Source organism: Paenibacillus sp. FSL R7-0340 (genome assembly GCF_038002205.1).
GTDB classification, from domain to species: domain Bacteria; phylum Bacillota; class Bacilli; order Paenibacillales; family Paenibacillaceae; genus Paenibacillus; species Paenibacillus polymyxa_B.
Genome location: NZ_JBBOBY010000001.1, coordinates 749,729 through 807,399, shown reverse-complemented (window position 1 = coordinate 807,399; position 57,671 = coordinate 749,729). Strand labels below are relative to the sequence as shown.

The 57,671-nt window shown below is 45.7% G+C and carries 41 protein-coding genes (2 of these 41 running past the window's edge); 11 read left to right on the top strand and 30 right to left on the bottom strand.

Annotated elements, in window-relative coordinates:
• Positions 1-2,275: the 3' portion of an O-antigen ligase family protein gene (locus MKX59_RS03510; RefSeq protein ID WP_053326210.1), read on the top strand. It extends 182 nt beyond the left edge of the window; 2,275 of the gene's 2,457 nt are visible here — the last part of the coding sequence; its start codon lies beyond the left edge, outside the window; the stop codon is at positions 2,273-2,275.
• 83 nt (positions 2,276-2,358) lie between these two features.
• Here MKX59_RS03510 and galU read toward each other — a convergent pair whose 3' ends face one another.
• Positions 2,359-3,240 carry a UTP--glucose-1-phosphate uridylyltransferase GalU gene (gene galU, locus MKX59_RS03505; protein WP_028542106.1) on the bottom strand — a complete coding sequence of 294 codons (882 nt, stop codon included), beginning with the start codon at positions 3,238-3,240 and terminating at the stop codon, positions 2,359-2,361.
• Positions 3,241-3,427: 187 nt separating this feature from the next.
• Here galU and MKX59_RS03500 point away from each other — a divergent pair, with 187 nt between their 5' ends.
• Positions 3,428-4,459 (top strand): glycosyltransferase family 2 protein, encoded by a 1,032-nt coding sequence (locus tag MKX59_RS03500; RefSeq protein WP_076294076.1) that lies wholly within the window; start codon positions 3,428-3,430, stop codon positions 4,457-4,459.
• Positions 4,460-4,473: 14 nt separating this feature from the next.
• The gene (locus MKX59_RS03495) at positions 4,474-4,911 is read left to right on the top strand and encodes a GtrA family protein (RefSeq protein WP_223821961.1); all 438 of its coding nucleotides are present in this window, start codon (positions 4,474-4,476) and stop codon (positions 4,909-4,911) included.
• Between the two features lie 136 nt (positions 4,912-5,047).
• On the opposite strand, the gene MKX59_RS03490 is transcribed toward MKX59_RS03495, so the two are convergent.
• The 3 genes from MKX59_RS03490 to MKX59_RS03480 form a co-directional block, all read right to left on the bottom strand.
• A complete protein-coding gene (locus tag MKX59_RS03490) occupies positions 5,048-7,558 on the bottom strand; it encodes a U32 family peptidase (protein ID WP_076294074.1) in 2,511 nt (836 codons plus the stop codon).
• Positions 7,559-8,319: 761 nt separating this feature from the next.
• Entirely contained in the window at positions 8,320-10,233 is a 1,914-nt protein-coding gene (locus MKX59_RS03485; RefSeq protein ID WP_028542110.1) for a stalk domain-containing protein, read from the bottom strand.
• 48 nt (positions 10,234-10,281) lie between these two features.
• Entirely contained in the window at positions 10,282-11,526 is a 1,245-nt protein-coding gene (locus MKX59_RS03480; RefSeq protein ID WP_076156367.1) for a S1C family serine protease, read from the bottom strand.
• A gap of 359 nt (positions 11,527-11,885) precedes the next feature.
• On the opposite strand from MKX59_RS03480, the gene MKX59_RS03475 reads away from it, so the two are divergent.
• Positions 11,886-13,511 (top strand): nitrite/sulfite reductase, encoded by a 1,626-nt coding sequence (locus tag MKX59_RS03475; RefSeq protein ID WP_076156371.1) that lies wholly within the window; start codon positions 11,886-11,888, stop codon positions 13,509-13,511.
• Positions 13,512-13,623: 112 nt separating this feature from the next.
• Here the strand turns inward: MKX59_RS03475 and MKX59_RS03470 are convergent, their stop codons facing one another.
• The 3 genes from MKX59_RS03470 to uvrB all read right to left on the bottom strand — a co-directional run bounded on the left by MKX59_RS03470 (position 13,624) and on the right by uvrB (position 20,273).
• Positions 13,624-14,835, bottom strand: coding sequence for a hypothetical protein (locus MKX59_RS03470; protein ID WP_076156374.1), 1,212 nt, complete (start codon positions 14,833-14,835; stop codon positions 13,624-13,626).
• A gap of 412 nt (positions 14,836-15,247) precedes the next feature.
• A complete protein-coding gene (gene uvrA / locus MKX59_RS03465; RefSeq protein WP_023990603.1) occupies positions 15,248-18,109 on the bottom strand; it encodes an excinuclease ABC subunit UvrA in 2,862 nt (953 codons plus the stop codon).
• Positions 18,110-18,281: 172 nt separating this feature from the next.
• Positions 18,282-20,273, bottom strand: coding sequence for an excinuclease ABC subunit UvrB (gene uvrB, locus MKX59_RS03460; protein ID WP_023990604.1), 1,992 nt, complete (start codon positions 20,271-20,273; stop codon positions 18,282-18,284).
• A gap of 208 nt (positions 20,274-20,481) precedes the next feature.
• Here uvrB and MKX59_RS03455 point away from each other — a divergent pair, with 208 nt between their 5' ends.
• Complete coding sequence (locus MKX59_RS03455; protein WP_028542113.1) at positions 20,482-21,309, top strand: flagellar motor protein; 828 nt, start codon at positions 20,482-20,484, stop codon at positions 21,307-21,309.
• Positions 21,293-22,108 carry a flagellar motor protein MotB gene (locus MKX59_RS03450; protein WP_013312222.1) on the top strand — a complete coding sequence of 272 codons (816 nt, stop codon included), beginning with the start codon at positions 21,293-21,295 and terminating at the stop codon, positions 22,106-22,108. Before MKX59_RS03455 ends, MKX59_RS03450 begins: the two co-directional genes overlap by 17 nt.
• A gap of 236 nt (positions 22,109-22,344) precedes the next feature.
• Here MKX59_RS03450 and MKX59_RS03445 read toward each other — a convergent pair whose 3' ends face one another.
• Positions 22,345-22,572: an aspartyl-phosphate phosphatase Spo0E family protein gene (locus tag MKX59_RS03445; protein WP_023990607.1), complete on the bottom strand. Its 228-nt coding sequence runs from the start codon at positions 22,570-22,572 to the stop codon at positions 22,345-22,347.
• A 232-nt stretch (positions 22,573-22,804) separates the two neighbouring features.
• The gene (locus tag MKX59_RS03440) at positions 22,805-24,187 is read right to left on the bottom strand and encodes a DNA-binding protein (protein ID WP_076264620.1); all 1,383 of its coding nucleotides are present in this window, start codon (positions 24,185-24,187) and stop codon (positions 22,805-22,807) included.
• 256 nt (positions 24,188-24,443) lie between these two features.
• On the opposite strand from MKX59_RS03440, the gene MKX59_RS03435 reads away from it, so the two are divergent.
• A complete protein-coding gene (locus MKX59_RS03435) occupies positions 24,444-24,815 on the top strand; it encodes a helix-turn-helix domain-containing protein (protein ID WP_076264483.1) in 372 nt (123 codons plus the stop codon).
• Between the two features lie 98 nt (positions 24,816-24,913).
• On the opposite strand, the gene MKX59_RS03430 is transcribed toward MKX59_RS03435, so the two are convergent.
• Entirely contained in the window at positions 24,914-26,311 is a 1,398-nt protein-coding gene (locus MKX59_RS03430; protein ID WP_340857621.1) for a helix-turn-helix domain-containing protein, read from the bottom strand.
• A gap of 296 nt (positions 26,312-26,607) precedes the next feature.
• Between MKX59_RS03430 and MKX59_RS03425 the strand changes: the two genes are divergently transcribed.
• Entirely contained in the window at positions 26,608-27,183 is a 576-nt protein-coding gene (locus tag MKX59_RS03425; protein ID WP_076264485.1) for an RNA polymerase sigma factor, read from the top strand.
• Positions 27,155-28,291: a DUF4179 domain-containing protein gene (locus MKX59_RS03420; protein WP_076264486.1), complete on the top strand. Its 1,137-nt coding sequence runs from the start codon at positions 27,155-27,157 to the stop codon at positions 28,289-28,291. Before MKX59_RS03425 ends, MKX59_RS03420 begins: the two co-directional genes overlap by 29 nt.
• A 72-nt stretch (positions 28,292-28,363) precedes the next feature.
• Here MKX59_RS03420 and MKX59_RS03415 read toward each other — a convergent pair whose 3' ends face one another.
• From MKX59_RS03415 to ftsE, 9 genes are all read right to left on the bottom strand, one after another.
• Positions 28,364-28,723 carry a hypothetical protein gene (locus MKX59_RS03415; protein WP_075154836.1) on the bottom strand — a complete coding sequence of 120 codons (360 nt, stop codon included), beginning with the start codon at positions 28,721-28,723 and terminating at the stop codon, positions 28,364-28,366.
• A 280-nt stretch (positions 28,724-29,003) separates the two neighbouring features.
• Positions 29,004-33,059: a glycosyl hydrolase gene (locus MKX59_RS03410; protein WP_076264621.1), complete on the bottom strand. Its 4,056-nt coding sequence runs from the start codon at positions 33,057-33,059 to the stop codon at positions 29,004-29,006.
• A gap of 303 nt (positions 33,060-33,362) precedes the next feature.
• A complete protein-coding gene (locus MKX59_RS03405; RefSeq protein WP_023990615.1) occupies positions 33,363-33,746 on the bottom strand; it encodes a hypothetical protein in 384 nt (127 codons plus the stop codon).
• A 273-nt stretch (positions 33,747-34,019) separates the two neighbouring features.
• Complete coding sequence (locus MKX59_RS03400; protein ID WP_023990616.1) at positions 34,020-34,577, bottom strand: class I SAM-dependent methyltransferase; 558 nt, start codon at positions 34,575-34,577, stop codon at positions 34,020-34,022.
• A 177-nt stretch (positions 34,578-34,754) separates the two neighbouring features.
• Positions 34,755-36,071, bottom strand: a complete 1,317-nt coding sequence (locus tag MKX59_RS03395) for a PDZ domain-containing protein (protein ID WP_076264487.1) — start codon at positions 36,069-36,071, stop codon at positions 34,755-34,757.
• Positions 36,072-36,235: 164 nt separating this feature from the next.
• Positions 36,236-37,702: a S41 family peptidase gene (locus tag MKX59_RS03390; RefSeq protein ID WP_023990618.1), complete on the bottom strand. Its 1,467-nt coding sequence runs from the start codon at positions 37,700-37,702 to the stop codon at positions 36,236-36,238.
• 206 nt (positions 37,703-37,908) lie between these two features.
• Complete coding sequence (locus MKX59_RS03385; protein ID WP_076156385.1) at positions 37,909-39,192, bottom strand: M23 family metallopeptidase; 1,284 nt, start codon at positions 39,190-39,192, stop codon at positions 37,909-37,911.
• Between the two features lie 86 nt (positions 39,193-39,278).
• Positions 39,279-40,196, bottom strand: coding sequence for a permease-like cell division protein FtsX (gene ftsX, locus MKX59_RS03380; protein WP_013312238.1), 918 nt, complete (start codon positions 40,194-40,196; stop codon positions 39,279-39,281).
• The gene (gene ftsE, locus MKX59_RS03375) at positions 40,186-40,872 is read right to left on the bottom strand and encodes a cell division ATP-binding protein FtsE (protein WP_023990620.1); all 687 of its coding nucleotides are present in this window, start codon (positions 40,870-40,872) and stop codon (positions 40,186-40,188) included. Before ftsE ends, ftsX begins: the two co-directional genes overlap by 11 nt.
• A gap of 224 nt (positions 40,873-41,096) precedes the next feature.
• On the opposite strand from ftsE, the gene MKX59_RS03370 reads away from it, so the two are divergent.
• Complete coding sequence (locus tag MKX59_RS03370; protein ID WP_076264488.1) at positions 41,097-42,515, top strand: VanW family protein; 1,419 nt, start codon at positions 41,097-41,099, stop codon at positions 42,513-42,515.
• 71 nt (positions 42,516-42,586) lie between these two features.
• On the opposite strand, the gene MKX59_RS03365 is transcribed toward MKX59_RS03370, so the two are convergent.
• A complete protein-coding gene (locus MKX59_RS03365; protein ID WP_028542121.1) occupies positions 42,587-43,750 on the bottom strand; it encodes an S-layer homology domain-containing protein in 1,164 nt (387 codons plus the stop codon).
• Positions 43,751-44,016: 266 nt separating this feature from the next.
• Here MKX59_RS03365 and MKX59_RS03360 point away from each other — a divergent pair, with 266 nt between their 5' ends.
• A complete protein-coding gene (locus tag MKX59_RS03360) occupies positions 44,017-44,805 on the top strand; it encodes an alpha/beta hydrolase (RefSeq protein ID WP_076264489.1) in 789 nt (262 codons plus the stop codon).
• 75 nt (positions 44,806-44,880) lie between these two features.
• On the opposite strand, the gene MKX59_RS03355 is transcribed toward MKX59_RS03360, so the two are convergent.
• From MKX59_RS03355 to MKX59_RS03310, 10 genes are all read right to left on the bottom strand, one after another.
• A complete protein-coding gene (locus MKX59_RS03355; RefSeq protein WP_076264490.1) occupies positions 44,881-46,515 on the bottom strand; it encodes a glycosyltransferase family 39 protein in 1,635 nt (544 codons plus the stop codon).
• Between the two features lie 102 nt (positions 46,516-46,617).
• Positions 46,618-48,219, bottom strand: a complete 1,602-nt coding sequence (locus tag MKX59_RS03350) for an ArnT family glycosyltransferase (RefSeq protein WP_076156397.1) — start codon at positions 48,217-48,219, stop codon at positions 46,618-46,620.
• The gene (locus MKX59_RS03345) at positions 48,216-48,635 is read right to left on the bottom strand and encodes a GtrA family protein (RefSeq protein ID WP_023990626.1); all 420 of its coding nucleotides are present in this window, start codon (positions 48,633-48,635) and stop codon (positions 48,216-48,218) included. The genes MKX59_RS03350 and MKX59_RS03345 overlap by 4 nt, the downstream gene beginning before the upstream one ends.
• Complete coding sequence (locus MKX59_RS03340; protein WP_023990627.1) at positions 48,598-49,605, bottom strand: glycosyltransferase family 2 protein; 1,008 nt, start codon at positions 49,603-49,605, stop codon at positions 48,598-48,600. The genes MKX59_RS03345 and MKX59_RS03340 overlap by 38 nt, the downstream gene beginning before the upstream one ends.
• A 23-nt stretch (positions 49,606-49,628) precedes the next feature.
• Positions 49,629-52,088 (bottom strand): glycosyltransferase family 2 protein, encoded by a 2,460-nt coding sequence (locus tag MKX59_RS03335; RefSeq protein WP_053326222.1) that lies wholly within the window; start codon positions 52,086-52,088, stop codon positions 49,629-49,631.
• Positions 52,081-52,332 (bottom strand): hypothetical protein, encoded by a 252-nt coding sequence (locus MKX59_RS03330; RefSeq protein ID WP_028542126.1) that lies wholly within the window; start codon positions 52,330-52,332, stop codon positions 52,081-52,083. Before MKX59_RS03330 ends, MKX59_RS03335 begins: the two co-directional genes overlap by 8 nt.
• A 515-nt stretch (positions 52,333-52,847) precedes the next feature.
• On the bottom strand, positions 52,848-54,260 hold the full coding sequence (gene argH / locus MKX59_RS03325; protein WP_028542127.1) for an argininosuccinate lyase: 1,413 nt from the start codon (positions 54,258-54,260) through the stop codon (positions 52,848-52,850).
• 86 nt (positions 54,261-54,346) lie between these two features.
• Positions 54,347-55,582 carry an argininosuccinate synthase gene (locus MKX59_RS03320; protein WP_023990631.1) on the bottom strand — a complete coding sequence of 412 codons (1,236 nt, stop codon included), beginning with the start codon at positions 55,580-55,582 and terminating at the stop codon, positions 54,347-54,349.
• 60 nt (positions 55,583-55,642) lie between these two features.
• Positions 55,643-56,599: an ornithine carbamoyltransferase gene (gene argF, locus MKX59_RS03315; protein WP_071558148.1), complete on the bottom strand. Its 957-nt coding sequence runs from the start codon at positions 56,597-56,599 to the stop codon at positions 55,643-55,645.
• Positions 56,600-56,647: 48 nt separating this feature from the next.
• Positions 56,648-57,671: the 3' portion of an acetylornithine transaminase gene (locus tag MKX59_RS03310; protein ID WP_076264491.1), read on the bottom strand. 239 nt of this gene lie beyond the right edge of the window; 1,024 of the gene's 1,263 nt are visible here — the last part of the coding sequence; its start codon lies beyond the right edge, outside the window; the stop codon is at positions 56,648-56,650.

Here is a 57,671-nt window from a genome sequence, read left to right as displayed (position 1 = left end):
CGCCTCGATTCTGTTGATCCTGGCAATCGTATCTTATTATAAGAAATTCAAGCTGGAAGAGCAAAGGGATTGGCTGGCTGTATTAGTACTGCTGCTTCCCCTGTCTTATGTGCTTTCACTGACTTCAGCAGCTTCGCATTACCTGGCCATGAATATGGTGGTGGTACAGTGCATATATGCCGCTCTGTTTATCATCTCAATCTATCTACTACAAGATCGCTTAGGCAATAAGATTATTCACAACCTGATTATGACTGTTGCTTATGTCATTGTAGGCTTTGGCTTTATTAACTGGTTTGGACAGTGGGTACTTGCCGGCAAGATGGTAGGCTGGTTTACCCAATATGTGTATCAATATCGTTATACCAATGCAGTTATGACAGATACAAATGGTCTCCGGCTGACATCAGTATTTCAATATGCGAATACATATGCCGCCTTTCTAATGGCTTTCCTATTCGCTGCCGTTTTTTGTTTAATGAAATCAAAATCATGGTATGGCAAGGCTACTCATGGTTTCATGTTGGTGCCCATCCTGGTCTCGTTATTCCTGACCTTGTCACGGGGCGGTCTGGTTATGTTGCCAGTCGTTTTCGTACTGCTCTTGCTCTTCTTTAAACCAGCACGTCAGATTATATGGATTTTGCATTGTGCCATTGCTGGTGTAGCGTCAATATCTATCTTGGCGCCAATTACAAATATGGGTTTACAACTCAACAAGACCTACAACGGCGGAGAGGCTGCGAAGGCTTGGGGGTTACTTATTGGTGTCTCCCTGGCTGTAGCTGTCGTACTGTGGCTTGTTGAACGTTATCTGGCACCGAAGTTGGAAAATGCCCTCAAAGGATGGGCCTCCCGCAAGTTATCCAACCTGTGGCTACCTGTTGGATCAGTTGTGGTGATTGGCTTGCTGGCTTTTCTGTTTATTGGAACTGGCCTGCGCAGCGTACTACCAGAAAACGTCCAGGTACGGTTTGAAAATATCAATTTCCGGCAGCATAGTGTACTGGAACGACTTGTATTCTATCAGGATGCTGCCAAATTGATTAAAGATCATCCTGTTATTGGCACCGGCGGCGGCGGTTGGGCTACTTTATACGAGAAATACCAAGATTATCCTTACACAAGCCGTCAGGCCCATAACTTCTTCATGCAGTATCTGGTTGAAGTTGGTATTCTCGGTTTTGTAATTTTCATGTCATTTATCTTATATATTTTCTATAAATATATCCGTAGCTATATGAGACAAGATGATGAAGAACGGGATTCTCACTTCCTGTATCTCATTTTGGCACTCTCAATCTTACTTCATAGCTTGCTAGACTTTAATCTGAGTTACGTGTTCATGGGCATACTGGTATTTGTGAGTCTCGGTGGTATGGCCGCTGCTATGGACAGCAAGCCGCTTAAACGCCTGTCCATGAGTGCTTCCGGATTCCGAATCATGTATAGTGCAGTCATCGGCATTCTAAGCATTGTGGTGCTTTTTGCAGGTCTCCGCTTCGTGCAATCGGCCAATGCTGCCACATCTGCCAAACAGATCATGGCGGTCAGCACATCTTTTGAGGAAATCCAAAGTGCCATTAATAAGGATCTTGAACTTCGTCCTACGCACCCAGATTCGGTTATAAGATTGGCTGCACTGTACAAGAATGTGTATGATCAAACGAAAAAAGAGGAATTTTATAACGCTGCAATAGAGGTACTTAATACGGGCCTGAAGGCAGAACCGTATAATAAAATCATGTATAACTCCAAAGTTAACCTTTTAAAAGCAAAAGGTGAGCATGAGCAAGCCTTCAGTATTTTGGAAAATAACATTTCCAACTTTGTCTGGGACAATGACTGGTACAATATGTTGATTACCCAAGCTTACACTATTGGTAATAAGGCACATGAGCAGAAAGACACAGCCAAGGAACAGAAATATTTCCAAGCAGGTCTCGCTGCTTATCAGAAGGTTCTGGATGGGGTAGCTCATATTAAGACGGTTCCACCTGAAATTGAGTTGACACGTACTTTTGAAGTAACTCCGGGTATTGCGCTCAGTACTGGAAAAATTGAGTTCATGTCAGGTAAGCCTGCTGAGGCTGCAAGCATCCTCAAAAACGGCTTGAAAGACGACCTGAGCGACGCTACAAATCGTGAGATTGCTCGATATTATATCGTCGCTCTGCAAAAGCAAGGGCAGGATGACAAAGCATTGTACGATAAACTAATAAAAGCTGATCCGAAGGAAAAAGAGCAAATTGCTCAGTTAAAATCGGAGAAATAGCAGAAAAAAAGAGACTATCAGATGATGTTATATCATCCGGTAGTCTCTTTTTTATTTTGATAAGGTGAGGTTAGGTGAGCTGTCTATTTTTGTTGGTCAATCTTTTCAATAACCTGTCTCATATAAGCCAGTACTTCATCCTTGATTTCGTTATGCTGCAGAGCATAATGAATAGTAGTTTCAATGAATCCCAATTTCTCGCCAACATCATGGCGATTCCCGTCAAACTCGTAGGCCAGGATCGGATTCTTTTCTCCCAGCTTGGACAATGCGTCCGTCAATTGAATCTCCCCGCCTACTCCCGCAGATTGCTGGCCCAGGATATCAAAAATATCAGGCGTCAAGATATAACGTCCCATAATCGCCAAGTTGGAGGTTGCTTCTTCCTTCTTTGGCTTTTCTACCAATCGTTCCGCCTCAGAGATTTTGGAAGTAAGTGCATGACCTTCAACTATGCCGTAACGATGTACCTCGTTCCAATCCACTTGTTTTACACCTACAACAGAACGCTGATACTCATCGAACACGTCTATCATCTGTTTGAGGCACGGATTCTCAGACTCAACGATGTCATCCCCTAAAAGGACGGCAAAAGGTTCGTCACCGATAAACTTACGTGCACACCAGATAGCGTGCCCCAACCCTTTGGGTTCCTTTTGACGAATATAGTGGATATCTGCCATCTCCGATGGTTTACGCACTTCATTGAGCAGATCCCATTTTTCCTTCGCAGTCAAATTATGCTCCAGCTCAAAGGAGTAGTCAAAATGATCCTCAATCGCCCTTTTGCCTTTACCAGTAACGATAATGATATCCTCTATACCAGATGCAACAGCCTCTTCAATAATATATTGAATTGTTGGTTTGTCTACAATGGGAAGCATCTCTTTAGGCATCGCTTTCGTAGCAGGAAGGAACCGGGTCCCTAATCCCGCAGCAGGAATAATCGCTTTACGGATTTTCATAGGTTAAAACTCCTTTTCAACAAAACTTACTAAATTATCAATAATTCGAGTAACGTTTGTAAATTGCTAATAGTTTATTATAGCACTTAGTCATTGCAATGTTATATACTTTAAGTAAACCATATTATAAACTAAAAAAGATAGAAAATTGAGTACCAGATATGCCAAAATTTGAGGAGAGAGTTCTTTGGATTCAATAATCAGTAACCCTGTTTTAACGTTAGTTATTCCCTGTTATAACGAAGAAGAGGTACTGCCTGAAACTATAAGCAGACTTACGGTCATTCTTGAGGAGTTGGCAGAGAGTCAGCTCATTTCTAAACATAGTAAAATGTTGTTTGTTGATGATGGTAGCCGTGATAAAACATGGGACATCATAGCATCATATAATCTAAAAAATCCTTTTGTCAGTGGTCTCAAATTGGCGAAAAATGCTGGCCATCAAAACGCTCTATTATCTGGGTTAATGGAAGCTAAAGAGACATCTGATTGTGTAATATCCGTTGACGCCGACCTGCAGGATGATCTCAATGCCATCCGAGAATTTATAATAAAATTCAAAGAAGGTTATGACATCGTATATGGGGTTCGAAAAAGTAGAACCACCGACACATTCTTCAAGCGTTCAACAGCCCAAGGCTTTTATCGTGTTATGAGTAAAATGGGAGTCAATATTGTATACAATCATGCGGATTACCGTTTAATGAGCAAAAGAGTTCTCCAGGAATTAAGCAACTTTAAAGAGGTCAATCTTTTTTTACGTGGTCTAGTTCCGTTAATAGGTTATAAGTCTACTGAAGTTTATTACGATCGACATGAACGCTTTGCAGGAGAATCCAAATATCCTTTAAAGAAAATGCTCGCTTTTGCTTTCGATGGAATCACTTCATTTAGTATAACCCCAATCCGGCTTATCTCAGCTGTAGGTTTTGCAATGTTTGGCATAAGCTTATTAATAGCTGTGTATACCATTATTAGTAAGCTCCTTGGAACCACTGTCTGGGGCTGGTCTTCTTTAATGTTGTCCATCTGGTTTATAGGTGGTCTGCAACTTGTAGCACTGGGGCTCATTGGCGAATATATCGGTAAAATATATAAAGAGGTAAAACAAAGACCCAAATATATTATTGAGACCCTATTAGATTCCCAAAGCACCCTAGATACTGAAAACACAAAAAAAGTGAAAAATAGTGAAAGGGAAGCTGTGGCTGTCCAATAAACAGATGCGAACAGGTGACTAATTTGACTTTATTTCAGAATAGCTTTTTCCGTTTTCTTGTCGTAGGTGTCCTAAATACAATATGCGGCATGTCCGTCATGTTCTTGCTCTTTAATACTTTAGGGACTAACTACTGGTTATCGACCTTTATTGGTAATTCTGTAGGTGCTACTGTAAGCTATTTCTTAAACAAAAGATTTACTTTCAAAAACAATGCAAGCCATGGACAGACCATTTGGAAGTTTGTCTTTATCATATTGATATGCTATTTGCTATCGTATTGTCTCAGCTATCTAATCAGCCACTTCCTGATCTCAAGTCTGAGTATTAAAAACAATGCAATTTTAGGCAATCTGTCCATCTTAATCGGGAATATTTTTTATACTTTAATTAATTATGTCGGGCAAAAGTTCATTGTTTTTTCAAAAAAAACAAAAGCCCAAAAAGTATAACGATACGAGATTCATGGTAGTTCAGATGAACTTATTGATAAAAATAGGGTATGTGCTCTCAACGCACATACCCTATTTTTTCTTTTTCTACGTTCAAATATCAAAATAAATAACTGTGATAACCTATAGCATCCTTTTACTTCACCAGCTGCCCACGTGTAACACCCAACTGATTCGTTGCTTTAAGCGTCTTCCATACTTGTGTTCCGCTGATTTCTCCGCGCAGGGCACGGTTATAGAGATCAATAACTTCATGCACTTGCTCCGGTGTCTCCTCCAAAAATTCCACGCGGTAACGGGACACGCCCAGCTCCAGGAAGTTGGACAGGTATTCCGCGCCGGATTGCTCAATCGCGTTGTATACCGTGTTGCGGCAGCCTTCGTCCACACGGACCGGATGAGACATACCAATTCGATCACGCAGGGATGCGCGATGGTCCTCACACGGACGTCCACAGTTAGTGTAGTCGGTGCCTTCACTCATAAAGGTACAGTATACGCAATGTTCAGTATGGAACATTGGCATATGCTGCTGGATCACAATCTCCAGCTTATCGGTACGCGTACGTCTGAGCATATCGACCATTTGCTGAATGTTCAGATCGTACGAAGGCGTAACCAAGTCGCAGCCGGAATCCAGGAACAGATCAGCCGCTTTATGGTTGGCTATGTTCAGCGAGAAGTCACCAATCAATTGCGGGTGATGTGCGTCCGGGTTCTCCAACCGATGTCGCAAGTAGAAATAGAGTGCCCCTGGATTGCGTACCAACACAGCATCCGGCTTCAGGCGCAGGATGTTGTTGTGGTAGCCATTTTCACCCGGCATGTGGATACGCGGGGTCGCTAGTGCAATTCGGCGGCCTACAGCATGCACAGCCTCTACGGCTGCCGGGAATTGCTTGATGAACTCGAAATCGGCGTAAATGAATTCCACGCCGGCCTCAAGCGCAGCCTCCACCTGAGGGAGGCTGCGGCACAGCGCGGTCAGCTCTGCCTGACCGCGTGCCACAGACGATGCCGGAGTCGATGCATCGTCATACACCTCGACCGTCCGCTTCGTGTACACGGGCGGTTTGGGGCGCTCGCCCGCGAGCAGTTCCACCGCCTGACGGCGGATACCGTTCAGCTCGCGCATCGGCACGATGACGTCCCCATGCAGATGGACGTCCAGCTCTTCCAGCTGGAACACCGTTCCGCCCAGTCGTCCAAACTGCTCTTCGAGCAGTTCGTGCGTCATCGGACGCTTCTGGGCAATCTCCAGTTCCAGCTCGGAGTCCACGCGGACCGTTGTGCCCTTCTGCACGTCGGTCCACCACGTCGACAGCGGTTGCCCCGGGGAGCCGCTGACCCGCACATGTACCGGGAAGACACGGTACGGCTTGTCCGTGTCATATGACTGGCGCAGACGCTTGTCCAGCGCCGGGTCGTTGGTCTTCCAAATGCGGTCGCCCACGTGTACACGGCGCAGATCCACATCGTTGCGTCCCGCTACGATGTCAATGATCCAGCCTTCTCCGGCTTCGCCTTCAATCTTCACGCCCTTGCGACGGATATCGTATACGCGTCCGCCTTCTTCTTTTTGCGTGGGATCTCCCGCATCGAATACAATACCATCGCCACGCTTGAGCGGTGCATCAATACGGCAAACTACGCCATCACGAAGGATTTGTTCCACTCGGCCCAGATACACCCCCCGGCTTTTCGGGAACGTACCGTCAACCAGCTTCTTGTTATTGGTTCCTTCGAGGAAACCGTGCGTAAAGCCGCGTGAAAAGCTCTGCTGCAGCTCGCGGATATCTTCTTTGCTTGTTTTGGACGTATCGCCATCAAAATACTTATCAATGGCCTTGCGGTACTTGCTGACCACATTTGCCACATATTCAGGTGTTTTCAGTCGTCCTTCAATCTTAAAAGAAACAACACCCGCGTCGATCAGTTCAGGCATCAAGTCAATCGCTGCTAGATCCTTAGGTGACAGTAGATACGTCACATCCGCCATTGGTTTCTGCTCTCCATCCACCATCAGATCGTAAGGCAAACGACATGCCTGTGCACACTCACCACGGTTAGCAGAGCGGCCGCCCCACATTTCTGAAGTCAGGCATTGGCCAGAATAAGATACGCATAATGCTCCATGTACGAATACCTCCATTGGAAGTCTCGCCTGATCGCCTATTTTTTGGATCTGTTTCAGGTTGTTTTCGCGTCCAAGCACGACCCGTTCCATATTGTACGGCTTTGTAAACTCTACCGCTTCCGGCGAGGTAATCGTCATTTGGGTAGAACCATGGATCGGAAAATCCGGTGAAATGTCGCGGATCATTTTCACCAAGCCCATATCCTGGACAATTAAGGCATCGACTCCAGCATCAATACAGGCATCGACCAGCTCCTTAGCGTCCTCCAACTCGTTTTCAAATACCAATATATTGAATGTTAAAAAACCTTTAACCCCATAGCTATGCAAAAACGCCATAATTTCAGGCAGTTCCTCCATGCGGAAATTATTCGCCCGTGCCCGTGCGTTGAACTTTTCCACCCCGAAAAAGATCGCATCAGCCCCGTTTGCCACCGCCGCACGCATACAATCCCAGTCACCAGCTGGTGCCAGAAGCTCAACATCTTCTCTTCGTACTACTGATTTCATCTTTGTCCTCCCTATATGGAGAAATAACTGATTAACCTTGAGCTAAACGTTATTTTCCAGAGCAGCGATGCTGCTTATTTTATAGCCCTATGAATTATCATCCTATCCGATCATCCCCACTCTGAACCACTAGCTCGAGGGATAAATGGCATCCAACTCAAAAAATCCGCATCACGAACATTTGCGGCATAATCATTCTTATCTTGTAACTAATCTAGTGTACCAGACTGCGCCCCAAGCTTCTACACTTTCCAAGCGATTCCTCGTAAAAATCTCTTACTAAAACATAAAAAACACCCCCATTCCCGTCAAACGGTACTTTGGAGGTGAAGAATCATATAAAACAAGAGGAACAACATAGTAAACAGTGCTATCCAGCAAGAAGCCAAAGGGGATGAAGACTAGGCAACTTAGACGCGCTAGTAGGCCTAAGCCTTTTAGAAAAAGGCATCCTTGTCGTGATACCAGCGTACTAGCCATGAATCCAAGAAAAGGCGTTCGCAGGTCTAAGTACCGTAAATAGCTGCCTTCGCTCTTCCCTGCTTACCTCACTCTTTAAAAAGATTGGAAATCTTATGGCGGGCGCCAGCGAAGCGGGCCATTTGAATCCGAAGAAGCGTCAGCGTTCGCCTTTGACCTGGGATTCTTACATATTAAATCACTTATACAATCCAAGAATCCCGGGTCAACAGCGATCGTAGGATCAAATGGCACGCGTAGCCTCTTCCCACCATACCTTGCCAATCTTTTACTTACACCTTCTACTTCACAAAATTAAACGAATTTAACGTCGAATCCAGTGCGTTAGACTGTACAGCCGTGTTGTTCGCATCATTCAATGTCGTTGTCACAGTATACGTTTTTCCATCACGTTCCAAAACCAATTGGTGGCCTGTGTAGCCAATGCCTTCCTCTGTACGATGGAATGTAAAGGACACTGCCGGAACACCAGCAAACGTTACGTCCTTAACTTCCTCAACTTTGAGGTTTTTATAGTTCTTTGCTTGCTTATCGTAGAAGTCCTTGAGCTGGGATACCGTTAGTTCAAATGATTGGTCGTTGTCGATTTTGACGGAAAAACGTCCTCCAGTAAACTGGTACTCTACATCGCCCAATTCAAATTGATCGCTAATCGCGGTCCAATATCGTGGGATATTCACCGTATATTCATAGGCTTTTGAAGTCTTTTTGACCGTTTTCGTTTTATCCGTCAAATAGTCGTCTTCTTCCAACTGTCCAAAGTTACTCGCTACGGTTTGAAAATCGATTTGAAGCGAGGAAATGAGCGCGTTGAACTGATCATTTCCTTTGCTTACTTTTTCAGGAACTGCGTATTCAGCCAAATAGCGGTATCCATTTTGCTGAATCAGCACATTGTACTCCTTGACCCAACCATCGCCAAAATTATAACGGTACTCCTGTACTAACCCTTGAACGCCTGCAACCGCCAGCGGATACGTCTTCTGTGCCTCATAAGCCGTGGACACAAAGGAATCGCTCAGCCATTTTTGCAGCTGCTGGCCCCAGTTCTCCAACTTTCCATCCGCTGGAGCTGAGGTTATTTTCACGCGGAAGCTCGATCCATCATTACTTTCATATTGCATCCGTTGATCGTCCATTTTCCAGCCTGCGGGTATGCTGAGTGACACACCGTAGTCTGGATTCCCGGCCTCGCGTGTGCCTCCTACAACAGTAGACAAGTCTTTAATACTTTTATCCTGCGCATTAAAGGAGGTCTTGAAGGAATTTAAAAGTCCTGCATACTGGGCCAGATCTTTATAATTCGTTGCTTTAGCATCGGAAAAATAAACTACATACAATCGTCCGTTGTCATAGTACTGACGATTTTCCCACAATACGCCGTCCCCATCCTTCGTAATGACACGAGCATAAGGTACCTTCGCTTTCGGGAAGGATTTTCGATCGATCACAGTTTCTCCCGTTTCCTTGGCTGCCTGCACTAATTGTTGCAACAGATCGTCCGCATTCAGTGGAACCGGCTGTGACGCTGTGTGCACCTCCATATAGTAGGCACTGTTCTCATCCATAAAAGTGGAGATACTCTCATCTCCACCTCCCTGACCGATGACGAGCCCTGTTGGATAGTTCATAGACCAGTCATAGTAACTGTTCCCGATCTGCGTCTTGCCCTCATCATTATCAATGTTCGGTGTCTCTTCAGCTACCGTGCCCGCCTCTTCTTGTGCTTCCATCCGAATAATGATTCCGGCACCTTTCTTCTCCAACTTACCGCCAAGCCCTTCTGCTACTTGACGCAGAGGCACCATGAGGATACCTGCTGACATTTCCGGTGGAGCTGGAAGTGTTACCTTGTGACCTCTCACCCATGCTGTACGGCTACCAATGGTCAGCGATACAACATGAGTTCCGCTGGTGATTTTAACCACATTATCTTCAGCCAATCGAATTTTGCTGTTAAATGCCTTTTTAAACACACCAGCCGGAACCATCAGTGCACCACTTTTGGAATAGGGCTTCGTGATATTTGCATTTTGGCCGTTTACGATGGCTGTATTGCTACCGCTTTGCAACCGCAATTCCAGCATGTTTTTATCTTGATCTGCTGCAACTGCTGGCAAAGCAGAAAGCAGAAGGGACAATGCGACAGCGCCGACCCCCAGCTTACGCATCATTTTTCTTTGAATATGCTTCACAGTAAATCTCCCTTTAGCTTTATTTTATAGATTCAAGAGCCGTTATTGTCACTTTCCAGTAGTTGCCCCTTGAGCTGGCTCCGATGTTTCCTTAGAAAGCGCTATGCCACCATCTTCAGCGGCTTCCGAACCGTTCGAATCTTCACCATCTTCTCCAGACTGAATGGACTCATAGATTTCACCATTATCCTGTGTCAGTACCAGCTTGCGCTTCACAATATCACCGTCCGACTGCATAAGCACATTCACCGTTTGACCCGGTTGATAGTTTTTAAGTAGCTCATTGACGTCAATGGCCGAAGCTACACGCTTACCGTTAATACTATACAGCTCATCGCCTTCCTTGATTTTGGCCTGAACGGCATTGGCTGAAGTAATTTTCGTAACTTTCAAAGGATCCTCGGTAGGTAATCCGACGATAGCTGACCAGCTCTCTTCCAGCCCTAGACCAAGACTGGCGCGCCGAACCTCTCCGTATTTGAAAAATTGGCCGATGACATATTTCACTGTATCCGACGGAATCGAAAAGCCCATATTTTCAATACCGACCGCCGAGAATTTCATCGTATTGATCCCGATAACCTCACCCTTGAGATTGACCAGTGGACCGCCGCTGTTACCAGGATTGATCGCGGTATCGCTTTGGATCAAACGATAAGCAGCATTGACACCGCGGTTCAGCCCGCTAACAACACCCGAGGTTGCCGAATTGCGAAGTGAAAAGGATATAGGCGTACCAATAGCCACTACCTGCTCACCTACCTGTAGACTGTTCGTTGAAGCTGCCAAGGTAGCGGGTTTGAGGCCGCTTGCCTTGATTTTGACTAATGCCAAATCACTGATCGGATCGCTGTAGCTGTCGGTGATTCCGTAAGATTTTCCGTCCGAGGTTACAACCACGGCATCACCTAATCCTTCGATAACATGCGCATTCGTCACAATCCATCCATCTGTACGAATGATGACACCCGTGCCGTGAGCCAGATTGTAGCGATCTCCTCCCGCTACGGTCTCTCCCGTGGCTGAACGGCCAATGATACCGACCACAGAAGGAGATACATTTTTAACAACCTGCGGCACACGATCGGCCGATAACGTATATGTACCAGTTGCGCTGTTATATGCGCCGCTGGTTCCTAATGCTTTATTCATATCGCTTACGTTAACATAGACCCCACCATTAATGACTTTGGCCTTTAACGCAGTTCCACTGCTAGCTGCACCTGCCGTTCCAGAAACACATAGAGCGCTGCCCAAAGCCAGAACAACTGCCCTTTTCCCCATCTTACGCATATACTCACCATTTCCTCTCTTACATGACCCTGTTCTATCAGTTAGTCCAAATCTACCATAGAGGGGACACGTATACAATCGCTTTAAGCCCTATCTTTTTCTAAAAGGCTCCGTTTGCTACATCCCTGTCCTCTCATGCTATTTATATTATAAATTTTCCAAATCCTTATATCAAAAAAATAAGCAAAAACGATAAATAATCGTTATACCAATTAGGTCATTCCTTCGTTTACGAGCATAACCAACTATGATACCATCACATTATATCTTAGTTTTATTGTCGGAAATAAAGAATAAAATCATGAGTCCTCTATCCAAAACACTAAAGTATAAATAAACACTTGAAGGAGGTTAAAAGAATGGCCTACGAACCAATCTGGAACGCTCATCCCGATAAGCTTAACAAATTCGAGTTGGTCAAACTGGAAAAGGACGGTCTCGACGTTATCCGTACCATTATCGAAAACTATGCCAACGAAGGCTATGACTCGATCTCTGCGGACGATATGGACCGTTTCAAATGGGCTGGGGTATATCAGCAAAAGCCCAAAGATGGTCATTTCATGATGCGGGTCCGCATCAACACAGGGATCATGACTTCAGCACAGGCACATGCATTGGCGGACATATCCGCGCTATACGGACGCGGTCTTGTGGATGTCACCACTCGCCAAGCGATTCAATTTCACTGGTTGACGGTCGAAAGCTTGCCCGATATTTTCGAAAGGCTGGAAAAAGTCAATTTGTATTCCTTTGAAGCCTGTGGAGACTGCCCGCGTACCATTGTCGGTAATCCGCTGGCTGGCATCGATCCCAATGAATTGGTGGATACCCAGGAGATTGTAGATGAAGTAAATCGTTTTTTCTTATTAAACCGAGACTTCTCCAATCTGCCGCGTAAGTACAAAATGTCTATCTCCGGTAATACGTACAACAATGCACAGGCTGAAATTAACGACCTGTCCTTCACTCCGGCCACCAAGATCCTCGATGGAAAAGAAGTGGTCGGCTTCCATGTGATGGTTGGTGGAGGTTTGTCCGCCAAGCCGCATATGGCACAGTCTCTGGATTTGTTTGTTCGTCCTGAGGAAGTTCTAAAGGTTGCTATTGCTGTCACCACCATTTTCCGTGATTACGGCTATCGGGAAAAACGGCATCATGCCCGCTTGAAGTTCCTGGTTGCCGATTGGGGCCCGGACAAATTTCTGGCTAAGCTCACCGAGCACATCGGTGAAATGCCCGGACGAGGCGAGGACAAAACGATTGGCTGGCAAGCCGCCTATTTTGACGGTGTGCATCCTCAAGCTCAAAAAGGTCTGAACTATGTCGGTCTGAACGTGCCTGTCGGTCGCCTTAGTGCTGACGAGTTGCATGAACTGGCCGAACTGGCTGACCGCTATGGCGATGGGCAGATTCGTACCACGATGTCGCAAAATATTTTGCTGAGCGGCGTGCCGAATGAGCAAGTGGATGAACTACTGGAAGCCCCCGTGCTGCAACGCCTGACACCACAGCCCAAGCATTTTATGAGCCGTACGGTATCGTGCACAGGAAATGAGTTTTGCAATCTGGCGATTGTGGAAACCAAAAAACGGGCGGTTGACGTCGCCGAGTATTTGGATCAGCACGTGCAATTGGATGAAAAGGTGCGCATTCATTTTATCGGTTGCCCGAATTCCTGCGGTCAAAAGCATATTGCGGACATTGGTCTGCAAGGCTCGCTCATAAAGACACCGGAAGGCTTGGTCGACGCGTTCGACATCGCTGTCGGCGGAGCGCTTGGAGCAGGCGCCCAGTTTAACAAAGCGCTCAAAGGTCGCGTACGCGGGGATCAGGTTGGACCTGTACTGGCAGAGCTCATTCTGTTCTACAAAGAAAACAGGAGCGCTGGCGAAAGCTTTTACGCATATGTACAGCGTGTAGGGATTCCGACTTTTCAGGAAAAGCTGTCTGCTATTTTACAGTCCAGCCACGTTGCATCCTAAATATAGAGTCTATTAACAGCCTGCTTGTATGACATATACAAGCAGGCTGTTTCTTATCCTCATGGAGCCCCGCAATATTGTTTCCCTCACTTTCATAAAAAAAGACACCGGATTACTCCGGTATCAATATTTTCGCAAAATCGAGTACTGTTGGCTTATGAGCGCCTGTTGTAGATGTCACCACCGCGTAGCCTGAAGGTATCTTATATATCAATCCCGTATCATACCGGATGCCGAAGGAATTATCCTCCTTATAATGAGTCCTCGTTTCCCACACCTTCGTACCGTTTCCTTTCAAGCCTGTAATGGTGATGCCATGCATCTTCGTGGTTTTACCCAGTGGATCATATTGATCACTGAACTGGACATACAACTGCTCCTCAGGCAGATACACCCGATCAGCCGCATAGTCCTCTGTATTACTAAATAATTGCAGACCATTACTTAGCACCTGTGTACGCTTGCTGTTTCCTTTAAGCCCTGTTACAGCAATATGACCACTCGGCAACTCACGTACTGCGGCAATTTCTTTACCTGATCCTAAGTCCAGATGGATGTCACGGATATCGCGACCATATACATCTGCTTGTACCCCAACGGGACCATCTGAGCTGTTCAAAAGCGCATAATATCCATTGTGACTGCCGACGAGCCAACCCGAGGTCACTCCGGCCGTCGTTCGATTCCATTGTATATCGCCAGTTTCAGTGTATTTGAGTACAGTGAAGGACTGCTCCGCAAGGTTTAGATAGGAGACCAGGAAACTGCCATCCTCCAGTGGCTCCAAACCAACCTGCGAATCCTGTCCATGAGATATCAAGCCATCTGTGGGTAATGTTTTGGACCACAAGGTGTTTCCATCCTCGTCCAATCGTGAAGCCTGCACATCTCGTATTCCGTTCGGTTTTGTATAATCAATCAGAAACAGCAATCCCCCATCCGGCGTCTCCCGCTGGACTCCACTGCTGCTTGTTCCGGGTTGTACGTTCAGATCCTGTTGATGTTTCCATACAGCCTCCACAGAACTGTCCAGCTTGCCATATGTGACGTGTACTACACTTGCTTCTGTATCGTCCTCGACGTTCAGCATAAAGAACCCACCATTCGCTGCGGGTTGAATGTAATTGTGAGCGTTTCCTAAATCCTTAATACTACCAATTGCCGCACTTGTTTCGATTTCGGCTTGTTTGGGCGCAAACGCCTCGGACACCTCGGAGGCATAGGACGGTGCAGCACTATATCCCATCAAACATGCCGCCAAAGCAGCTCCTGCTGCCCATGTATACACACGTGTACGTAAAACTCTACTTTGCTTAACCTTCAAGCGTTCCAGCTCCCTTCATGACTTCCTCAGAGATGTTGTATGAACCTCTTAGATGTGATAAAACTACAGACGGTTTCGCTTCAACTTGTAATGGTTGTCACGCGGGCACGGAACTTCGTATGATGCTATATAATCATGAGTTATATATTTACCTCTTCAAGCCCGAGCCTAAACATCCAAAACTCCAAAATTTAGAGACCACTCAGAGACTTTCTGTCGATGAATATACGTATATACTTATTATTCCAGCGCTTGGTAAACTATGTGTCACATGCTTTAACGCAGGAATTTGATAAAAGTTTTCTTTTTTTACAAAAAAAATAAAACCCTGCCAAGACGAAGGCAACAATACACTAGTTCGTATTCTGCCTTCCTGCCTGTGCAGGGGTTTTAAAACTATGCTAAACGGTATCTATAGATCGACTGTCTGAAGCGCTTGACTACGCTCTGTATCCCGTTCAAGGATCGGCTTTAAGTATCGACCTGTATAGGATTCTTCGACTTTCACGAGCTGCTCCGGTGTCCCGGTAGCCAAGATCGTTCCACCGCCACTTCCGCCTTCCGGTCCCAAATCAATTAGATAATCGGCTGTTTTAATCACATCTAGATTATGCTCAATGACCAGCACCGTCTCTCCTGAATCAACCAAACGATGCAGCACCGTCAATAATCGGTCAATATCGTGAACATGCAGGCCGGTTGTCGGCTCGTCCAAAATATAAATGGTTTTGCCCGTACTGCGACGATACAATTCGGAGGCTAGCTTCACACGCTGTGCTTCACCGCCAGACAAGGTAGTCGCAGGCTGACCCAGCTTGATATACCCCAAACCTACATCCATCAGTGTCTGGATCTTGCGATGAATCTTCGGAATATTTACAAAAAACTCCGTTGCATCCTCTACCGTCATCTCCAGCACATCGGCAATACTTTTCCCTTTGTATTTAACCTCTAGGGTCTCCCGGTTATAACGCTTGCCTTTACACACTTCGCATGGAACATACACATCCGGCAGAAAATGCATCTCAATCTTGATGATGCCATCGCCTCTACAAGCTTCACAACGACCTCCCTTAACGTTAAAGCTAAAGCGGCCTTTCTTGTAGCCTCGTACTTTGGCCTCGTTCGTCTGCGAGAATAAGTCACGGATATCATCAAATACACCAGTATACGTTGCAGGATTGGAACGCGGTGTACGACCAATTGGCGATTGATCGATCTCAACAACCTTTTCGATATGTTCTAGTCCGCGAATTTCTTTATGCTGCCCTGGACGTACTCTCGCACGGTTCAGATCACGCGCCAACGTTTTGTACAAAATTTCATTGACCAGCGTCGATTTTCCAGAACCAGATACACCAGTAACAGCTGAGAAAACACCCAACGGAATTTTGACATTCACATTTTTGAGATTGTTCTCCTTGGCTCCGCGAATCTCCAGCCATTTATCAGCAGGCTTACGTCGCTCGGTATTGACCGGAATGAACTTGCGTCCGCTCAAATACTGCCCGGTTAAGGAATTCGGGTCTTCCATGACTTCCTGCGGGGTCCCCTGCGACATGATCATCCCACCATGGATTCCAGCTCCTGGCCCGATATCAATGATATAGTCCGCCGCCATCATCGTATCTTCGTCATGCTCCACCACAATCAACGTATTGCCAAGATTCCGCATATGCTCCAAAGCACTAATCAGACGGTCATTATCTCGCTGATGCAATCCGATACTAGGCTCGTCCAAAATATAAAGCACACCCATCAGACTGGACCCGATCTGTGTCGCCAGTCGGATACGCTGTGCCTCACCGCCTGACAACGTGCCTGCTGCACGGCTTAAAGTCAGGTATTCCAGACCAACGTTAACGAGGAATCCCAGGCGGCTGTTAATTTCTTTTAAAATGAGATTGGCAATCGACTTCTCCTTCTCACTCAGCTCCAGTGTATGGAAAAAGTTTGAGGCTTCACCGATAGACAAAGCTGTCACAAAAGCTATATTACGCTCTTGAATGGTTACCGACAGGCTTTCTTTTTTCAGTCGGTGTCCCTTACAAGTGTTACATGGCTTTGCACTCATAAAGCCTTCAATAAATTCACGTATACCCTCAGAAGCCGTATCACGATAACGACGCTCCAGATTGGGGATAATCCCCTCAAAGGTCACATAGGCTTCCTTACGTTGACCAAAATCATTCTCATAGCGGAAACGGATCTTCTGCTCACCCGTTCCATGTAAAATGAGGTTCATTTGTTCTGTCGTCAATTGACTAACAGGAATGTCCTGTGGAATACCGTAGTGCTCGCATACTGACTGTAAAAATTGAGGATAATAAGTGGAAGTTCCACCACTCCAAGCCTGAAAAGCCCCATCCTCGACACTTTTTTCAGGATCGGGAATGAGCAAATCAGGGTCAACCACCATTTTAACTCCTAACCCATCACAATCCGGACAAGCGCCGAACGGACTATTAAAGGAAAACATTCTTGGAGACAGTTCATCTATGCTGAATCCACAAATAGGGCATGCAAAGTTGGAGCTGAACCGCAACTCCTCTTGCCCCATAATGTCTACAAGCAACTGCCCACCTGAAAGATTTAGTGCCGTCTCAATAGAGTCGGATAGACGCGCACGCACATCTTCCTTGACTACGATGCGGTCTACGACCACTTCAATCGAGTGCTTCTTATTCTTTTCCAGCTCAATCTTCTCAGACAATTCACGTAGTTCTCCATTCACACGTACCCGTACAAAGCCCTGCTTGGCTATATCCGTGAACAGTGTTTTATGTTCACCTTTGCGGCCGGATACCAATGGAGCCAGAATCTGAAGTCTTGTCTTTTCAGGATACTGCAAAATGCGGTCCACCATCTGTTCAACGGTCTGTGAAGTGATTTCAATGCCATGTTCAGGACAATGAGGATGACCCACCCGAGCAAACAACAACCGCAGGTAGTCATAGATTTCGGTAACCGTTCCGACGGTAGAACGCGGATTCCGACTTGTCGTTTTTTGGTCAATGGAAATGGCAGGAGACAGACCGTCAATCGAATCAACGTCTGGTTTCTCCATTTGCCCGAGGAATTGACGGGCATACGCAGACAAAGATTCCACATACCGCCGTTGCCCTTCCGCATAGATCGTATCGAAAGCCAGTGACGATTTACCTGAGCCGCTAAGCCCTGTCAGGACGACGAACTTGTCCCGTGGAATCGTCACGTCAATATTTTTGAGATTATGCGCGCGTGCGCCTTTGATGATGATGCTTTCATTCGCCAAATGTTTCATCTCCTTAGCCGTAGTTCACGTCATGCTATATCGCATTGGATTATCCCATGGAAGTGATATATCGCAAAGAGAACGACCACATAGGCCGCCCTCACTATTTTTAAAAGCAAAGCAATCAAACATTTTATTTTCATATGTTTTGCTTCTAGCTTATTCTCAATGTTTAATCAGCTCGCAACTCCAGCAAAGCATCACGCAGCTCGGCTGCCCGCTCGAACTGTAGGTTCTTAGCGGCGTCTTTCATCTCTGCTTCCAGACGCTGAATGAGTGATTGACGCTCCTTCTTGGAAAGTTTACCCGTCTCATTAGGAAGGTAATCATTCTTTGACTCTGCCACCTTGGTTGCTTCAATAACATCACGAATCTTTTTACGGATGGTTTGCGGGGTAATCCCATGTTCTTCATTATACTGAATTTGAATCGCACGACGACGTTCCGTTTCCTTTAGCGCTTTATCCATAGAATCGGTAATTTTATCGCCGTACATAATAACACGACCGTCACTGTTCCGTGCTGCCCGTCCGATCGTCTGAATCAGAGAGCGCTCAGAACGCAGGAAGCCTTCTTTGTCCGCATCCAAAATTGCAACCAGCGATACTTCCGGCAAATCAAGACCTTCCCGCAACAGGTTGATCCCAATTAGCACGTCGAAGGTCCCTAGACGAAGATCCCGCAAAATAGCCATCCGCTCCAACGTCTTAATCTCGGAGTGCATATACCGAACCTTGATGCCCACTTCTTTTAAATAGTCAGTCAAATCTTCAGACATCTTCTTCGTAAGTGTGGTCACCAGTACCCGTTCCTCACGTTCCATGCGAAGCCGTATCTCATTAATGAGATCGTCAATCTGCCCCTTGCTCGGACGCACCTCAATAATCGGATCAAGAAGCCCGGTAGGACGGATAATCTGCTGTACCATCGTTTCGCATTTCTCCATCTCATAGGGTCCTGGAGTAGCCGATACATAGACGATTTGACTTACCTTGTCCTCGAACTCTTCAAACTTCAACGGACGATTATCCAATGCAGATGGCAAACGAAAACCATGTTCTACCAGTACATTCTTACGTGCTTGGTCACCGTTATACATGGCACGAATCTGCGGCAACGTAACATGGGACTCGTCAATGACGATCAGCATATCATCCGGGAAATAATCCATCAGCGTATATGGTGTTGCTCCTCGCTCGCGGAATGTCAGTGGACCTGAATAATTCTCGACACCGGAACAAAAGCCAACCTCTTTCATCATCTCGATATCATAGCGGGTACGTTGTTCCAAACGTTGCGCCTCTAACAGCTTCCCTTGCTCCTTCAACTCCGCTAACCGCTCTTCAAGCTCACGTTCAATGTTGACCAATGCTACCTTCATCGTATCCTCATGAGTAACGAAGTGAGATGCCGGGAAAATGGCAATATGATCACGTTCACCGATCAATTCACCCGTAAGCACATTAATCTCGGTAATTCGTTCAATTTCATCCCCGAACAGTTCTACACGTATAGCGTGTTCCCCTTGGGAAGCCGGGAATATCTCGACAACATCCCCCCGTACACGGAAAGTACCCCGCACGAAGTTGATATCGTTCCGCTGATATTGAATATCGACCAAGCGGGACAAAATCTGATTGCGGGGTTTCTCCATGCCGACTCTAAGCGAAAGCAGCAAGCTTGAATATTCTTTCGGGGAACCCAAACCATAAATGCAGGAGACACTCGCTACAATAATAACGTCACGACGCTCAAACAGAGAGCTTGTCGCTGAGTGGCGAAGTTTATCAATCTCCTCATTGATGCTGGAATCCTTCTCAATATACGTATCGGAAGACGGAATGTATGCTTCCGGTTGATAGTAATCATAGTAGCTGACAAAATAATCGACTGAGTTATTCGGAAAGAACTCTTTAAACTCACTCGCCAGTTGAGCAGCCAAAGTCTTATTATGTGCAATAACCAGCGTAGGCCGATTCAACTTGGCAATGGTCTGTGCGATGGTAAACGTCTTACCTGTTCCCGTAGCACCCAATAGCGTTTGATGCTTCTTTCCTTCTGCAATTCCCTCTACCAATTCAAAAATGGCCTGAGGTTGATCGCCTTGAGGTTGGAATTCCGACTGAATTTCAAAAGTCTTATCGCTAACAACGATATCACTCATTGCCCTGCATCACCCTTATCGTCTAAAATGGAAACATCATGATTTTACACCAGTCGAGCTTTAACGTCTTTACCTGTAACTCTATGTCGATATTTCCCGAGCAATGATACTTGGGAAATATGGTTGGATAAGAATGTTTGTTCCCGTATTATACCTCTTTCTTACCGTGGATGCAAACGATAAGTCTTGAATAGGAGTGAATTAAATTTTGGATATCACCATCGTATTGGGCATCATCGCCGGAATCATAGCATTAATCGGTGGCTTCTTATGGGAAGGCGGCGAATTTACAGGGCTGCTTCAAGGTACATCGGCTCTAATTGTATTTGGGGGAACTTTCGCCGCAGTTGTGATCAGCTACCCAGCTTCCAAGCTGAAGACGATCCCCACCGCTCTACGGATGGCATTTAGCCGTGAGGACAATCCTACGAAGCAATATATAGAAGATTTGGTTTCCATGGCGGCCACCTCACGCCGATCCGGTGTGCTTGCGCTAGAGCGTACTTCATCAGAGCATCCGAATGCATTTTTGCGTGAAGGTCTTCAGTTGGTCATCGACGGCACCGAGCAGGAGCAGATCAAACAGATTTTAGAGCTTGAGTTAGATGCCATTGAACACAAACATGAAGGGTACGCCAAAATATTTGAATCCGCAGGCGGTTATGCCCCTACGATGGGAATTATCGGTACTGTCATGGGCCTGATCCATGTACTGGGCAGCCTGACCGAGCCTACTGCGCTTGGTCCGTCTATTGCTGTTGCTTTTATCGCAACACTATACGGCGTTGCTAGCGCCAACCTGATCTTCCTGCCCATCGCATCCAAAATAAGAGCAGCCAGTGAGAGTGAAATTATCACAATGGATTTGCTGCTGCAAGGTATTCTGGCTATTCAAAACGGAGAGAATCCAAAGCTTGTACGCAAAAAGTTGGAGTTCTTTATCCGCTCAGAGCAAAATATAGATCACAAACCGCCTCGTCGCTCACGCACAGAGGACGCTTCTCCAAAGGAGGACTTCCATGAGAGCGCGCGGTAAGCGCCGTGGGGGTCAAGGAGGCGGCGGAGACCATCGTGACCGCTGGATGATTACCTATGCCGATCTGATCACCCTGCTGCTCATATTTTTCGTTGTGATGTATGCCATGAGTAGTCTGGATGCTAAAAAATACGATGTCGTTGTTCAATCCCTCCAGGATACGTTCCACAAAGGAGATTCTATTTTGGAGCAAGGCTCGGGCATTACAGGTACTGCTGATCGTTACACCAGCAAGAATCCACCCACGACCAAGCAACCGGCAGCCGATAAAAAGGAAGCTGGATCGACAAAGCTCACCGAACGTGAACAAGCATTTCGCACGCAGGAAAAAGAGCTGCAAAATTTAATGGGTGTCATTCAAGAATATATTACTGATAACAAACTGGAAAACCAGATTTTTGTGTCAGATCAGCCGCGTGGTATTGTCATTACGCTGAATGACCGCTTTTTATTCGATCAAGGTAGAGCTGCACTCAAACAAGGCTCTGCCAACACGCTATCCAAGTTGGCCAGTCTGTTTCGAGATTTGAAAACACCAATTAGCATTGAGGGCCATACGGACAACATTCCGTTTACGCGCTCCTCGAACTCATCGACGTATAAGGATAACTGGGAGCTTTCCGGCGCACGGGCACTATCTGTACTCCGATTCTTTCTCGACAGAGAGCAACTTTCACCCTCAGGATTTCAGTATGCGGGTTATGCAGATACCCGGCCGGTTGGTGACAATAGCACCGAAGCTGGACGACAAAAAAACCGCCGTGTCGAAATCACCGTACTACGCCAGCTTCAACAGTAAAACCCAAAAACCTCCTGAGTCACGCAATAACGTGAATCGGGAGGTTTTTTTGATACATATTCATCATTAATACATGGCTTCCGCTCTGATGTAGACGCAGAACAATAAACCGTACGAACAACATGTATAAGAGCGGCGTACGAGATGCAATAGAGATTATTTTGTTTATTCTATATCCCACTATGTATTAGAAGCCCTGGTGAAGTTAGGTTTTATCTTGTCATGATACTTGAAGATTAATAAGATAGGACAAGCTCGTGTTGCTTCTCTTGTATTTGTGAACTTTGGGGTATGCTCTGTTGTCTGCGATAGCTATATTTCCAGTCACTGTATTTATTAAGGAGTCGATCCAACTCCATGGACTTGATTAACACCCGCCGATCCTTCAATCCCACCTCATTCGCCAAATCATTTAGTTCCTTCCGCTTTTCTTCGATGCATTCCTCCAATTGTTTCCATTTCACATCAATAAACCTCCTGTTCGGTGTGGTATTTACATTAGTTTACAAGCTGATACCTTCCCTACAGGTTAAAAATATAATAAAACCCAATTCATCCCTTTAACGGGGAGAATCAAAAAACCAGCCTCAGTAAGGCTGGTTTTTTGATGACTATTAACCTCCTGCACCATGTCCAAAAACAACAATGTTATGAGAGAATGCTAAAAAGCTAAAAAAACCCATAATCAGCATGTATTTAAGGTTTTTTACTCGCATTGATTAAAACCTCCTCCATGATACCTTCATATTCTGATTTTTGGTCTTTTGTTGCTTTGTTTCTAAACCTTTCAAATAATGCTGTACAAATCATAAACTTTTCTTTACTGCTGATTTCCAGACATTTCTTCAAGCTTTTTAAAACATAATAGATGCCTTTTTCATGGGAAAGGTTATTAAACATATATATGGCCAGTTGGTAACACAAATCAGCATAAGTGTCATAACTAAATGACTGTTTATAGTAGCTGGCTTTCATAGATAATTCATTATTAAATGAGGCCAATTCATGAGAAAACTGTTGGAGAATATGTTCAATTAAAAAACCGTGCTTGTTAGCCGACTCAACTATCGTTAATAAACCCAACAAAATCTCGGGTGGGTTATTTTTCAGAAATTGAATATACATTGGTAAACTACTTGTATCACCCATAAGAATTTTCAAGCTAAGTTGATTAGCATTTGCCCAAAGGGTGAACTTTTGTACTTCTTTTTGTCCAATTTCCCCTAAATCTTCAAACCAACTCAGATCAGCATAGCCAGAAATATACTTCATGGCCTCCTCATATCTTTCTTGTTTTTCCAATGCAATTCCCTTCATCAAATAACCTTGACCATAGTAGACAACTAAATGTCTTTCAGTTTTCAATGTAGAATTCTTTTTATTAGTTTCTCTACTTTTACATACAATAGTTGTAAGCGCTCTTAATTCATCCGCATAACGCTCCGCTTCTTTCCATTGATGCAAATTGTGATAAAGATTTAACAGTTTAAGCAAACCATCTAAATGATATTCTAAGGGTACCCGATTTCTAAAGGGTACAAATCTTAGGGCGGCCTCCAAATTTCTTTCCATACTTTCACTAACAGAGATTGAAAAAATTCTATAATGACTAATTGCCAACCTCTCTGAATGTTGGTATTTCTCATTTTCAATGACACATTCATAGAAAGGAATTGCCTCTTTTAACTTCCCTTCTTCATAAAGCTCCTCTGCCAAAGCAAAGATTGTTGGAATGTGGTTAAGATCTTCCATTAAGCGTGAGAGCACTTTCTCCACGCATCGCAAATTTCCTACTTCAACACAACGAATCAGGAACGGCTTGACCCTTTTCCAATGTGGTCTTCCATCATAAAAACATTCATCCACATACAGGTCATACAACCAGCCTTCTGGATAATTAAAGGCTTTGGTAATCAAGTCCATTTGTCTTACCGAGATAGGTTTAGGCGGATTGCCGTTAAGCATAGCACTAAATATGCCCCGGTTAAGCCCCGTAGCTTGTCCAAAACTATTAAAAGTGTAGCCACCTAGTTTTAATTCTTTCTCAATTTCCGAACGGATCGTGGTTGCATTTTCCAATAAAAACACCCCCGGCGTATTCAGAGGATTTTAAAAAATCACCCTCCTCGACAATCAATTACAATATACTAGAAATTATATGAATAAATTGGATGACGGTCAACCCCTTTTCTACACTGTTTTATTATATTATGGAATTTGATGTTTATTAAAATAGTTCTTACAAGAACTAAATATCGAATAATTAAGGTAATTTAATTACCTCCACGCTTAATCCAGCTTTGTCTACACTCATACTATAGGAGTGTGGGTGTCTATGGAAACAACCAAACTATTAGGAACGAAAATCCGTCAATTTCGAAAATTGCGGGGTATTACACAAGAACAGTTAGCAGAAGCATCCGATTCAACAGGTTCCTATATCGGCAAGTTGGAGCGCGGTGAGGTCAATGTACAAATTAAAACTTTGGAGAAAATAGCCGAAGCGCTAGACACCAATGTATTTGCATTTTTTGATTTTAATCCTTTTAAAGAACTCAAAAGTCAGCCCTGGATATGGGAATGCGTTCATATCCTTTCCCAGCAGAATGAAGCGGATCAGAATAAAGCTTATCGTATTTTAAAAGAACTGTTTACCTCTTCAGAGCGTGAGCTTTCTGAAAATAACTTCGATGATTCAGGCAACTAACTAAAAAATTAACTTTTTCCCGAGTAGTCATACACGTAATATGTCAAAAGGACTATATAATTTACTTAGAGTAGTAGATTATATAGCCCTTTTGTATTCTAAAAAGTCATTTCCTTGATATTGTTCTCCACTGCTTTAATCACTTTTTCATATTCTGTCCGTTGTTCATGTGTCGAATGATCCTTATATTTCTCAAACAACAACGTGATAGACTTGATATAGTAAGCCTTATCGTTTAACTGTGAAGTTGCCTTTAAACTATTCAGCATACAGTCTATTGCCTCAGAATAGTTCCCTTTATTAAAATAGTAGCGACTAAGCTCAAGAAAAAAACGGGAATAGTTTGCTAGATTATAATTCGTCTTGTAATAAGAAATATTTGTACGTAAGTCTCTAAACTCATTAATATTCTCTCCAAAAAGAATTAAATATTCGTCTATCATATAATTATAAGTATTGGCAGACTCTAATATGGTTAGTAACCCAAGTAATATTTCCTGAGGATTATTCCTAATAAGTTCTACATAGGCAGGTAAATTAGTCATATCTCCCATCAGAATTTCTAAATTCAAGCGGTTTGCTTCCGCCCACATTTCAAATTTCCGTGCCTCTAACATACCAACCTCATCTAGACCTTCAAAATCAGTTAAATTTGCATAGTAGGGGATGAACTCCATAGCTTTTTTGTATAACCCCTGTTTCTCGTAGGCATTCCCCTGCGTTAAATAGGCTTGACCATAATAGACGATTAGATGTCTTTCTGTATTTAGAGGCTTAACTTCACGTTTTCTTAATCTAGCCTGAATCTGCTGCTGATAAATATTTGTGGCAATTACCTCAAGTTCTCTTGTATATCGTATAGTTGTCTCACAATCATCAACTTGGTAGTACACATTTGCCAGCTTTAATAAAGCATCCAATTGATGAGATTCAGGCAAATTTTTGCGATAAGGAGCAAATTTTATAGCTTGTTGACGATTATTCTCTAAATCTTTGTTTAAAGAACAAGAAAATAGCCTAAACTGGCTGATTGCCAACCGCTCGGAATGATGGTACCTTTCGTTCTCTACCACACACTCGTAAAAGGAGATCGCTTCCTTTTCCTTGCCTGCTTCGTGCAGTTCTTCTGCAAACTCAAATACTGTTGACACATAAGATAAGTCCTCGGTTAGTCTCGACAATACCTTTTGAATACACTCCTTCCTCCCCAACTCCACACAACGCAATAAAAAAGGTTTGATCCGTTTCCAGTGCCCTTTCCCCTCGTGAAAGCATTCATCTATGTATAACTCATACAACCAGCCTTCGGGATACCCTAATGCCTTGGTAATCAAGTCCATCTGCCGAACGGAGATGGGCTTGGGTGGATTACTGTTCAGCATGGTACTGAATGTACCACGGTTAATACCGGATATTTTACTAAAGCTGCTAAATGTATATCCCCTCTGCTTTAGTTCGGTCTCTATCTTCGAGCGGATCGTAGGTGTATGTTCCATTTCAATCCCCCTCAATATAGTTTCAGACATATCGTAAGTCATACTTAGCATGTGATTTCGACCATAAGAACTTCATTTCATTACAAAATAACTAAAATAGTGAAATATATAGTCTATAAAGTCATTTTATTTTATGATGCCTTAGAAAGAAGCCTTTTTTTTACGAATTCCGTGATAATTGAAAAGTTGAATGAGGTACATCTGGAGAAGCATTAAAAGCAAACTTCAAGTTTTTTTATTTGAATGTCACAAATGTATATCTTTTTCAGTTATATAGGCAGAAGGGAGGGACGTTAATGGAAAAGCTAAATACAGATAATCAAAACGCAGATATCAATCTTGTCATAGAGCAGGTCCAAGCAGGCGACAAACAAGCATACACACATATCATACGGCGTTATCAACAACAGATCTTTTTATATTGCTACTATTTACTTAAAAATCGGGAAGAAGCGGAAGATGCTGCTCAAGAAATATTCATTAGAGGGCTAGAACATATACATCATTTTGTGCCTACCGTCTCTTTTTCAGCTTGGCTTTACAAAATCGCTCAAAATCATTGTACTGACCTATTAAAAAGAAACGCTAGAACATTCAAGTCCTTCATTCAGTACAAACTGAATCTAAAGCAACAGCCAATACACGAGTATACAAATTTAATTCACGAGTTACTGGATCAGCTAACATTAAAAGATCGACAGATTTTATTATTACGTTCGCTTGAGGATTACAACTACGAAGAGATTGCTACAATTATGGGACTGAAATCATCCACGATCCGAAAAAGATATGAGCGGCTCCGTAAAAAGCTAATCGACTACAATGAAAAGGGAGGAAAAACATATGAGCATTCCTTTAAAATCGGAAGATAAAGAAATCGAGCACTTACAAAAGCTTATTCGGAATACCCCTTTCCAAGTGGATTTAATTGATAAAACTATGGAACGCTATAATACAATGAAAACAAGACGCTACAAACGCTCTAACTCCCGTTCGAAAAGGGTTCGCAATACCTTTCTCGGAACCTCCGCTGCACTTGTAGTAGCGTTTGCACTTGTCGTTAGTACTGGATTTATTTCACCAACAATGGCTGCTTCCTTGAAACAAATTCCAGGTATAGATTCTATATTCCAGCTTGCTGGTGATATTGGTTTACAAACAGCAGACGAAAAAGGGCTAGTATCCAAACCAAATCTTAGTGATACTCACGATGGCCTGACTCTCAGCGTACCAGAGGTCATGTTTGACGGAACACGTGTATCCATTGCCTTAGAACGACAAACCACTGACAAAAGATTTACAAAAGAAACAGTATCATCACTGATCAACGATATAATACTTACTATTAATGGGAAAGAAATAAACTCTTATGCACCTGCTAATACAAGCAACTCCATTGATCCTTATATGATTCCTGGAAAAAGCTCCAACTCAGTAATTATACAGTTCTCAGATTTACGTAACCAGGGGGGAAAATCCTTTCCAGATAAGTTTGATTTAACGCTTTCCATGCCCGTGGCAGGGGTTCAGCAACCGTTCAAAATTCATATCCCTGTCGAGAAGAATACTAAAAACAACATAGTACAGACACCTGGCCTCAAGCGCCAGTATGAGAAAATTCATTATACATTGGAAAAGATTGAGCTGACCCCAATTACAACTAATATAACTACACGTATTGAATTACCCAAACCCCTAAAAATCTCTACTTTACCTTTAATAAGTTATGAACTTTATGATGATAAGGGAAATGAAATAAAACAAATCGGGGGCAAAGGTTGGAGTGCAACAGACGGTAATGTTCTAATGACTGATTCTCAGTTTGAACCCTTTATATCCCCTCCAAAAGTTATTACTATTAAAGTTTATAAATACATTTTTAAAGAAGGGAATAAAAGTAAGTTTGAATTGGATAAGGACGGTAACCCAATAAAGGAGTATTTCCCTGATCTAGAGATCAGCTTACCAATAAACTCATAAAAATAGCTGTCGAGAGGAATCTCGACAGCCTCAGTGAAGAAAGTGAAAGTATATTTCTCTTTCTTCACTAGCTTATCTTTTAACTATAAATGTATAAACCCCTAACTTGTCACCATTAGATTTATATGCCGCCACTTGGGCTGTACCATATCCAATAACTGTAGCTTTATTGCCAGTGAGCTTAATAACGTTACTTCCATACAAAAGCATCCAGTTTGAACCTTCCATGTAGTAGTCACTTCCCATACCAAGAGGTACTTCTGTATCTTGCAGTTTAATAGGTGCCTTTTCTCCGTTAGCAGGCACAAATGTTACTTTCACTGTGGCAGGAGCTCCAACAGATATTGTTGAACTTACTGGTGAAGCCGAGGCTACTCCCCCTAAAGATAAAGCTAACGCGGAAATTGATAGTGCTAAGATCGCTTTTTTCATTTGTTATTTCTCCTCTTTAAGTATTTTTACTGATTAAACATTAGACTTCCAAGTAATTGTAGACAGTAGACATCACCAAAATACTAGTTATTTCATTTCTTTCATCTCCTTCCTTCTAATTAACTCCATTCTAATTCTTGATATGTTACAAAAAGAATAGAAATAAACATATCATTTCATTTTTTACAAAATAATCATATAGGGGTTTTCTCGTATAAAAAAATGAGCAGGTAGGATACTAAATCCCCCTGCTTATTTCAGCGATAGTATTTATATCATTTTAATTAGCTGTCGGTTCGGTTCCCCAGACAAGTACGCCATTGTGATACAACGTAGCCTTCGTATGATCGGCATATGAAGTTTGCGTGCCTTTATACGAGTAATCGTCACTTTCGTTATAGTTCGACCAGTCTGTTTTATGAATTCGAGTTTGGATTTCGCCCGTGCTTCCTCCAGGTGCTAACACGCCTCCATTCGAGTTGAAGCTGACTTCCAAATAATAATCAGCACCGGTTGCAGCTTTATCCATTTTAACCAGCTTACCATTCAGCTTCGAGCAGCTCAGCACCGCATAGTCGCAGTTAAATGTCTGGTCACGGTCACCGTCGATCGTGTAGTAGTAGCGAAGTTTCAACTCGTTGATCGGTACGGAGGTTGTACCTTTATTTAAAATTTGGAAATGCGGCTTCAAGTTATTGTCGTTCACATTTGTATCCGCTGTGCGATACTGGAGCACCAATCCCGTTGTCGGCTGCTGAGTATCCGCTTTCGGCGCTGCGCTAGCCGTGTTCGAAACCGTTTGACCTGCATCGTTCTTCGCTACGACTTGGTAATAGTACGTCGTGTCTGCTGTTACGGCTGTGTCGGTGTAGCTGCTTCCGTATACATCGCTCGCTACTGTGGCGAACGCGCCGTTTTCAACCGTCGAACGCTTCACTTCATAGCTTGCTGCATTCGCTGATGCTGTCCAGCTCAGCTTTACTTTCGCCGTTTCGCCCGCTGCGTTCAGCGTGAAGCTACCCGGTACTGACGGTTGCTCGGTAATGCCATACGTTTTTAAGTTAGTCGGGAGCTTTTCAAGCGTAATGACGTTCGGATGATTATACACTTTTTTCAGATGCTCAAGACTGTTTTGTTTGCCGTCTCTCAAGAAATCCCCATACCATGTAGCGAACCAGCTCCAATGGGCTTGATACGCCTTCATCAGATCAGGGTCCGGGATAGGTCCGTTTTCGCTCATGGCAACTAGCTTTTTGTCCTTGCCCAATGTAACAAGGTCTTCATATTTTGCAATTTGCGGGCTGTAGTCGCCTGCTTGCGGATAAGAGTCGAAGCTCAAAATATCCACATACTCATCTCCCGGATACCAGTCGGGAGCAGCAGAGTTCCAGACCCAGATCAGATTGTTCAATTTGTGCACATTAGTCAAACGATCGTGCATCAAAATATACAATTTTTTAACAGGCTCAGGACCTTTAGCGCCCCACCAGAACCATTTGCCTTCCGCTTCGTGCAAAGGACGGAACAGGACAGGAACTTTCGCATCCTGCAACTTCTTCAATTGCCCTGCAATCACATCGATGTCGCGAATAAGCAATTTATAATCTTCGGACTCTGGATGATTCATCGCATATTCTATATCGAATGTAGTCGAATCGGCATAGAAGCCTCTCCACCATTCTTTTCCCTGCGTATCGATCAGACCTTTCGGCGCGTTCCAGTGCCATGCAAAGGTAACAATGCCCCCTTGCTTATCCCATTCAATCGCCTTTTCCGTCTCTGTGGAACTAAGACCGTGTTCCGCTCTGCTTGGGGAATAGTCAATCAGGTCAAGTGCCGCAATAGCCGGCTTTTTACCTACATTCGCTTGAAGCCAATCAATTTCGGGCATATCCTCTTGACCGGAAAGCATATTCTTCCCGTATTGATCAACCAGATAGTTCATCAATGCTCTTGCTTCTACCGTCGCATTCGGATTGGTGAGCGTTTTGGTTACTGCATGTGGTGGACGGTCAGCAGCTGGCTCCAGCTTGACGTAGTCGATATCATACCAGCCCCAGCCTGTTTCAAAACCGATCGTATTCGCCCCTGCATTCAACAGAACCTTACCACCAGAGGTTTCTTTAAAATCAGCCGATTTCCAAAGTACCAGCTCGCCAGACGCTTTGCTGTTTAAAGAGAAGTTGGTGCGTTTGTCATCATGAGGCGAACGGTAGCCGATTGTAAGATTGTACAAGCCTGCCGTGGGAGCCTGGATCGTCATCGTCAGGGAATCCCCTGCATTGTGGAAATTAGTTACATAACCAGTACCGGAGAAGCCGGTCCCACTGGATTCCACAACGGTCCCCTTCAGCGTGCCATCTTCCGCTTCATAGCGATCCGGACCGTCTACAGGCGCCCTCGGAACCGCTTTCAAGACATTGGATGCGCTCGTTCCTGCCTTTGTTTTTGCGGTTATTTTATAATAGTAAGAAGTACCGTTCGTTACGTTCGTATCCGTATAAGACGTTTCGACCAAGTTGGATGCTACAGCAGCAAAAGGACCGTTTTCATACGTTGCCCGCTGTACGCTGTAACCTACAACTCCGCTGGAAGCGTCCCAGGATAAATCGACTTTCCCATCGCCAGCCTCAGCCCTCAGCGCAAAGCTTTCAGGATTTTCTACAGGCGTATCATTGCCAGCAGTCAACACGATGTGATAAGCCGTCAAAGGCGGTACTGTATAGGTAAAGCGGTTGCCTGAAATTTGCGTGATTGGCGCTGCTTCCTTAATTTGCGAGCTATTTTTGTCGAAGCCCCATACTTTAGCGGAACCGTAAGTCGTCTCGCCGGAAAGATCAAATTGGGCGTCGAATGCACTGTCCATGCTTTTATTCATGACAACGAGGTGCAGTTCTTTGTAGGATGCATCCATTACGGAAGCATGCACCGAGCTATTAACAATATCCGACGTTTGTGCATGAACGCTGATATCACCGAAAGTAGAGCTTTTTCCGTCATAATTGCGGTAAAGTTTGTAAGCGGCACTAACGTAGTTGTTGGCACCATCCTTTAACTTCCAGTAGTTTGCCATATAGACGTCGTTTTTGCCCAAGATGCCCAGCACATCAGTCATAGCGATACCGCCGGAAATATCATTTTCGCCACCATAGCTATACTCAGTCAAAGCCAGCTTGGTTCCTGGGTAATACTTATCCACCGACTGCTTTAATCGAGGCAGTATAGGCAAGAATTCACTGTTCCATTGAGCAATCCAGCTATCTTCCTTGTAGGTCGGGTCCCACAAAGTACGAGGCGCTTGCATTCTGGCTTTCTTCGTTTCGTCGTTGCCTACCTCATTTGTAATTCGTATGCCCCCGCCCATCGCTTCAGGATACCAGTGTACATCAAAGACATCCAGCAATCTCTTGCCTTCGGCTTGCGAGCTGAGACGCATTTGATCCAGGTAATAGTCCACGAACCAGCTGTAGTTGCCTTTTACAGAGTTCCAATCAGGTGCAGTTTGAAGATCTTTATAGGCGCCAAAACCGTAAAGAACGGGCCCAAAAATTTCCGCACCCGCGTCAACCGCTTTAACAGCTTTGGATAAACTTACCGACCGGTCTACCAACTCTTTGGCTCCAACCTTTTCACCATGAATACGCGGATGCGTATGCGACCAGAGAGCGGGTTCATTGTCGAGCGCATATCCTTTCACGCCCGTTTTTGTTGAAGCAACGCCGTACTTTTTCACTAAAAAGTTGACGAATTCATCCGCATAAACCTGATTGTCTTTCAGATCAGGCTGCAATTGAAACGGCGCATTTTTAGCGTTTACGACCTCATTCCACCGAGCGGAAGGAGCCTTTTCGCTTTCCTGCACACTTCCGTTTCCATCCTTGGCCACATAACCGGCCATCGGCAGTGTGACTAAAGAATATGTGCCCTGCTTCAGCGATTGATCGTGAAACGAGGTTGCCACCGCACCTGGCTTTTCACATTCGGCTTTTGTCAATCCGGCGTTGTCGCATAAATAGCTATCGCTGGACTGCATCCAGTCGCTTCCTGCATTGGACATATTGTTTTCCCAGTTATATCCGGTCATTCGATTGCCACCAAGTCGTCTGGCAGTCAGATTCTCATCGCCTGCCAACTCCTGATTCGTACCGTAAATATAAGGGCTAATAGGCTTACGATCCTTGGATGTATCGACTTTAATGGTAACAGTCTTTGCCGTTTGACCGTGAACTACAGTTGGAGTCGGTAGAGCACCCCCTACTATAATCGTGCATGCCATGACGACAGGCAGCCATTTGGAACGTTTGGACCAAATACTACTACTATTTTTCGCCTTCATGCCGTTTTCCTCCCTTCAATTTAAAAAGAGCGGCACCCATACGAATGCCCCTCCTTGAGGCTTTAAGGCCCCTTCCCTGTCCCCAAACGAGCTTATCGTTCCGTTGCAGCGTCATATCCGTGCTTGAAATGTTCCAGCCGAAAACAACACCCTCTTTCTTTGAAACTGGATTTATAATATTACCTTAACACAAAGGTATATTGACATTTTTAACTATTGTTTTAATTAGCTAGTATTAATTTCTTAAATAACCATATAGCTTGAGGTATCACAATAGCTCTTGCTCATCCACACTCGTCTTCCCTAGCGCACTTTATCCTTTTGAATAAGCTTATAATAGATGCGTGCAGGCTCTGATTCTCCAGTGGATAAAATGTATTCTGCTAAAGGTGCGCACAGCTTTTGGAGATAAAAGGAGTATAGCAGCTCGGCCGTGTCAAAATGAATTTTCAACACTTGCTTCATCAAGCCTTCGAATTTGGAGTAATCCAGTTCTTCCGGGGTAATATCAAACGGGTACTCAGGAAAGGTTTTTTTCTGAATTTCAACAAACTGCTCCCTAAGCTTCGGTTGATTGCCTGAACGGGCAGCCGAGAAATTCATCATAAAAAAAGATACAAAATCCGTCTCACGGTCACTTAACTCATAGTACTCACACCAACGCATGAATATCAGCGGTTTTACCATATATAAATCTCCTTTAACAAAAGTTCAGATTTATCATGAATCTTACAAAAATCTAGCGGGTTCCATCTTATGTAATATATAGGTTAAGCCCCATTTTAAAATATGATTCCTTAAATGAATTTTGCTTTTTAACATATCCCCTTCTTATATATCCATAAAAGTGCACAACAAAAAAAGACTGTTTCAGCATTTTAATGACGCTGACCAAGTCTTCTCATAATTATCCGTATATTCACATTCGTATTTATTCTAATCCTCTACATAGCTGCAAGGTTACAGGCTGCAAGTGAACACATAAGCGGGAGGGACATTGCAGTTTACCTTTTTAATCTGAATGTCAGCAAAAAAGGTGCGAAAAAAATTGTGTTTGACCTTGCTGTACTGGAACGTAATAAATTTGCCTTCCTGGCCCAAAACCTCAGCCGTTTGTCCCAAAATGAGGCTGGATAATGCAGCGGGCAAGCTGGTGAAAGGGAGCCCTGACACGACATAATCCACTTTTGGGACCTCATACTGTCGTATATACTGCGCTACATGCTCAGCCGATCCATGAATAATGTGTACCCTCTCCAGGTGTCCGTACTTGCTTTGTAGCGTTTTGTAAAACGATTCATTAGCTTCAATCACTAAAAGTAGCGTTTCTGGACGCTTGTTCAAAATAAGCTCTTGCGTAAACACACCGGTTCCTGCACCATATTCAATAATGCACGATGCTTTGTCAAAGTAAATCGGTGTGGCAATTTGTTTGGCCAACTGTCTTGAGCTGGGTATAACAGCGCCTACGCTACGTGGATGCCTGATGTACTCTCGAATAAAGTGAATCGCGTTCATCTTTTTCTCTCCCTGCTTGACACACATGATAGGCATTCGGTTCATCAACACTTCTTATTACATATTCATTGTATACCGATCAGAATATTGATTTCAAGCAGGCTACTGTCGGCATATAAAAAGAGCGTAGCCTTATTCGACTCTAATCAAATAATGACTACCCTCTTGTTGTAACATCTATTTGTCCATGGTATCCAAATGTGCACCCTCTGCTTGCGATGCCTGTCCAGCTTTACGTCGTCGTGCGCCTATGTGCATGGCAACAATCCGATAGATGGAGGCTGGCTGTATGGATACGGCCCAGCTCGCGTCTGCATCCGGTGCAAGCACGACCCCTAGCTGGTGATGATCGCCATCGTACATGCCTCGCTGCACAAACTTGCTCTCGCCCTGCAGATTGCGTACCTCCAGCTTACAAAAAGCAGAGTTGATTCGCAAGGCCTGGTGTAACTCGGCACGGGTATTCACAACAACCCCATTCACGCGGTAAATGGCCTCGCCCGGCAGTATGCCCATGGCTGTCGCTGGACTGTCTGGCAGCACAGCGAGAACACGCATCCCTTGCTCCGGATGGACAAACATCGGGCTAAGACGACTTTCCTCTATATTACCATACCAGATCAGCGCCTCATGAGCCAGAAAGGAGAATAACGCTGCTAACAATATCAGCGGATTCCACCAAGCAGCCAGCAAGCTCAGCAGAAGTAAAGCCACACTGTACAGGAGCAAACGGTTCGAAGTAAGTACCGCCTTCTGTCGTGGTAGCTGGCCTAGCGTCACGCTACTGAAGCCCATTAGGACTGGCAAGGCTGCCAGCATATACCCGGTTCCGGCATCGCCGCCGAACAAAGGTGTCCAGGGAAGCATGAAGCCTCCCTGAGTCGGTACCAACAACAACAACGGAATGGGCCAGAGGTCTTCCATACGATAACCGCCAACCAATCTTCCCCGTTTGCCCTCGACAAACAGCGGAGTGGCCGCCTTCCCCCCTTGCCAGCGAACCAACAGCGCCTCAGCCACATGCAGCACGGCGACCAACACCAACAGTGCTGGAATATCCAATCCGCGGATGGCTGCTACTGATGTTCCGAGCGCTCCCCCAGGTTGCCAGCCACTGGCCACGTTTAAGAAAAACTGAACCACACCTAGCAGACCTACCGAATAAGCGAGACACAGGTAACGGACGCGTACCAGCATGAGCAGTAATGTCGCTACCCACAGGCACACGATGGAAGCCGAGTTCAGATGCACACTGACGAACATTCCCAGAGCAGATAGCGCCATTCCAGCAAGCAAACCACTCCATACGACACGCCAGGTCTCTGCAGTCCAGCTATGCATTTTGGTATGAAATAGCTTGCGCTCCAGCAGCATTTGCCGACGATAACCAAGTGCTACAATGAGTATTGAGATATAATAAAACGGCTGCAAAAGCAGGTACAAGCAAGCATTCAAGACGCTCCATCCCCATTGTAATGCCCATTCCAAGTCCATTCACACTCCTTATGCCCCTGGCCCGCTGTATAGCGGATCACGTACATTTCATATCCATTTATTCTATATGAAATTGCCAACGTAGGGAAGACAAACCGACAGACTGCAAATAAATCCCAATATAAAAGGAGGCTGTTTCCAGCCCCCTTGTTGTAGCCTCACTATTATTTCGCTGCGCTTGTCTTCATTTCCTTCCGAATCTCTTCAATCCCCTGCTTGAGTTGATTATCATTTTTCGGATCACGAATTTTCTCAATCAGCTTGGCTTCCATCGCTGCTGCTGTCTTCGCATCAATGATGCCGCTAGCCGTCAGCTTCGCTTGTTTTTGGAAAGCAATAACAGAGCTTTCAGTTACTTTGTCAAAATAGCCATCCTCGCGACCTGGTTTGTATCCCAAGCCTTGCAGAATGATTTGTGCATTTTTCACATCACTGCTATTCATATTGTATTTCAAGGACTTTTCCTTGTTCAACGGTGCTGCTGTGAAGTATTCAGGCTGTTCCACCGCAATATTCGGCTTAATCCCTTTTTTATGAATCCACGTTCCATTTGGCGTTAACCATTTGGCAATCGTGATTTTGAGCAGGCTACCGTCACCCATTTGCTTGTCATAGCTGGTTTGTACAGTACCTTTACCAAAGGAATTTTCCCCGATCAACACAGCACCTGCTGATTGCTGGAGAGCACCTGCCAGAATTTCGGACGCACTTGCGCTGCCTTTATTCATTAGCAAAGTCACTGGATAGTTCTTACGTGATCCTTTGGATTTCTCTTCTTCACGCTTCTGATTCTTGTCTTCCACTTGTACAATCGTTTTGCCAGAAGGTACAAATTGCTGTGCAATATCAATGACCACGGAAAGCACGCCGCCCGGGTTATTACGCACGTCAATGACGAGCCCTTTAAGCCCTTGTTTTTCGAGCTTCGCTAACTCTTCCTTGAAACGTTCTGCTGTATTCAAGGAGAACTGGGTGATCGTGATGACGCCTACACCGTCGCTTTCCATATGAGCCGTTACAGTTTCCATATCAATGTTGTCACGGGTAATCGTGTATTCGAGCGGATCAGGAGAGCCACTGCGCTGAATTTTGACTTTTGCCTGACTGCCTTTAGGCCCACGGATTTTGGAAACGGCCTTGTTTAGATCCAATCCGTCCAGTGTTTCACCATTAACAGACAAAATAATATCCTTAGAGCGTAACCCTGCCTTCTCTGCCGGGGAGCCTTTAATTGGCGTGACTACAACTACTTTCCCGTTTTCGGCAGCTACTTCGGCTCCGATCCCAGTAAAAGAACCTTCAATGGATTGCTCGAATTGTTGGGCAGTTTCTTTACCCATATAAGAGGAGTACGGGTCGCCGAGCGACTCCATCATACCATTGATGGCGCCATCCACCAGCTTGGTACGATCCACATCCTGATAATATTGTCCCTGAATCAGGTCCATCGCCGTCTCGATTTTGCGGATATCACTTCTGGAGGTAGAACTGCTACCTGTCACACTCGCCAGCAGTCCTTCGCCCAGAGCGCTGTTCCCTACTGTAGTCGTTCCAGTATAGGCAAAAGTGAGCAGACTGCCGCCAAGCAGCCCGATCACCATCAAGAGTATCGCTGTACTTTTTTTCAACATCTAATCGTCCACCGCCTTCTCATTATCTTGTATCCTATTACCTTACAACGCATATCCATCCACGAAGTATACGTCTAGCTTGTACGGAATATGTTAATTGTATCCTACTCCGTGTCTCAATGCACATGTTCTTCATCGGATATTAACCATTACAGCAAAGCCCTATCTACAACCGTAATGGCTATAAATAGGGCTTACCTTATCTACTATAAATAGTTCATCGGATTTACAGGTTTGTTATTTTCGCGCACCTCAAAATGACAGTGAGGTCCTGTGGAATTGCCCGTCGAACCAACTTCTGCAATTTTTTGACCACGTTTCACAGTCTGCCCGGTATGAACCACCGTACCGCCATTGCGAATGTGTCCGTATAGGGTCCATAGCCCGTCTCCATGGTCAATCACAACCGTATTTCCATAGCCACTCCACCATTCGGCAACAATGACAACACCATCTTCGGCTGCATGAATATCGGTTCCCTGAGGAGCCGCCATATCAACACCTGTGTGGCCTTTAAGCTTGCCGGTAATCGGATGTACCCGCATGCCAAAAGTAGATGAAAGTCGGTAATGGGATACAGGCGAAGCCAATGTACCCGTTCCGCCTGTATACGTACTGGCTGCCGCATGGCTGGAATTCGAGGCGGCACCTGAGGATGAAGATGCATATCGTTTGGCTTCAGCCGCACGTGCAGCCGCTCTAGCGCGTGCTGCTTTGGCAGCCTGCTCCGCTCTAAGCTTGTTCTTCTCCTGCACCAGACCCACACGTTTGTTAGCGAGTGCTACCAGCATGTCATTTTGCTCTTCGCTGATTTCATCTGACTCAGCAATATCATGATCGTAATTGGAAATCAGTCTTTGTTTCTCTTTTTCCTTCGAATTCAGTTCTGCTTTGGCGTCCTGCTTGAGCGCATAGAGCTTCTTGGCATTTTTATATTCCGTGTCCAGCTGTTTCTTCTTGCTTACGACCAGTGCCTTGTCCTTTTTATGCTCGTCCAACAGGATTTGATCCTGCTCCACGATCGTTTTCAAGGAATCTACCCGGCTGAGAAAGTCACTAAAACTGGACGAAGACATAAGCACGTCCATATATGAGACGGTTCCATCCGTATACATCAAACGCACACGAGTTTCCAGCATTTTTTCCCGTGACTGGATACGATCAATTGCCTCAGCTAAATCTTTTTTAGTCGCACGCAGATTATCTTCCGTTTGATCAATCTGAACCGCAACACGAGTCAGCTGATCACTGACGCTGTTAATCTGATCAAGTACAATTTTTAAGTTTTGCACGGTTTTATTTTTGTAATGTTGGGCATACTGTTTATCTTGAGCAGCCTTTTCCTGTTGTTGCTTGGCAGATTGGGCCTGCTTTTCCAATTGGTTCAGCTGCGAATTGATTTCACTCATGCTTTTGGCATATCCGTCAGAAGGCTGGATTAGCAATGCGGCTACCAAGGTAGCGGCCAACACAGATCCTGTTTTTTTCAACTTGCACTCCCCATCCTTTATCGCAGAATAACACCGGGCTTCCCCGTTCTAATTGATACCGACCACGACGTCCAGCCAACGCTTCTTTATACTTTTAAGAACTTGCGCATAGACAGGGTACTGCCAACAATTCCGACCAGCATACCCAAAATAATCAGCAATGCACTCAACTGAATCCAAATGCCTTCAAGTGGCATAAGCTTCAACATATTCAGAGCTATATCGCCCTGAACGGCGGTCAGCAAACGCTGATAGCCAGTAAATAAAATACCTACAGTAATAAGGGAACCAATAAGACCAATAAGCGCGCCTTCAATAAAAAACGGCCAGCGTATAAAAAAGTTGGTCGCACCGACCAGCTTCATAATGCCAATCTCTCTGCGTCGTGCCAATATGGTCACGCGAATCGTATTCGAGATAAGGAACATGGACATGATCGCCAGTCCGGCGACGAATATAAAGCCTACATTACGTATGAGCTTCGTAATCGTAAAGAGCGTCTCTACGGTGCCTTTTCCATAACGAACCTTTAAAATCGGTTTCTCTGGATGCAACGTATTCAGCTTCTCAATCTTTTCAGCCACAAATGGAACCGTTGTTGGTTCAATAACCTCTACCACAATTTTGTCCGGGAGTGGATTGCTGTCCTTGTCAAAACCCTCCAGCAGCTCCTTGCCGCTGTCTCCCAAATCTTTGCGCAGCTCCTCCAAACCCTGAGCTTTAGTCACAAAGGTCGTTTTGCTGATTTCCGGCATCGCCGCGATTTCCTTTTGCAGTGTTTCGCGCATGTTCTGCTCTACATTTAGCTCCAGAAATACGTTAACCTCTACCTGACTATCTGCCTGATCAGCCAGGGAATTGACGTTGAGCACCAGCATGATAAATACGCCCAATATAAGTAATGACACAATAATCGAGGTAACGGATGCCACGGACATCCAGCCATTGCGGAATATGTTTTTGAAACCTTCCCGCACATGACGTAAGAAGGTATTAAAAGTCATATCCGTACTCCCCTCTTACCTGATCCCTTACGATGTTGCCATTCTCAATAGCAATTACGCGTTTACGCATGGAGTTCACGATGTCCTTATTGTGGGTCGCCATCACAATGGTCGTACCCCTAAAATTAATTTCGTCCAGCAACTGCATGATCTCCCACGATGTCTCGGGGTCCAGATTTCCCGTAGGTTCATCGGCAATGATCACGGAAGGATTGTTTACGATGGCCCGTGCAATCGCTACACGCTGTTGCTCCCCACCGGAAAGCTGGGCAGGCTCACGATTCATTTTTGTTTTCAAGCCAACCAGTTCAAGCACTTCTGGTACCCGTTTGCGAATCAGCTTCTTGGGAGCTTCAATAACTTCCATAGCAAAAGCCACATTCTCATAAGCCGTCAAACGCGGCAAAAGGCGGAAATCCTGAAAGATGACTCCGATGTTACGACGAACGTAGGGAATTTTACGCTGCTTGAGCTTCCCGATATTAAAACCATTGACTGAAATTTGCCCCTTGGTAGGTACTTCTTCTCTATAAATAAGCTTCATAAAAGTCGATTTCCCCGCTCCAGACGGGCCGACTACGTATACAAATTCATTACGGTCAATTCTGACCGATACTCCTTGAAGTGCGTGGGTTCCGTTAGTATAGGTCTTCCACACATCCTGCATTTCAATCACTCGATCACTTCCCGCTGCTTAATCATATTACGTATAACCTAATATCCATTCGACATATTCCATGCATTTCCTTTAAAAACTTCTCTATTTCATCATACCGTTTATCATTGTAACAAATTTGTTACCTAAATAGTACCGAAAGTTTTCTGCTTTTGGCACATATATATGAATAATATGGCACACGAGTACGCTATCAAGCTTATCAGACAGGAGACATCTGCATTATGAAAAAAATTCATTTATCTGTCATTTGGATATGGGCTGGTGTTCTGGCGCTGGCCATGTTGTGGGGGGGACTTCATCTGTACGCCGACAGACAAACGCTGCCGGAGGGAGTGAGGGTCGGAGGAGTCAACGTAGGAAGCATGGATTACACAGCCGCTCTCCGGCTGGTGGATAAAAAGCTGGATGCATTAAAGCAACGCCCACTGCTTCTGACGGACAGTGACAGCAGTGCACAGGATATAAAACTTACACTCGGGGAAGCAGGGATTCGTTATAAAGCGGAGGCATTTCGGAATGCCGTGAAGGCGCTCAGCTCGGAGCATCTATGGACTCGTGTGCAGACACGTTTTAGCTTCGAAAAGGAATGGTCTATCGCATCTTTCCGACAGAAGGAGATATTGAAAGCCCAATTCGGAGCCGATTGGGAGGAGCAACGATATGGCATGCCTATCAATGCTGTGCGTCAGATTGACGGGAATGATCAGGTTCGTTATATTCCGGGGCGCTCTGCGCGACGTCTGGATTGGCCCAAACTGGACGCCGCACTGGATAAGGCGCTGCCCAAGGATTTTACCGCTTCTGAGGAGCCGATACGAGTGGAATTACCGTTCCTTCAGCTGGAGCCGAAAATTTCGGTGGACAGCCTGCGTAACGAAGGGATTGAGCGTAAAATCGTCCAGTTCTCCACCAGTCTCGGCAGCAGCTCGGAAGGACGTGTGTATAACGTCAATTCAGCGGCAAGCACCGTTGATGGTTTAATTCTCAAGTCAGGCGACATATTCGACTACGGTCAATTGATTGCCAAGGCCGAGCGCACTCATGGCTTTCGTGAAGCTCCAGTGATCGTGAACGGTCAGTTGGAGTCCGGCATAGGCGGCGGGATTTGTCAGGTATCCAGCACGGTGTATAATGCAGCACTGCGAGTCGGTTTGGACATTGTTGAGCGCCGCAACCATTCCTTGCCGGTCAGCTACCTGCCCAAAGGTCAGGATGCGACTTTTGCTACAGGGTCCATTAATTTTCGTTTTAGAAACAATACAGGCAAGCATTTACTACTTCGTGCGGCTGTCCAAAACCGAACGCTTACTGTTAAATTTTTTGGTACATTTCCGTCCAATGTTTCGTATGAACTGGAATCCCATACGGTTCGCATACTTCCCATACCGGAGAAGAGACTCCGTAATGACTCCCTTTCCCCCGGCTTCTATCAAGTACTTCGGCAGGGCAAAGAAGGGTATGTGGTAGAAACATTCCGGGTAAAAAAGGTAGACGGAAAAACCGTAGATCGCACCCGAATCAGCCGCGATACGTATCGAGCGCAGCAACGCATTATAGCTAGTTATGGCGGTGGCACATCGTCTGAGCCACAAACACGTGAACCCGAGAAGTCTATTGTCGAGGACGGTATAAGCGAATAAACGAAAAATCCCCCTTCCACTGTCGGCTGGACTTGTTCCAGACAGAGTGAAAGGGGGATTTTAGCTATAAATTACTCGCTGCGTTTACCCAAAACAGAAATTTCTACAGGCTCACTTTCGTTACCGTCTGCATCTTCAGCTTTGATTACCAGCCTAACCGTTGCTTTTTGAGCAAGCACACTGATACTAAATGTGCCATCATCTTTGGCTACTGCACTACCGATAGGCAGTTCGTTGGAATAGGCGGTTACTGTGGAACCTGCTTTAGCTGTCCCCGTAATTGTACCTTCTCCGTCATACACATCGTTGACTTTCAGTGCTTTCGTAGTTGCAACCGCGTCAGCAGCTGTGTCTGTAGTGCTATCTGTAGTCGTATCCGTAGTTGTGTCAGTATCTGTGTTGGTATCTATGGTTGTAGAGTTGTCCGTAGTCGTGCTATCTGTGCTGGTACTTGTGCTGCTATCTTCTGTTTCACTGCCAGAAGTAGTCGACGTGTTACCATAAGTGGAATCTGTCACATTGCCGTATGTGGAATCCGTCACCGTTCCACCAGGAGTCGTCGTCAGATTATCAACAGGGCTCAGGTTGTAACCGGAAGCAGCATCCAGAATAGCAATCGCCTCTGCACGAGTCAGCGACTTCAGTGGCTGGAATTTACCATCCGGATAACCGTTGATGATTTTTTGCTCCGCAGCTGCCGCTACACTTTTCTTCGCCCAAGCTCCAATTTTGTCGGAGTCAATGAATTTAGTAACATCTGCTGCGTTACCGGCAGTGAGTCCAATAGCTTTGCCTACGATAGCCGCAGCTTCTTGACGTGTTACCTTACCATTTGGTTTGAGCTTGTTATCTGCATAGCCGCTTATGTAACCTGCATTCACGGCACTTGTAAGCTCGTTGTATGCCCAGTGAGAGGCTGGTACATCTGTGAACGTTCTGCTTCCATTACCGTTTACTTTTACACTGTCCGCATACGTTACGTCAGTCACAGCTGGAGTATCCTGCGTGAACGTACCCAAGCTGCGATTCAGAAGAACAATAAATTCTGCACGTGTGATTGCCGCATCTGGTTTCACCGCGCCGTCCAATTGTCCTGTGGCTGACCAGCGTTGCACCTGATCTCCTGCCCAATGTCCACTTGTAGTTTGAGGAGCAGCTGCCGCTGCGCTGAATGCGCTAAGAATAAGACCTGTACTCAATACACCTGTAACTGTGTTTCTTAACTTTTTTCCCATGCTATAAATTCCTCCTCTGATTGGATTCATCATTCTTTTTTAAACACTTTACCAGAAATCAAACCCAAATAACCCCCAAATTAAAAAAATCGTCCCATATAACCATACCCCCTCCTAATGTAGGATAAATAAGAAACGGGACTTAATACCTAGTCATTCACTTGGATATGTATATTTAGACAGGCTAAGGTATACTGAATGAATACTCGGTCATATGCTGGAACACCGCAATGAGGTCACAAAACCCTAAGAAAAGAGGTCTTCTTATGGCTCTTATTCAATGTCAGTTTTATTCTGAAGTTCTTGGTCTGAGCACATCCATGAATGTTATTCTTCCTCAGGCAACCCGTTCGCAGATTGGACTGGAAGGCAAGCAAGGAACCGGGCCACATCCGGCGCTGTATTTGCTGCATGGCCTATCGGACGATGATTCAACCTGGTTACGTCGAACCTCCATTGAACGCTATGTCGCCTCATTGGGCCTAGCTGTCGTCATGCCCCAGGTACATCGGAGTTTCTATACGAATATGGAGCAAGGCGCGGCTTATTGGACCTTTATCAGTGAAGAATTGCCGGCTTTGGCACGTTCATTCTTTCCTCTGTCCGACAAGCGTGAAGATAATTTTGTAGCCGGGCTTTCTATGGGTGGATATGGCGCTTTCAAACTGGCACTCCAGCATCCAGAGCGTTTTGCAGCCGCTGCCAGCCTTTCGGGAGTCATGGATTTACACGCATCACGCACCGATCCTATGCAAAATGCGATGAGTCCAGCGGAATGGCTTAACATTTTTGGTCCAGATGAAATACGTGGAACGGATCACGATTTGCTGGAACTGTTACAACGTCATGCTGCCTTGGGGACCTCACTTCCCCGGCTCTACCAATGCTGCGGCACGGAGGATTTCCTATATAAGGGAAATCAGGCTTTTCGTGAAACATGTAATACTGCCGGAGTTCCGCTGACCTACGAAGAAGGTCCTGGAGCTCATGAATGGGGATACTGGGACGCGAAAATTCAGGATGTACTGGCGTGGCTACCGCTCAAAGAGCACTAAACAGGTTAAAAAAATCCCCGCAGCTTCCCTCATCGCACCATGGCGAAGGGATAGGCTCGGGGATTTTTATGCACATTAGGGATTTGTTGTGGTCTCCGTCGATGGAGATCCTTTAGTTAGTGACTTGGGTAGCACCTTGTACAAGCGCCACTCACCGTTAAACTCACGTTCAAGCTGGACCCAAGGAGCGCCTTTTTCATATAAATTCGGATATACCATATTGATTTTACTCAGTGGCATGCCTGACATGATCTTAGGTACAAGGATATAATCCACATGGTTATCCTGCGGATAACTTAATGCCTTATTGAACAAATAATCACTGGTAATCAGGAAGCGTTTTGGATATTGGCTGTAGACAATCATGGTGTAGGCTGAAGCCGAATCGGTCATAATGGTAGACTTCGGCAGATGCTCATCCAACCAGACGGCAATCTTACGATCTGACTCCTGTCTCACATAGTTCACATTCCCCGTTCGTGTGAGAAAGCTGTTCTCATCCGGTGCAATATCCGGGCGAGTCAATGCATAGGAAAGTAATCCAGCGGTAAGCAGCAGACTGACGGACACCAGGCCAAAGGCTGCCCTCCGCCATCGTCCCTGAAGCTGGCTCAGCTCATAGGGCAACCAGGCTACGGTAATTGGGAACACGTACATAAAATAACGAAACCATCCGTACGAAGATTGCTTCATCATGAGTAAAAATTGCAACCCTGGCACTGACAGGAACAGCAGCAAAATAATCAATGTTCCCCATCGGAACAAGCGTCCACTCAACAGACGAATGAACAGAATAGCAAACAACGGTACCGAATACCAGAGTGTTTTGGAAGCAATAAATTTCAAGGCCACCAGCGGATTGGAGAAAATCTCTACAAACTTATCATCATTCAGCAGCTCTGCCGATTGGGCTGTGTTCGAATACTCCGAATTCAGGAAGTAAAAAGCATTCCCCATAATGAGATAGTTGAAGAAAATCCACAACAGCCCGGAAAAGACCACAGGGAGCAGAAGCAGTAACCAGGTTGCCTCGACCTTGTTCAGTTTTTCTCGCAAGGCCAGTTCACGTCTGCCCATGTTTCGATGAAGAAACATGATCGCCAATACCACTCCACCCGCCATTGCCACGCCCAGAGGAACCGCTTCATAGCGAGTCCAGAACGCCATGGCAAGCGCTAATCCAGAAACAATCAAACTTGCCGTCATGCGATCCTTGAGCCACAATGCAAACTCAATCACCGTCATCATAATGAAGTATATGTATAGCGAATCGCTCAGCCCATTGGCACCAAACAGTAAAATAAACGGATTCAGTGCATACAACAGTGCCAGCATGATGCTCATCCCTGAGCTAAGCCCTGTTCTGACCCCCGCCCGATACAGCAACATAGCGGTCAAAGCAGCAAAGGTAGCACTAAGAATGACAGCAGCCAATCCATAGGTGGCTAATGCCGGAAAGATTGGATACAGCAGTAGAATCACCATTTCCAGAAGACTGGGTAGTGGATTCCAGATAAATCCGATTGCGCCCAGATGCGGGTCACGGCTGTACAACACATAAAATGCATTAGCTACGCGACTGAGCGCGTCTGTGTGCATATATCCCAGAACATAGCTGAAATAGATGCCCGCAGACAGTTCCAATGCAAGTATAAATACAAACAGACCTATAGCCATCCATCTGCTTGCAGACCATTTGCGAAAGGACATTCCTCTCGTTCCCCCTCAAACTTCTTGCGGTGATACAGCTGTAGCCTAATCACACCCCACAGCTGTATGCTTTCCTCCGCTACGATGCACTAAATATCATAATTATTTTGATTCTTCATGCTCTATTTTGTACAGTCGCCACTGACCGTCAAAGTCATGTACCAACGAGGCCCACGGCGCTCCCTTTTCGAACAAATCAGGATAGTTCCGGTTCACCTGATCCAGCGGTACCCCATCCACCAAGCGCGTGACCAAGACATAATCCACCTTGGAAGCAGGCAGATCCATTAAAGATTTCCCAAAATCGTAATCACTCGTAATCATAAATTTCTTTGGAATTTTACTGCTCAAAATGATCGGATAGGCGGCATAGGAATCTGTCAAAATGAGAGATGAACCATAATGCTCATCCAGCCACGGCGCTATTTTCCGCTCAATAATTTGACGTTCGTAGCTTTCATTACCACTATGCGTTAAATAGCTGTGTTCATCTGCTGCAATCGCGGGGTTCGTCAGTGCGTAGGATAACAAGCCTGCTGTTACCAACATTCCTGCTGTTACCAGTGAGATTCCGATCCCCCTCATTTTCCCCTTCAATAAACTTAGCTCATACGGCAACCAGGCAACTGTAATCGGGAATACATACATAAAATATCGGAACCATCCAAAAGAAGACTGCTTGAGCATCAGCAAAAGCTGAAGTCCTGGCACCGATAAAAAAATGGCCAGTAGCGTTAACGTGCTCCAACTCAACAGACGTTTGTCCAATAGTCGTATGAGCAAAATCGCAATCAACGGAGCAGCATACCATAAGGTTCGTTGCCCGATAAACTTTAGCATCAGCACAGGGTGGGCAAACATGGCCACAAAGCGTTGATCCTCCAACAAAACCGCTGATTGTGTGGAATTGGAATATTGCGAGCGTAAGAAGTAAAGCGGATCGCCCATGATAATCCAGTTAAAAAAGAGCCACAGCAGACCGGAAAAGACAAGTGGCAACAATAATAGAAGCCATGTCGCCTCCACCTTGTACAGGCGCTCTTTTAAAGACAATTCCGTTCTAACCCTCTCTCTGTTTGTACGCCACCGGTGCAGAAAAAAGATCGTCAGCAATACACCCAAAGCCATCGCAATACCCAGCGGAACTGCTTCATAGCGAACCCAAAATGCCAGTGCAAGCGCAAAACCGGATACAATCAAATTCGCCGCCTTGCGATCCTTCAACCACATACAAAATCGACTCACTGTCAACAGGATGAAAAAGATATATGGCGAGTCACTCAAGCCGTTGAAGCCAAACAGAAACATAAATGGATTCAGTGAAAATAATAGCGCAATCAGCAAACTGGTTGCACCGTGAAGCCCCAACTGTTTGCCCGTCGCATACAATAATGCCGCGCTCGCCCCTGCAAATAGGCTACTCACAATCACTGCCGCCAGCCCGTGGGAAGCGAGTACTGGAAATAAAGGATAAAACAACAGCACAATCAGTTCCATCAAACTGGGCAGCGGATTCCATACAAACCCGATAGCACCCAAGTGTGGGTCACGACTGTATAGCACATAAAATGCGTTAGCCACTCGACTGAGCGCATCGGTATGCATATAACCAAGATACCATGCAAAATACACACCCACGGCCAGTTCAAGAGCAGTAATACAAGCAAACAATGATAGCAATTTTCCGTGTTTTCTTAAAATCATGAAACCTCTTTCTGACGCTGTTGCGGAACGGAGAAGATCCAGTAACGGTTCCAGATATAATTATGAACAGGCACGATGATGGTAGTTAGTACTTCACCGATCAGATACGACCAACCGATCCAGTGAATGGTCACGTACATCAGAGCGGCATTTAAGAGCAAGCCACAGGTACAGACCAATAAATATTTAAGAAACTGGGTGCGGCTTCCCTCGCCGGTAGGCTCGAACGTCCAGTTTCGGTTCAGCACATACGAAACGAGCAATGTAACCACGAATCCGATTGTAGTAGCCGTTACTGCTGGTACCGTAAACAACTCCACCAGCAACACAAGCACACCAACATGGATACCTGTACCCAGCAGCCCCACAATACCGTATTTAATGATTGGATACTTTAGATATGAACGTCTGATCATGTTGATTAAACTCCCTGTCCACCCACAATCGGTCAGCATTCGCCCGTTTATCTGCTATCAGATAGCGAGGCCTAGCTTTGACTTCGTGATATATGGCGGCAATATATTCTCCTACCACACCAATTGACAGCATGAGTACACTGCCAATAATCAAGAGCAGCAAAATGACAGTGGTAAAACCGGTCACAGCATCACCCGTTAATTTGCGCATTAAGGTCTGAATCCCCAATACGACTGAAATCAGCATAAAAATGAGGCCCATCAGACTCACTACCCGCAATGGTACTGTCGAAAACGAAACGATCGCTTCTGCTGCCAGTCGAGTCAGCCCTAACGGACTCCAGCGGCTTGGCCCCTCTTCACGTGGAGCCACCCGGAATGAAATCTGGGTTTTACGGAAACCTAGCCAGGCCGTCATCCCACGGAAAAACGGCATCCGTTCTGGCATCGCCATCCAGGCATCCACCACTCGTCGATCCAGTAGCTTATAATCGGAGGCATCCTTGAGATTAAAGCCCGTCAAGCGGTTCAGGGTCGCGTAGAACAAAGAAGCTCCGAGCTTTTTGCCCACCGACTCTTCTCCCCGAAATTCTTTCACACATTCGACCAAATCATAACCTTCATTTTGCCATAAACGTACCATTTCACCAATCATTTCAGGAGGATGCTGCAAATCACCGTCCATGACAATGATTGCATCGCCAGAGGCATTTTCCAAACCTGCACACAACGCCAGTTCCTTACCGAAGTTCCGACTCAGTCGGAGCGCGAGCAAAGAGGGCATACGACGGGACAATTCGGACAGCTTGAGCCACGTATCGTCTTTGGAACCATCATCTACTATGATGAGCTCATAGCGTGAGGTGACAACAGACAATACCCCATCAATTACCTTAAGTGAACGCTCGAGATGCGAGCTTTCATTATACATGGGAATGACGACGGATAAAAAAGGTGTTTTTGTCTCCATTCTTGCTCCTTCTTTCTTCATATTCAGGAGGACTGTGCCGGGGTATCATCCAAGTCGTGCATATCGGTCAGACCATGTGTCGTCTTCTCCCAATAGAACGGCTTGGTAATGAGCTGCCAAGCGGCTTTCACCGCAGCTATACTCATAAGTACCCAATATAACGGCGAGAGTAGCCCATATTTGACCATCGCGTATGAAAATGTTCGTTCACCGCGCTCTTCCAGTTCCCCGATGACCCAATACATTCCGGCCACGTTACTGAATACGAACAGAAAGTTACCGATATAAAATTCCGCGCTGGCCAGGTAATACACATACCCCGGGAACAGCTTGGGAATAAAGGATAATTCCCAGCCAAACCATAAAATAAGCAAGCCCCAAAAAATCGGATTCAGCAACGGCAACATCGGAGTTGCCAAAATCATCACCTGAAAGCCGAAAAAGCCCTTCCAGCCCACTTCGCGCACCAGCTTAACCGGATTGCGCATATGAACCAGCCATGTCTGCATATACCCCTTGATCCAGCGTGACCGCTGACGAATCCAGTTGCCCACGCGGCTGTTAGCTTCCTCCCATGTGCGGGAATCGACAATAGCAGTTTTGTAGCCGCCTTTATACAGACGTATGCCCAGATCGGCATCCTCGGTTACATTGTAGGGGTCCCACGCATTAATATCTTTCAATACAGATACCCGAAAATGATTGGATGTGCCGCCTAAAGGAATTGGGGTATCTAACTGCATAATACCCGGCAGCAGTAACTCGAACCACATACTGTATTCTTGAGTGAACCAGCGGGTCAGCAAATTTTGTGTACTATTAAAGTAGTTGAGCTTCGCTTGAATACATGCATAATGCTCAGGGAGTGAATCGAACGCTGCAATGACCTTTTTAAGCTGATCAGCGTCGGGACGATCCTCAGCATCGTAAATCACGACAAACTCGCCACGTGCCCGAATAAGTCCATAATTACATGCCTTCGGCTTGGTTTTCGGCAAACCGTCTGGAACGACCAGTGTCGTGTAATAGGCCGGCAGCTTCATTTCACGAAGTAGCTCGATCGTCTCAATGTCATCCTCTTCAATCAGCAGCCGCACGTCCAGCTTGGACTTTGGATAATCCAGCTGCTCCAAATTCCGCAACAACATCGGAAGCACGCCCGCCTCCTTATACATAGGTACAAGAATGGTATAGATCGGCAGTTTCTTTTCATCCATGGCGTCAACCTCTTCCTTCGTAAAACGAAGCTGCGCCCCACGCCGGGAACCGAGATAAATAATGCCAAATTTAAATAGCGTCATCGCAAAATAAAACAGCTGAATCATCATATTGATGATCAACACCGTTTTCCAACTGTTCCACAAGAGACCGAGCAGTGTAATCATACCCATAGCTGCGAACACCCAAAGTTGTCCCTTTGTAAAAGTCGTCCGCGCCGAATTGTGCGGTTCTTTTTCCAATAGCCCAGTCGTGCTCTCCTGCATCATTTCTTCACCGTAGATTTTACCCCAGAGCTGCTCCATCTCTTCCTTCGTAGCAAGCACCTGCTCTACCGGCATACCCAGGATTTCCTCCAGCTTCAAGCGTCGCTCTTCTGGCAACGGATCGCTAACCGCCACAATATATCGGTTCATATACTGATGGATGACGACCACGCCATAAGCCATTGCCACTTGCTCGGGTAGTTTGTACGCCGCATCCAGCGCCAGCTCCTCACCAATGCGCCCGATTCGGTTCTGTGTAGCAATCGCGCGGTACAAATCCGCAGGTTCCAGCATTTGCAATGACAGCAAGATGTCGCCGAGCAGCCCGCCACTCTTCGCCTGGAACTCCAGTGCGCGCTCCAGTTGTTCCGGTAATATATAGCCGGAACGAACCAGCATATCGCCTAGGCGCTCCTTGGACTCGTCGCCGTCAACCTGCTCTTGGAGCTGCTCGGCTGTAATGAAGCCCATCTCTACAAGAATATCACCCAACCTGCCACCGTAACGCTTCTGGTTACGGATGGCATCTGTCAGCTGATCGCGGGTGATCATCCCGTTCTCCACCAGTTGATCCCCCAGACGGGCCTTGCCGTTTCGTCCACTCTGCGTTCCTGTTGCCGCCTCTTCGCCTTCCGTACCAGGGATACTGGAACCAGCGCCCATAGCAGCTCCTGCTGCTGTCTGTTCCTGCCCAGAGGCATATTGGACTTGAGCCTCCTGCACCTGTCCATCCTGTATCCCTTCATCCAGCAATTGTTCCACAGCTGCTGCTGTATCATTGGCGTTCTGTATCGCCTGGATACGAAGTTCTGTATCCTGAAGTCGCCGTTCTAACTCTTCAATATGAAAATCAAGCTTGTACAGCACCGGGGCCTGCTCTAACCGCTGAGCCTCTAGCTGTTGTTGCAGTTGTTCGATTCGCTGACGCTCTTCTTTTATTCTTCTCTTGGTTTGGCGAATTGAAACTCCTCCAACCTGCCACCTAAGCTTGTCACCCATGAATTCCCGCCCTTTCAATCCAGCGCCGCTCTTCCGCAAGCGCATCCGCAAGCAGCTGCTTTAACTCCGCATCCCGCTGCTTTTTCCGTTCCAGCGCCGCATGGAAAAGTTCCCGCTCCTCACGCAGTAACTCCTCCGCTTGCATCCGTTCCTCATGCAATGAAGATATCAGTTGATCGGCTTCAGAAGCGCGATAACCGAACCAAGCGCTCTTTAACTGACGCGCCGTCCTTTTAGTTCTCATAATACCTCCCTAGATCATCCCGACTCTGCCTTCAGCTACATCGCTACTTTAGAGCTTTTACTTGCCGTTCTCCCGAAACCAGGACATACCTATGTTCTCATTCAAGCCCTTCATTTACACATTTATGAAATTGGCCTAATCAAAAGTGCCTCTAGTAACTTGACATTTATTTATTGAATATAGTTCTTGTCCTATCGAATTGGTAATTCAATGAAAAACTTAGTGCTATTCTACCATAATCATCGTAGGCGTAGTATACAAAAATGTAAATTCTAGAAACTTTCACACTAGCGTATTAGTAGGTATTTAGAACTATAAATTAAATGCTATGAAAAATACCTTCCAGGAAATCTATGCATTTCATGATCATTGGGATCATGAATAAAACAAATACCTCAAAAAGCACAAAAGACACCGCGAACGGTGCCTTTGAAACCTAGATTGCTAATTCCTTAAAATCTGATTTTACACAGCATCCCGCTACTGTGCAAGACAATAATATCTTTCTTTACTGATTAATTTTTCGGCTTGTGCCCTTCAAACCATGTTGATGTATTCGCCAGGAGCTGTTCACTGCGCCCAATGGCTGCCTGTACCTGCCCAGTAGCGGTTCCGCCATATACATTCCGTGCATTAACTACCGCTTCTGGTTGAAGCACCTCATAAATACGATCGTCGAACAGATCCGAAAACTGCTGAAATTCGTCCAGTGTCAGATCAAGCAAATATTTTCCATGCTGGATGCAATACAGCACGGTTTTGCCAATGACCTCATGCGCCTGACGGAACGGAAGCCCTTTGCCGACCAAAAAGTCCGCAATATCAGTTGCATTGGAGAAATCCTGGTTGACCGCTTGACGCATGCGATCCTTGTTCACCTTCATCGTGGCGATCATCGGTGCGAACAGTTGCAAGGCTCCTTCCAGCGTGGCAACGGTATCGAACATCCCTTCCTTGTCCTCCTGCATGTCCTTGTTGTATGCCAGCGGCAAGGATTTCAGTACAGTCAACAAGCCCATGAGGTTTCCATAGACACGTCCGGTTTTACCACGTACCAGCTCGGGCACGTCCGGGTTTTTCTTCTGCGGCATAATGCTGCTGCCTGTGCAAAAAGCATCATCCAGCTCGATAAAACCAAACTCCGTGCTGCTCCATAGCACCAATTCTTCGCTCAGACGAGACAAATGCGTCATAATCAGCGAGGCGCCAGCCAGGAACTCTACGATAAAATCCCGGTCACTGACGGCATCGAGGCTATTTTCATATACGCCATCAAATCCCAGTTGCTCGGCTACAAAATGACGGTCGATCGGAAAAGTGGTCCCGGCCAAAGCGCCAGCACCGAGCGGCAACACGTTAATCCGCTTGTAGCTGTCTTTGAGTCGGTCAATATCACGCTCCAGCATAGACACATACGCCAGCAGATGATGTGCAAATAAAATAGGCTGCGCACGCTGCAAGTGTGTGTATCCAGGTACAATCGTGTCCAGATTATCCTTTGCCTGCCCGATTAATGCAGCTTGTACATCATGCAGCATACCCACCAGCGATACCACGCGTCCGCGCAAATACAAGTGCATATCCGTTGCTACCTGATCGTTACGGCTACGCCCAGTGTGCAGCTTACCCCCGACCGGACCAATGGCCTCGATTAGATTTTTTTCGATATTCATGTGAATATCCTCATCCGAAACAGAAAATTCAATTTCCCCACGGCGGATACGCTCTAGGACCGTGTGTAGTCCTTCCTTGATCGTGTCTGCATCCTCCTGCGGAATAATTCCACATTTCCCCAGCATGGCCACATGAGCCAAACTGCCTTGAATATCTTCTTCCGCCAACGCCTGATCAAACCCGATAGAAGCCGTATATTCCTCTACCAGCTTGTTCGTTTGCTTCGTAAACCGTCCGCCCCATAGCTTACTCATTGCATGATCCCCTCTCTGCAATACAAGCCGCCCTCGTCGTTTGGACAAGAACGGCCCGCATCCCGTACATTTTTTAGGTTACATCATTATTTATGATTTTGTGTTACGCCCGCGTTGACCTTCAAACGCAGAGCATTCAAGCGGATAAAGCCTGTTGCATCGCCTTGATCGTAGGCTTGTGTCGGATCGGCTTCCATGGTCGCAATGTCCGGGTTGTACAAGCTAACTGGACTTTTAACGCCTGCACCGATAACGTTGCCTTTGTACAGCTTCACGCGCACGGTACCACTGACATTTTTCTGACTCTCATGAACCAGAGCCTGCAAAGCGACACGTTCCGGTGCGAACCAGAAACCGTTGTAAACCAAGGTAGCATAACGGGTAATCAGACTATCACGCAGATTCATAACCTCGCGATCCATCGTGATAGATTCCATTTTACGGTGAGCTGTGAACAGGATCGTACCGCCCGGCGTCTCATAGACTCCCCGACTCTTCATACCAACAAAACGGTTCTCCACCATATCCACACGTCCGATACCATGTTTGCCGCCCAGTTCATTCAGTTTTTCCATCACTTGCAGTGGATTTAGCTGTTCTCCGTTCAAAGCGACGCAGTTACCTGCTTCAAATTCCAACTCCAAATATTCTGCTTCATCAGGAGCGTCCTCAGGCGCGTTGCTGAGCAAGAACATTTCTTTATTTTCAGGAGCACTTGGATCAAACCAAGGGTCCTCCAGCACGCCGCTTTCATAGCTGATATGCAGCAGATTACGGTCCATGGAGTATGGCTTGGCTGCAGAAGCAGTTACCGGAATGTCGTGTTTTTCCGCATAGGCAATCATTTCTGCACGGCCCGGGAACTGATTGCGGAACTCTTCCAGCCGCCAAGGTGCGATCACCTTGATATCCGGCGTCAACGCCGCCGCGTTCAGCTCGAAGCGTACCTGATCGTTACCTTTGCCTGTTGCCCCGTGAGCAATGGCTGTTGCTCCCTCGGCAATCGCAATATCGACCATCCGCTTAGCGATCAATGGACGTGCAATACTCGTTCCGAGCAAATATTGTCCTTCATATAAAGCACCCGCCTGGAACATCGGATAGATAAAATCCTTGGCGAATTCATCACGCAGATCATCAATGTACACTTTGGAGGCCCCCGTAGCGAGTGCTTTTTCCTCCAAACCGTCCAGTTCTTCCTTTTGACCGATATCTGCGGTGAATGCGATGATTTCAGCATCATAAGTTTCTTTGAGCCATTTCAGAATGACCGAAGTATCCAGACCGCCGGAATATGCGAGTACGATTTTTTCTTTTGCCATTGTTGAAGTCCTCCCCGATTGCTTACCTTTATCTTCTTTACCTATCAATACCTATCAATCTTAAGCCATTAAAGCAACTAACAGCGCTTTTTGCGCATGCAGACGATTCTCCGCTTCATCAAAAATGACCGAATTCGGACCATCGATTACGCCTGCGCTCACTTCTTCCCCACGATGCGCAGGGAGACAGTGCAGGAATAAATAATCCGGCTTCGCCAGCTTGACCAGCTCCTCATTCACCTGGAAGTCGGCAAAAGCAAGCTCCCGCTCCTTCTGCTCTTCCTCAAAGCCCATGCTCGCCCACACATCTGTGTAGATCGCATCCGCATTTTGTACTGCTTCCTGCGGACTTTGGGTTATAACGATCTCACTACCTGTCTGTTTGGCAATTTCACGGGAAGCTGCGACCACACTCGGGTCAGGCTCGTATCCAGCTGGACTTGCGATGGACACATGCACTCCAAGCTTCGCTCCCCCAATCAAGAGGGAATGAGCCATATTGTTACCGTCTCCGATGTAAGCCAATTTGAGCCCTTTTAGCTTACCCTTTTGCTCATACAAGGTTTGATAATCAGCTAGCACTTGGCACGGATGAGCTAAATCACTCAATCCATTGATCACAGGAACGGACGCATAACGTGCCAACTCTACAACATTATCGTGCCCAAAGGTACGAATCATAATGCCATCTAGATAACGTGACATGACTTGAGCCATGTCGCTAATCGGTTCGCCGCGTCCCAGTTGAATGTCATTTTTGCTGAGGAAAAGAGCATGCCCACCCAATTGATACATACCGACTTCGAAAGATACCCGTGTACGTGTAGAGGATTTTTCGAAAATCAGTCCGAGCGTTTTCCCTTTTAGCGGCTGATAGGTTTCTCCGTTTTTGTGCTTACGCTTAATTTCAATGGCGAGATCAATTAAATACTGGATTTCCTCTGGAGAGTAATCGTCCAGTTCCAGGAAGTCCCGCCCCTTCAAATTCATCTGCTGCAGTGCGCCGCCCTGGCTCATGCTATCGTCTCCTTTTACACTCTAGTCTAGGATGATTTGGCCTTTACACTAAGCCACATGCTCCCGAATCAATTCAGCAATCAATGTTACAGCCTGATCTATTTCGTCTTTCGTTACATACAAGTTAGGCAACAGACGAATCACGTTCGGTCCTGCTGTAATGAACAGAATCCCCTTCTTCTGTCCTGCCAAAACAAGCTCCGCTACCGGTTCTGCACACTCAATACCGACCATCAGACCTTTTCCACGGATATCCTTTACAAAAGGACTATCTCCAAGCTGCTTTTGCAGACTACGGAAAAGGTAATCTCCCATCTCAGCTGCACGTTCTGGTAGCTTGTCATCAATAATCGTTTCAATAGTAGCTTGAACCGCTGCCATAGCAAGTGGCGTACCCCCAAAGGTAGAACCATGACTGCCCGCTGTGAACGCTTCACGCAAATATCCTTTGCCTAGCATCGCACCCACAGAGAAACCACTGCCCAGTCCTTTCGCCAATGTAAAGATATCCGGCTCTATACCATAGTGCTCAAAGGAAAACAGTTTGCCCGTCCGTCCCATACCTGTTTGTACCTCGTCAATGATCAGCAGCAAACCATGCTTGCGGCACAACTTTGTGATCACATCTACGAAAACAGGGTCTACCGGATACATGCCGCCTTCGGCCTGCACCATTTCCAGCATAATTGCCGCCGTATGCTCACTGATGGCTGCTTCAAGCGCCGTCTGATCATGAAGCGGAACACTTTTGAACCCGGCAGGAAGCGGTAAAAAACCCTCTTTAACTTTATCCTGACCCGTAGCGGTCAAGGTTGCCAGCGTCCGTCCGTGAAAGGATTGCGTGAACGTAATGATTTCGTAGCGACCGGTCTGCTTTACCTTCTGGTGGTAACGACGCGCCAGCTTAATTGCAGCTTCGTTCGCTTCGGCCCCGCTGTTGCAGAAAAACACAGCATCCGCGCTGCTATTGGCTGTCAGCAAGGCAGCGGCTCGTTCTTGCCCTGGAATATGAAACAGATTGGATACATGCCACAATTCATCGATCTGTTTTTTCAATCGCTCAGCTACTGCT

Coding starts and splice junctions, on each gene's coding strand:
- MKX59_RS03435 (WP_076264483.1), top strand. CDS start 24,444: ATGGAAACAACCAAACTATTAGGAACGAAAATCCGTCAATTTCGAAAA.
- MKX59_RS03475 (WP_076156371.1), top strand. CDS start 11,886: ATGGCCTACGAACCAATCTGGAACGCTCATCCCGATAAGCTTAACAAA.
- MKX59_RS03430 (WP_340857621.1), bottom strand. CDS start 26,311: ATGGAACATACACCTACGATCCGCTCGAAGATAGAGACCGAACTAAAG.
- uvrB (WP_023990604.1), bottom strand. CDS start 20,273: ATGAGTGATATCGTTGTTAGCGATAAGACTTTTGAAATTCAGTCGGAA.
- MKX59_RS03415 (WP_075154836.1), bottom strand. CDS start 28,723: ATGAAAAAAGCGATCTTAGCACTATCAATTTCCGCGTTAGCTTTATCT.
- MKX59_RS03400 (WP_023990616.1), bottom strand. CDS start 34,577: ATGAACGCGATTCACTTTATTCGAGAGTACATCAGGCATCCACGTAGC.
- MKX59_RS03390 (WP_023990618.1), bottom strand. CDS start 37,702: ATGTTGAAAAAAAGTACAGCGATACTCTTGATGGTGATCGGGCTGCTT.
- MKX59_RS03335 (WP_053326222.1), bottom strand. CDS start 52,088: ATGGGTGACAAGCTTAGGTGGCAGGTTGGAGGAGTTTCAATTCGCCAA.
- MKX59_RS03350 (WP_076156397.1), bottom strand. CDS start 48,219: ATGATTTTAAGAAAACACGGAAAATTGCTATCATTGTTTGCTTGTATT.
- galU (WP_028542106.1), bottom strand. CDS start 3,240: ATGAAAATCCGTAAAGCGATTATTCCTGCTGCGGGATTAGGGACCCGG.
- MKX59_RS03355 (WP_076264490.1), bottom strand. CDS start 46,515: ATGTCCTTTCGCAAATGGTCTGCAAGCAGATGGATGGCTATAGGTCTG.
- MKX59_RS03425 (WP_076264485.1), top strand. CDS start 26,608: ATGGAAAAGCTAAATACAGATAATCAAAACGCAGATATCAATCTTGTC.
- argF (WP_071558148.1), bottom strand. CDS start 56,599: ATGAGCCAGGGCGGCGCACTGCAGCAGATGAATTTGAAGGGGCGGGAC.
- MKX59_RS03370 (WP_076264488.1), top strand. CDS start 41,097: ATGAAAAAAATTCATTTATCTGTCATTTGGATATGGGCTGGTGTTCTG.
- MKX59_RS03420 (WP_076264486.1), top strand. CDS start 27,155: ATGAGCATTCCTTTAAAATCGGAAGATAAAGAAATCGAGCACTTACAA.
- MKX59_RS03330 (WP_028542126.1), bottom strand. CDS start 52,332: ATGAGAACTAAAAGGACGGCGCGTCAGTTAAAGAGCGCTTGGTTCGGT.
- MKX59_RS03365 (WP_028542121.1), bottom strand. CDS start 43,750: ATGGGAAAAAAGTTAAGAAACACAGTTACAGGTGTATTGAGTACAGGT.
- MKX59_RS03320 (WP_023990631.1), bottom strand. CDS start 55,582: ATGGCAAAAGAAAAAATCGTACTCGCATATTCCGGCGGTCTGGATACT.
- MKX59_RS03395 (WP_076264487.1), bottom strand. CDS start 36,071: ATGGACTTGGAATGGGCATTACAATGGGGATGGAGCGTCTTGAATGCT.
- MKX59_RS03360 (WP_076264489.1), top strand. CDS start 44,017: ATGGCTCTTATTCAATGTCAGTTTTATTCTGAAGTTCTTGGTCTGAGC.
- MKX59_RS03490 (WP_076294074.1), bottom strand. CDS start 7,558: ATGAAATCAGTAGTACGAAGAGAAGATGTTGAGCTTCTGGCACCAGCT.
- ftsX (WP_013312238.1), bottom strand. CDS start 40,196: ATGACTTTTAATACCTTCTTACGTCATGTGCGGGAAGGTTTCAAAAAC.
- MKX59_RS03345 (WP_023990626.1), bottom strand. CDS start 48,635: ATGATCAGACGTTCATATCTAAAGTATCCAATCATTAAATACGGTATT.
- MKX59_RS03480 (WP_076156367.1), bottom strand. CDS start 11,526: ATGCGTAAGATGGGGAAAAGGGCAGTTGTTCTGGCTTTGGGCAGCGCT.
- MKX59_RS03410 (WP_076264621.1), bottom strand. CDS start 33,059: ATGAAGGCGAAAAATAGTAGTAGTATTTGGTCCAAACGTTCCAAATGG.
- MKX59_RS03405 (WP_023990615.1), bottom strand. CDS start 33,746: ATGGTAAAACCGCTGATATTCATGCGTTGGTGTGAGTACTATGAGTTA.
- MKX59_RS03450 (WP_013312222.1), top strand. CDS start 21,293: ATGAGAGCGCGCGGTAAGCGCCGTGGGGGTCAAGGAGGCGGCGGAGAC.
- argH (WP_028542127.1), bottom strand. CDS start 54,260: ATGAGTAAGCTATGGGGCGGACGGTTTACGAAGCAAACGAACAAGCTG.
- MKX59_RS03340 (WP_023990627.1), bottom strand. CDS start 49,605: ATGGAGACAAAAACACCTTTTTTATCCGTCGTCATTCCCATGTATAAT.